We start from the raw sequence: 55,174 nt of genomic DNA on the forward strand, positions 1-55,174 counted from the left end.
CTTTTCGAAACAACAGAGCGAAGCAGTTCGTCGCCAGAAGCGCCGCCGCCCTCGTCAGTGACCGGCTTATAGGCCCTACCTCCCGAAGTAGTCAACACACACCCACCAAAGTTTTTTGACAAATTTATAACTGCCTGTTTCCAAACAACTATTCAGAACATTTTTATCAACACACCAAAATCAACGCCACCTCGGACTGCCAGACGCAAACCACAAAACACCAAATCTTGTCCAAATGGTCAAAAATCACCGACCTTGAAATCCGGCGCAAGATCCAAATCCAGTCTCTTAATCCAAATGGGACCGGGCTAGAGACGGAACCAAAACGCTCGTCGTGCTGTTAAGGGGGCCTATGGATAAACGGAGGCCAACATGGCGACCACGACTGACGACATCAAGAATGGCATGAGCAAGGACATCAGCGCTCTGCAGCAGGAAATCACCCGCCTTCAGAAGCTGGTGGCAGCGCAGGGCTCGGAAGCCTATAGCGACCTGCGCGACAAGGCCGGGAAACTGTACGACGACGCGGCACCCAAGGCCAAAAACGCCGTAGCTCAGATTAAAGCTGAAAGCGCCGCCGCAGCAGAGGCCGCCAAGGAGCATGCAGCCGCGACGACCACCGCGCTCGTTGTGGTCGGCCTTCTCGGTCTTGCCGCAGGCTACCTGCTGGCGGGCGCTTCCCAGCCGGAACCGCAGCGCACCTGGTGGCGCTAACCGACTTTGGTGTAAATGGAAGGTATAAATGACCAAAACGAGGCCTGCCCATGCGGCAGGCCTTTGTATTGAGTGCAATACATGATTTACTGATGGCTTATACAACGCAATTCGGGGCCTAACGATAAGAAAAAAGTGCGGGAGGAAATCATGCAGACTGCCAGACCGGAAAGTATCGTCGAAGTCAGCGTCGTGAAGGCGGGCATCAGCCGGGCAGTCGGCATCATGAGCATGCGGCAGGCACTCGAACTTCCCGACATTCCGAACCTCATCTATTCCCACCCGGACCCGGCATTGGCCGCCGCCGGCGTAGAGGTAAGCCGCGAGGACCTCGAAGGCTTTCTCATTCATCACTGATGCGGACGGGATCCATGTGAGTGGTTGCTTCCCTGCCCCCGCCCGCCCGCACCGTTTGCATGTAACCGCCTGACATGCCAAACCGGCTGCAGAGATACCAAGTGCAGGACGGACCGGTGAGCCAAAGGCAATCTCCGCAACGACATGACCGTGGCGGCAAAAATCGCGAGACAACGGACGGCAAAAGGGTGACGCTACCCCGGGCACTTTCGAAGCTCGGCTATTGTTCGCGAACCCAGGCAGAAGCACTGATTTCCGAAGGCCGTGTCAGTGTCGACGGCGGCACCGTCACAGACACCGCCGCCTGGGTCGATCTCGACCACACACAGATTGCCGTCGATGGAATCGCCGTGGTGGCAGAGACGAAAGTCTATCTCATGCTCAACAAGCCGCGCGGCCTGGTGACCACGCGCCACGATCCCGAGGGCAGACCGACCGTCTATGATTGCCTGAAGACCTTCGACGTCCCGCATCTTTCACCGGTCGGCCGGCTCGACAAGGCCAGCGAAGGGCTGCTGCTCTTTACCAACGATACTGTGCTGGCACAGGCGCTGCTCGACCCCATCACCCATGTCGCAAAAACCTACCATGTGCAGATCGACCAGCAGATGGACGAAACGCGGCTGGCGAGGATGATCTCCGGCGTCACCTCGGACGGTGAATGGCTGACGGCGAGCTCGGCAACGGTGCTGCGCCATGGAGATCGCAATGCATGGATAGAGGTCGAACTGCGGCAGGGGCGCAACCGCCAGATCCGCCGGATGCTCGATGTTCTCGGCGTTGCCTGCCTGCGGCTGGTGCGCGTCAGTTTCGGGGATCTGCAACTCGGAGATCTTTCCAAGGGCAATGTGCGGGCGCTGACGGAGACGGAGGTCAGAGGGCTGAGGCAGGCAAGCGGCATGGAAAAGCGCAGCGAACCCGGCCGGAGACGCTAGACCATGATGCAGCCCGAAGACTTCTGGCAGCAGATCGATCCGCCCGGCCCCGAGATCGCCGGGCCTTTCCACGACAGCTACAGCGCCGCTTTCGATGGCGGCCGGATCAGCCTTCCGATCCGCGTGCTTGCCGACGGGCGCCACGCACTGGCCTCGTTGATCATCAATCAGGCAAGCTTTGCCGTGCAGGATGCGTTGGCAAGGGTGCTCGCCGAGCGGATTTCCGGCTTTGCCATCGATGTCGTCGTCGGCCTGCCGACCCTCGGACTGACGCTCGCCTCCGCCGTCGCCCGCCAACTCGGCCACAGCAGGTATGTCCCGCTCGGGACGTCGCGAAAATTCTGGTACCGCGACGAATTTTCGGTGGATATGTCTTCTATCACCACGTCTGATCGGAAGCGCCTGTTCATAGACCCTCGCCTTCTGCCGTTGATCGAAGGCAAGCGCGTGGCCCTGGTCGACGACGTCATCTCCAGCGGAACCTCGATCGCCGCCGGCCTCGAGCTGATGACCTTATGCGGCGTCGAACCGGTTGTGATTGGCGCGGCGATGCTGCAGTCGGAGCGCTGGCGGCAGCGTCTCGGCGCGCTCGATCGGAAATGGACAGAGCGGGTTGTCGGCGTCCTGGCGACGCCTCTCCTCGAGCCGGCAGACGGCGGCGGCTGGCAGCGGCCGGCCTCGTCCTGAGGCTGTCGTTCTGCCCGCAACGCAGCGATCGCGGTTGACATCGGCGACTGGCAATTTATGGATCGGCGGACAACGCGCATCCTGAAACCGGATGCCCAGCCGATTGGTGGTCCCCTTGCGCATCCTTTCAGAAGCCCATTTTCCTGAACTGCCGAACTATTATCGCGGCAAGGTGCGGGAAAACTACGACTTGCCCGACGGCAACCGCATCATCATCAGCACGGACCGGCTGAGTGCATTCGACCGTATCCTCACCTGCATTCCCTACAAAGGTCAGGTACTGACCGAGACAGCGCGCTACTGGTTCGAGGCGACCAAGGACATCTGCCCCAACCACGTTGTTGCCTATCCCGATCCGAACGTCGTCGTCGGCAAGCGGCTGGACATCCTCCCCGTCGAGATTGTTGTTCGCGGTTACTTGGCAGGCACCACGGGCACATCCATTCTGACGCTCTACAAGAAAGGCGAGCGAACCATGTATGGCACGACGCTGCCCGACGGCATGCGTGACAACCAGATCCTGCCGCAGCCGATCATCACACCCACCAGCAAGGAATTCGACGGCGGTCACGACGCGCCGCTGACGCCCACCGAAATTATCGAGGGCGGATTGCTGACCGAACTGCAGTGGAAGACGCTGTCAGAGTATGCCTTTGCGCTCTTTGCACGCGGCCAGCAGATGGCGCTGGAACGCGGTCTTATCCTGGTCGATACGAAATACGAGTTCGGGGTAGACGAGGCCGGCACCATCATTCTTGCCGACGAGATCCACACCCCGGACAGCAGCCGCTACTGGATTGCCGACAGCTATCAGGAAAGCTTCGAGAAGGGCAGCCGCCCGGCAAGCTTCGACAAGGACTTCGTCCGCAGCTGGGTCGCCGAGCGCTGCGACCCGTATCGGGACGAAATACCTCAAATTCCTCTGGAATTGGTGGAACAGACCTCAAAAGTCTACATCGCCGCCTACGAGGCAATAACGGCTACACGCTTTGTCCCCGACAATCGTGGCGAGAGCCCGCTGGCACGGGTTCGCGCAAGCTTGGCCAGCTATTTTCCGAAATCAGCATGAACGGTCTTGCAATTTTGCGACCGTTATTGTCCGAGCCAAATGGCAACGCGAGTCGACCCGAAACGGTCGCGGCGACCGACGGACAGGGTATGCTTTTTGCAACACTTGAAAAAATTCGTCCCTGCAAGACGCGGTTTCACACCTCTGTGTGATCAATCACGCCTCAGAATCTGGCAGAGGGGCTGTGATCTTGCAATCGCCGTTGCTAGATTGTCGCGACTTTCGACTACCCGTTTGCGGACCGTGAATGTGTACGATATTGACACGGAGTTATGAAAACTTCGTTAACGCACTGATAGTAATTAGAATTGTGGGAAATAAAGTGATGGTTTCCATTCGTACAGCTGCTCCTGCCCTGCTGCTTATCCTGGCAGGTTGCGTCAGCGGCCCAGATCATAAGCCGCCGGTGATGCCTCTTCCGGCGAAATTCTCGGAAGGCGGCACGAAGTCGAACGATGACGTTTCGAGCCGCAAGTGGTGGATGGACTACCATGACACCAAGCTCAACGGCCTCGTCAACATAGGCCTCGCCCAGAACGTTTCCATCCTGTCGTCGCTCGAAGCCACGGTCGCTTATGAAGGCGACGTCACGGTTGCCGGCGCAGGGGGTCTCCCCAGCTTGACAGGCACTGCGGCGCAGACGGTGAGCGGCCAGAAGGGCAAGCTCCGTACCGAGCAGGCGACGCAGCACACCAGCAGCGGCGAATTGACGGCCTCCTGGCTTCTCGACCTGTTCGGACAATATCGTCGTGCCCGCGAAGGCGCACTCGATACGCTCGATGCAGCCTATGCCACCGTCGATGTGACCCGTCTGGCCTATCTGCAGGATCTGGTGACCAGCTACATCACGGCCCGCTACTATCAGGCGCTGATCGGCGTCGCCAACGAGAACCTCAAGTCCCGCCGCGAAACGCTCGAACTGACGAAGTTCCAGCTGCAGGCCGGCGCCGCATCACGTCTGGACGTCGTTCAAGCCGAGGGCCTCGTCAACTCGTCGCTCGCGGAGCTGCCGCCGAACGAAATCGCCTTCCGCAAGCAGGTGCATCACATTGCTACCCTGCTGAACGTCCCTTCGGCCACCGTCATTGCCGAAATGCAGTCGTCGACCGGACAGCCTGTCTTCCGTGGCAATGTTACAACAGGCGTTCCGGCCGATCTCGTCCGCAACCGTCCCGATATCCGCAAGGCCGAACGTCAGCTGGCAGCAGCTACAGCCCAAATCGGCGTTGCCGAAGCGCAGCTCTATCCGAGCATTTCGCTGAGCGGTTCGATCTCGCCTTCCTACATCAAATCCGGCGGCACGAAGGGTGGCCTCACCACCTGGTCATTCGGCCCGACGCTCAACCTGCCGATCTTCGACGGCGGCCTGTTGCGCGCCAATGTCAAGATCGCCGAATCGAACGCCCGTGCAGCCTACCTCTCCTGGAAGTCCACGGTCTTGTCGGCTGTCGAGGATGTCGAGAACGCGCTTTCGGCCGTTACCCGCGATGCACAGACGATCTCGGCGCTCCGTGCGCAGGTCAAATCCTACCGCGAAGCGCTGCAGCTTTCGACTGCCAGCTACAAGGATGGCGCATCGTCGCTGCTCGACGTCATCACTGCGCAGCTTCAGGTCACATCCGCACAGGAAAGCCTTGCAGCTGCCGTGCAGACCAGTGCAGCCGACTATGTGTCGCTGAACGTTGCGATCGGTGCAGGCTATGTCCCAGCCAGCCCGGACAAGGTCACCCCGGTAACCCTGGCCTCGAAGAAGATGTAAGCTTCTACCAGGGCGTCGCCGCCTAACCCTTTTATACACATTGAACCCGCCGCAGCACCGCCTGCGGCGGTTTCGTTTTGGGGGAGGCAATTCAGGGGTTGGATTGTCGGGACAATAAAGCGGGATACGACATGCACCAAAACGACAAAAAGGCCGGAACGATCCGGCCTTTCGTCACCTGCTTCGAAACAATGCCAGTACATCCGTGGTCAAAGCGAAAGCAGATTTGCACACAGTCTGGGCGCGATAGGTTAACAAAAGGTTAACGCTGTCCCGCCGCTGCCGCTAGGAGCGTTGCTCCCCGGGCTTTTTCGTCGCTATGTGGCTTCAGAATAAATGGTTTGGCAGGGGGCGCATTTCAAGATGGTAGTGCCATTCAGCGTTCAAGTTACGTTCATGCATCTATTCTTACAAGACGAGAGAAAGCAGCCCCTCGAATCATTGCTGCAAGACGTCCCACGGAGGAGACACATGAGGAAACTACTTCTGGCCACCGCAGCCCTGGGCAGCGTGTTGGCCTTGCCGGCGATCGCCGAGGCTGCCTCGGGCTTCTCGACGGCGAACGTCAACATGCGTTCCGGACCGAGTACTGCCTATCCGGCTGTCACGCTCATCCCGATCGGCGCTCCACTCAGGATAAACGGCTGCCTTGCAGACCTTCCCTGGTGCGACGTCTCGTTTGACGGCGGTCGCGGTTGGGTCGCAGGTCGTTACGTTCAGGCGGTATACCAGCAGCGGCGTATCTATGTCGGTCCGCAGTATTACCGTCCGCTCGGCATCCCGACAATCACCTTCGATCTCGACAACTACTGGGACCGCAACTATCGCGGCCGGGATTTCTACCGCGACCGTGATCGCTGGGCGCAGGGTCCGGACTGGCAGCGCAATGGCGGCCAGCCGATCTATCGCCGGCCACCACCGCCGCCGGTTTACGATCCGCAGGACGAAGACCAGGGTAACTGGCAGAGGCGCCACCAGCGCCAGCCGGACTACGGCGACAATTACCAGAGCGATGACAACCCGCCACCCCGCCACCGTCCGCGTTATGGCGACGGCGACGGCGACGCTGGTCAGCGCTATGGCGACCCCGACCAGGGCAACTTCGACGGCGACAACAACCAGCCGCCGCGCAGGCGCCAGCAGCAGGATCAGCAAGATCAGCAGCAACCCCAGCAGCAGCAACGGCCGCAGCGCGACCAGCCTCCCCAGGGCCAGCCGCCGCGTCAGCAGCCTCCACAGGCCCAGCCACAGCCGCCGCAGCCTCAGCCTCCGCAGCAGCCTGCTCCGCCGCCGCCGCGTGCTCAGCCCGAGGCCCCTCGTCCGCAACCACAGCCGCAGGCTCAGCAGCCGGGCAGGAGCGAGCCGCCGCGCGTCATTCGTCGTAATGATGGTCAGGTCATAGTGTGCCCGGACGCCGGCCCTGCCTGCAACGAGCCGCACTCGTCGCACAATTGAGCATTGAAGATGCAGGAGGTCTCTCTGAGTCCTCCTGTCCTACCTGACCCGCAGGGCGCGTCAGCTTGCGACCGTTTTAGTGAGTTGTCAGGTCTGCTTCGCGCGTTGCCGACATGAAGATCTCACGAGCTTCCTCGGCTGACCGCCGGCCTGCTATCGCAGCACGGCAGACGCTGCGCGCAGCCACATAAAGAGGCCCGCGCCGATCAGGCCACATGTCCATCAGGCAGTGCAACGCATCGGATGGACCACTGATCACCCGGGCGTCATCCTGGCTGAAACCCACCTCTACCGGATTGCTCCATTTAACGTGTCGCATGAGCCTGTCTCCTCCTGACCTATGCTTGAGCGTCATCCTCCTCGATGACGCGCAAATGACATTGTCCATTAGTCCCGATAAAAACACAACCGGTGAAATACGGGGGAGCCGGGCAGCAACGCTTGGTCATCCGAAGGACCAGATGGCAAAGATGTGCGGCTGAAATGCTGGCCTTAGAAATTGCCTCTTGCGCCATCGGCGGTCAGCATCTTGAAGTTGGTTCCATCTGTCAGGATCTTGGCGCAACCGGTGCTGCCATTTGGCGACCGGATGCAAATGCTACCGTTCGACACCTTGTAGCCCTTGCTGCTGCCTTCCTTGTAGGTGAAGCCGTTGGCATTTGTCTTGCCTGCAGCGTTAGGACCGAGGTGCTTGACGATTTCAGCTTTGGTTGCCGAACGAAGCTCGGCGGAATATGCCGGTGCTGAGAGGGCGCACAGGGACAAGGAACCTGCGACGAACAGGTTGGCAATTTTCACGATCATGGTGACATAGACCTCTTGGGGAGCAGGACGGTGCTGCAACGGCGGTAGTCCAAACAGGACGCCAACTCATGCCGAAAATACAGAGGGGCGTGAGATGTGCAATGCAGTTGTTGATTTTTGCAGTGCAACAATTGTTTCCGGGCCCTTGGGGCCAGCACGATTGCTGTCCAGACGTGGGTCGGGCGGCGCGTGCGCCGCCCGACGAATAGGCTAATTTTATCGATCGACAGTCAGATCGCGGCATCCGGCGTGGGCCGGATTGTTGCAGCGACGGGATCGTTCGGGTTCAGGTCGTCTTCCGGCTGGATAATCGGTGGCACGGCCGGCTTTTCCTGCGTCCGGTCGGGGATACCCGGCGTAAACGTAGGACCCCGTGGCGTCTCGGCGTCTGGCTGCGGAAGAGGATCGCGATTAGGCATGGATTTCTCCTTCATCAATTAGCGGCACCTGGACTAACGACACCGCCCGCCATTCGTTCCGCCTTGTATAAGGAATCTGGAATGAGCCTGCGCATAACGAGAAAAGAGCCCCGAAGGGCTCTTTTCAGACTTGTTACAGGCGGATGATGACGCCGTTGCGGCGATGATGGCGATGCCATTCGCGACGGTTGTGGTAGCCGCGATCACGACGCCACTCTCCGCGACCATGGCGGAATTCACGACGATCGTGACGCCAGCTCCGGCGCTCATGGCGATTGTGGCGCCAGCGTTCGTCGCGGACCTGCACCACGTCGGACGACTGTGTGATCTGGACTGGGGCCAGCGGAGCGGCAGCTACCGGAGCGGATACGGCAAACAGCGAACCTATCGCCATGGACGCAGTCAGAAACGCTGTGGCAAAAATCTTCATAATCGATCCCTCATTGAACAAAAAATATGCAGTCGCTTACCAAATGCGCGAGCAGCATTTGTGTTCCACAAGGAAGAGATGAAGTATCAGGTTTCGGAGATACGAATGCATGCACGGGTGGAAGCTATAAGGTACCGCAAAGATGTCTGCACCCTGCAGCGCCAGTGAAAACTACAAACCGATCCGCATCCCGACGACGAGAATGGGGAGTGCCGCGATCATGCAGGTTATTGCCAGAGCCGCAGCAAACTTGTGCAGTTGCGCCCGCCTCGCCTTACGCTCGTCCCACTCGATACTCATCGACCGCCCCCTCGGCTCCATAGAATGCAAATGAAACATCGAACATGCAGGAAGTCGAGTGGGGCCACGCTCAAAGATATTGACTCTCCGACACAGAACGGGAGCGTTCATTGCGCGGAGAGGTAGAGGCCCAAATGAAGAGAGGATTTCGGCTTGCCTATCAAATAGCACACATCCGACCACAAACTGTTGATCGGGATATGGAAAACCCGTGCCGCCTTTAACATCCCCTTAAATCGCCGCATTTAAAGTTCAACCGACAACTGGGTCGTGGGGCACCTTTTTGCAGGGACTTTGCCTGTCGGCCCGCGTGCAGCATCATCACCGAAGGGTTGACCGGTCCGCAATGGCAGGAAAAGGCAGATCAGGTCAGCGCATCGAACCGTCCTTCGCCGGCAAGCCCGACCGCGATGACGACGAGCTGACGATCGACGCCGACGATCGCATAGTCGGTGGCTCTCCCGCTAAGGGCTCCGGCAAGGCGCGCGAAAAATATCCCAAGGGTCGAAAGACTGCCCGGAGCGGGCGTGGCGGAGTCCGCAACAGACCGCAGCGCCGCGAAGGCCTTGGCTTCATCGGCCTTATCCGTCGGCTTATATACTGGTGTCTGGTGCTCGCCTTGTGGGGCGGCATCGGCGTTGCCGGCATCGTCCTCTACTATGGGTCGCGCATGCCGAGCGCCAGCACGTGGCAGATTCCGGCCCGCCCGCCCAACGTCAAGATAAACGCCATGGACGGGACGTCGCTCGCCAACCGCGGCGCCACCGGCGGCGAAGCCCTTGCCCTCGAGGACATGTCGCCCTTCATCCCCGAGGCCATCGTCGCCATCGAGGACCGGCGGTTCTATTCGCATTTCGGCGTCGACCCCATCGGCCTTGCCCGCGCGTTCACGACCAACCTGTTGACCGGCCACACGGTCCAGGGTGGGTCGACCCTCACGCAGCAACTCGCCAAGAACCTATTCCTGTCGCCCGACCGGACGATGGAGCGCAAGGTCCAGGAGGTGTTGCTCGCCCTCTGGCTGGAGCACACCTACACCAAGGACCAGATCCTTGCGATGTACCTCAACCGCGTGTTCTTCGGCTCGAATGCCTTTGGCGTCGAGGCCGCCTCGCGGCGCTATTTCAATAAATCTGCCCGTGATGTGAACCTTGGCGAAGCCGCGATGCTGGCCGGCCTCGTCAAGGCGCCCTCGAAACTGTCGCCGATCCGCGATCCAGCAGCAGCCCATGCTCGCCAGCAAGTCGTGCTGCAAGCGATGCGCGACCAGGGCTATGTCACGGACGCCGATATCAAGACGGCACTGGCAGCCCCTCCGACCCGGGCCAAGAGTTTCTGGAACGGCGCCCAGAATTATGCGGCCGACATGGTGATGGACCAGCTGCCGGGCCTGATCGGCCCGATCAAGGAAGATGTCGTCGTCGAGACCACGATCGACATGGCGATGGAGGCCAAGGCCGAGCAGGCGCTGGGCGATGTGCTCGATCACGATGGCAAGAAGCTCGATGCCTCGCAGGCAGCGTTGATCTCTGTGGAAGGAACAGGCGCTATCCGCGCCATGGTCGGCGGTCGCGACTATGCTGAAAGCCAGTACAACCGAGCCGTCACCGCCAAGCGCCAGCCGGGGTCGGCCTTCAAGCCATTCGTATACGCTGCGGCGATGGAAATGGGCCTGACGCCGACATCCGTGCGCAATGATGCGCCCATCAAGATCGGCAACTGGACGCCGGAAAACTACGAGCAGAAATATTCCGGCGTCGTGACGCTGGCGACTGCCCTCGCCCATTCTCTCAACACCATCGCAGCGCAGCTGGTGATGGAGGTCGGCCCGCCGAACGTGATCAAGCTCGCCCATCGCCTCGGCATCGATTCAGAACTGCAGGACAATGCCTCGATCGCGCTTGGAACATCCGAAGTGTCGCTGCTGGAGCTGACATCGTCCTACGCCGCCTTCATGAACGGTGGTTACAAGGCCACGCCGCACGTCATCACCAAGGTGACGTCTGCCTCCGGCAAGGTGCTTTATACCGCGAACTTCAGCGATCCGCCCCGCGTCCTCAGCCCGAGCGTCGTTACCAACATGAACTACATGATGGAAGGCGTCATGGCATCGGGCACCGGCAAGGCGGCCCGGATTCCAGGCTGGCAGACGGCCGGCAAGTCCGGCACGACGCAATCCTTCCGCGACGCGCTGTTCGTAGGCTTCACCAACGACTTTACGACAGGCGTCTGGTTTGGCAACGACGACGGCAAGTCGATGAAAAAGGTCACCGGCGGCAGCCTGCCGGCAAAGGCGTGGAAGGAATTCATGATCGCTGCCCACAAGGGCCTGACGCCAGCACCGCTGTTCGGCGGCGGCCAGGTGATCGACGGCAGCATGCCGATGGCGCAGTCCGGCGGCGATGCCGGCGACCAGTCTACGATCTCGGGCATCATCTCCGGGGTGCTCGGCGGCCCCACAACCGGCAACATTCCTCCGAAGACGCCAGCGAATTCTCCAGCCGGCACCTATCCTCCGGCGCCGGTCAATCCGGCAGTGTCGGCAAGACCCGCTGCTGTGCCCCAGCAGGCACCGGCTGCTATCGCCAACAACGACGAGCCTGTCGACATGCCGCCGGTCGGACCCGGCGCGGACAGCAACCCCTATGCCTCGCAAAGCCCGACACCGCCTGCCGATATCGGCGAATCGCCGTCCGATGCGCGACCTCGCCGAACCACGTTGCTCGACTATCTCATGGGCCGATAACACCCCTTGACGTTTGATTTGACCGTTGCCACTTGCAGGATGGACTAAGGGCTGGTCTGATGCGGGTTCACGCCTCTTTCCAGGGTTGCAGTCAGAAGCTGCAACACCTTGAAATAAAGCATGGGCTTTGCCGGATTCCGCTTCATTTCCTGCCTTGCAGTCCGCAAAATCGCTACTTATATAGCCGACATCACCGCAGCTAAGACTGCGCAAACCGCAAGACTATCCCGTAAGGGGCTGTCCCAGAAATGCCTGACAGGGGTTTCGACAGTCTGCTTCAATGGAGAGAATGACATGGCAAAAGTAATTGGTATCGACCTTGGAACGACGAATTCCTGCGTATCCGTCATGGACGGGAAGGACGCCAAGGTCATCGAGAACGCAGAAGGCGCGCGTACGACCCCATCGATGGTGGCTTTCTCCGAAGACGGCGAACGCCTCGTCGGTCAGCCGGCCAAGCGCCAGGCGGTGACCAACCCAACGAACACACTCTTCGCTGTCAAGCGCCTGATCGGCCGCCGCTTCGAAGATCCGACTGTTGGCAAGGACAAGGACCTCGTCCCTTTCAATATCGTCAAGGGCGATAATGGCGACGCATGGGTCGAAGCCAACGGCAAGGGCTATTCCCCTGCACAGATTTCCGCGATGATCCTTCAGAAGATGAAGGAAACGGCTGAAGCCTATCTCGGCGAGAAGGTCACCCAGGCCGTCATCACCGTACCAGCCTACTTCAACGACGCGCAGCGTCAGGCCACCAAGGATGCAGGCCGCATCGCCGGTCTCGAAGTGCTGCGCATCATCAACGAGCCGACGGCAGCAGCACTTGCCTACGGTCTCGACAAGAAGGAAGGCAAGACCATTGCCGTCTACGACTTGGGTGGTGGTACCTTCGATATCTCGATCCTCGAAATCGGTGATGGCGTCTTCGAAGTGAAGTCGACCAACGGCGACACCTTCCTCGGCGGCGAAGACTTCGACATGCGCCTGGTTGAATATCTGGCAGCCGAGTTCAAGAAGGACAACGGCATCGACCTGAAGGGCGACAAGCTTGCACTGCAGCGCCTGAAGGAAGCCGCTGAAAAAGCCAAGATCGAGTTGTCGTCGTCGCAGCAGACTGAAATCAACCTGCCCTTCATCACCGCCGACGCAACCGGCCCGAAGCACCTGACGCTGAAGCTGACCCGCGCCAAACTTGAAAGCCTGGTCGACGATCTGGTCCAGCGTACAGTTGCGCCATGCAAGGCAGCCCTTAAGGATGCCGGCGTAACCGCAGCCGAGATCGACGAAGTCGTTCTGGTCGGCGGCATGAGCCGCATGCCGAAGGTTCAGGAAATCGTCAAGCAGCTGTTCGGCAAGGAGCCTCACAAGGGCGTCAACCCAGACGAAGTCGTTGCCATGGGCGCGGCCATCCAGGGCGGCGTTCTGCAGGGCGACGTCAAGGACGTCCTGCTGCTCGACGTGACGCCGCTGTCGCTCGGCATCGAAACTCTCGGCGGCGTGTTCACGCGCCTCATCGAGCGTAACACGACTATCCCGACGAAGAAGAGCCAGACCTTCTCGACCGCAGACGACAACCAGTCGGCCGTGACGATCCGCGTTTCCCAGGGCGAACGCGAAATGGCGCAGGACAACAAGCTGCTCGGCCAGTTCGACCTCGTCGGCCTGCCGCCAGCTCCGCGCGGCGTCCCGCAGATCGAAGTCACCTTCGATATCGACGCCAACGGCATCGTCCAGGTTTCGGCCAAGGACAAGGGCACCGGCAAGGAACAGCAGATCCGCATCCAGGCCTCGGGCGGTCTGTCCGACGCCGAGATCGAGAAGATGGTCAAGGACGCCGAAGCCAACGCCGAGACCGACAAGAAGCGTCGTGACGGCGTAGAAGCCAAGAACCAGGCCGAAAGCCTGATCCACTCCAGCGAGAAGTCGCTGAAGGACTTTGGCGACAAGGTTTCGGAAGCCGACCGCACGGCGATTGCCGACGCGATTGCGGCGCTGAAGAGTGCAACCGAAGCCTCCGAGCCGGACGCCGAGGACATCAAGGCGAAGACCCAGACTTTGATGGAAGCGTCCATGAAGCTCGGCCAGGCGATCTACGAAGCTCAGCAGGGTGGCGATGAGGCCGCAGCAGCAGCCGATGCCGCTAGGCACTCTGCCGCTGACGACCACGTCGTCGACGCCGACTACGAGGAAATCAAGGACGACAAGAAGTCCGCATAAGTCACAAGCGCAAGCCGAAACGGTTTTGCGGAAACTTAAGTCCGGCTGCCTTTTGGCAGCCGGAAATCCATTTCCGGGGTCTAATCCTGCATGGCTAAAGCAGACTATTACGAAATTCTCGGTGTCTCGCGCTCTGCGGACGACAAAGAGCTCAAATCTGCGTTTCGCAAATTGGCAATGGTGCATCACCCCGACAAGAACCCGGGTGATCACGAAGCCGAGCGCAAGTTCAAGGAATTGAACGAAGCCTACGAGATGCTGAAGGACCCGCAGAAGCGGGCAGCCTATGATCGATACGGCCACGCGGCCTTTGAACATGGCGGCATGGGCAATGCTGGCGGCGGCATGGGCGGCGGCGGCGGTTTCTCCGATATCTTCGAAGACATCTTCGGCGAAATGATGGGTGGCGGGCGCCAGCGCCAGCGCTCGTCCGGCGGACGCGAACGCGGGGCCGATCTTCGCTACAACATGGAAATCTCGCTTGAGGAAGCCTTTGCCGGCAAGACCGCGCAGATCCGTGTTCCGACCTCCATTACCTGCGACGTCTGTTCGGGCTCGGGCGCCAAGCCCGGCACCCAGCCAAAAACCTGCTCGACCTGCCAGGGATCCGGTCGCGTGCGCGCAGCCCAGGGCTTCTTCTCGATCGAACGTACCTGCCCGACCTGCCACGGGCGCGGCCAGATCATTCCCGACCCCTGCACCAAGTGCCAGGGCCAGGGTCGCGTTACCGAAGAGCGCTCGCTGTCGGTCAACATTCCGGCCGGTATCGAGGACGGCACCCGCATCCGCCTGCAGGGCGAAGGGGAAGCCGGCACCCGTGGCGGCCCGGCCGGCGACCTCTACATGTTCCTGTCGGTCAAGCCGCACGAATTCTTCCAGCGCGACGGGGCTGACCTCTATTGCGCCGTGCCGATTTCCATGACGACCGCAGCACTCGGCGGCACGATCGACGTTGCGACCCTCGATGGTACCAAGTCGCGGGTCACCGTTCCAGAGGGCACGCAGGCCGGCAAGCAATTCCGGCTTAAGGCCAAGGGCATGCCCGTTCTTCGCTCGGCCCAGGTGGGCGACCTCTACATCCAGGTGCAGATCGAAACTCCGCAGAAGCTCACCAAGCGTCAGCGCGAGCTGCTGCAGGAATTCGAACAGATCTCTTCACAGGATAACAATCCCGAATCGACAGGCTTCTTCGCCCGCATGAAGGATTTCTTCGACACCCTCAGCGAGTAGGCATCTCGGCCGGATTTTGAGACTTGAAGCCGGTTGCGGAAACGCAGCCGGCTTTGTTCGTTGAGCTGAAGATGCATTGCGGGCGACAGGTTGGTTTTGCGTCACAATACCTCTCGCCTTTTTCGTCAACCCAATGATAGGATATACTAATTGAGCCCGGCAACTCAGCCGAGGCGGTGATTTGACGAGAGAAACTGCATGTTTCCGCTTTCGCATATGATGAAGGCTTTCATTCGCAAGGGCCGGCTGACGGTCATCGACGCAGACGGCAAGCGCCACGTATTTTCCGGCACCGAAGGCCCCCACGTCACGATGAGGCTGACGGACAGAAAACTCTACAGGACACTGGTCTTTAATGCCGAGCTGGCTGCCGGCGAGGCCTATATGGACGGTACCATGCGCTTCGAGGAAGGATCGACATTGCGCGACTTCCTCACGCTGTTCTCGATCAACCGCCTGTCGCTGGGCTCCTATCCGATCCAGAAGGTGCTGCGTGCTATCAAGATGAGGTTCCGCAAGCGCCAGCAGTCGAACAGGAAGGGCCAGGCGCAACAGAACGTCGCCCACCACTACGATATCGGAAACGAGTTTTACAAACTCTTCCTCGACGAAAACATGCTCTATTCCTGCGCCTATTTCCGCGAGCCTGGCGAAACGCTGGAGCAGGCGCAGCGCAACAAGCTCAGGCTGCTGGCCAGCAAGCTCGGTCTGAAACCAGGCATGAAAGTCCTCGATATCGGCTGCGGCTGGGGCGATCTGGCGCTTTATCTCGCCAAGCTGGAAGACATCGAGGTTCTCGGCGTCACCCTTTCCCGCGAACAGCAGGCACTTGCCACCGAGCGGGCACGCAAGGCAGGCCTTGGCGACCGCGTCACGTTCGAGCTTCGCGACTACCGCGATGTCATCGGGTCTTTCGATCGCATCGTCTCGGTCGGCATGTTCGAGCACGTCGGCGTCCATCATTACGACGAGTTCTTTGCCAAGCTGAATTCGCTGATGCCGGATGACGGTGTCGCCGTGCTGCACTCCATCGGCCATATGAGCCCACCCGGCATGGCCAGCGCCTGGCTGCGCAAATACATCTTCCCCGGCGCCTATTCGCCGGCGCTGTCGGAAGTGTTCGAGGTCGTCGAGCGCAACAGCCTGTGGGTGACCGACCTCGAATTCCTGCGCGTGCATTACGCGACGACGCTGCAGCATTGGGCATCCCGCTTCGAGACCAACCGCGACAAGGTGGTGGCCCTCTATGACGAGCGTTTCGCCCGGATGTGGGAATTCTATCTGATCAGCGCCGAGATGATGTTCCGCACGGGAAGCCAGCTCGTGTTTCACATGCAGCTATCCCGCTCCCGCGATGCCGCCCCGATCGTCCGCGACTATATCACCGACCAGCAGCGAGCCTACATCGAGAAGGAGAAGACGCTCGATATGACCGTTTAGGCGCTCTCCTGCGAGTTTCGGCCGGGCGAGGTGCATGTCCACGCTGCCAGTCGGCTGAGGCAGTTCCCGGACGGAAACATTCCGGCCACGATTTCACCACCGTAATGTCAATTGGCTGACACCCGGTTGTAATGCTCCCCGTTTATCTCTTCGGCAAACGAGGAGATCGCCATGCACGCCACCGAATTGACCATGTCCGAGATGTTGAGAGACCCGATGATCCGCCTGATGCTGCGCGCCGACCGCGTGCCGCTGGGCGACTTCGCGAAGCTCCTGGAAGACGCGGCGAGCGCCCGGACAAAGGGCCGGCAGGAAGACGCTCAATCCTCGCGGTCACCGCTTGCGCATTGAGGTCTGCAGGAGGGTGACGCGGCCGGCAGAATGACGGCAAGTATCGGGGGGAGAAAGCCCCTCACCTCGCGTTGCTATTTCAGATAGGTGCGCACGACATCGATGAGTTCCGCCGCGCCTTCCTCGCGCTCCGCTTGGCGGAGGTCCGCTGCCGCAAGATGCATGCGGATGTGATCTTCCATCACCTCGCCCATCAGACCATTGATCGCACCGCGCACGCCCGCGATCAGCTGCATCACCTCTTCGCAGCCCTTTTCGTCCTCCAGCATCCGTTCGACGCCTTCCATCTGGCCGCGGATACGCCGAACCCGGTTGATGAGTTTCTGCTTTTCACGGATCGTATGGCTCATCTGGATGCCCTCCCGGCAGCGCTCCGGTGCTCAGGCCGCACGGGCTTCGACCTCAACCGTCACATGCGAAAGATCGTGGATCGCAGCCAGTTTTTCACGGTAGTAAGACGGCGCGTGCGGGTGATCGGCGACGATCGAAACGATGGCGCCGTGGTGGCCGGGCCCGAGCTGCCAGACGTGTAGATCGAGGATCTCCACCCCCTCGCGGGTCATGATGTCCTTGATCTCCTCCGGCAGGTCCTCGTCATCGCTCTGGTAATCGAGCAGAACACGTCCGCTGTCGCGAACAAGCACCCAGGACCAGCGCGCAATAACGATACCGCCGACGATGCCGATGGCCGGGTCGAGCCAGAGCCAGCCATAAATGCTGCCAAGCACGAGCGCGCCTATCGCCAGAACGGATGTCAGCGCATCCGCCAGCACATGGACATAGGCGGCGCGCAGGTTCTGGTCCTTGCCCCCATGTCCGTGATGATCGTCGTGATGTGCGCCATGATCATGGGCATGGTGGTGACCATGGGCATGATGGTGATCGTCCCTAAGAAGCCACGCGCAGACGATATTGACGAGCAGGCCGACCACGGCAACGAAGATCGCCTCCTGGAAGTTGATGGAAACCGGCGATCGCAGCCGCAAGAAACTTTCCCACGCAATCATCAACGCAATCAGCGCCAGCACAACCGCGCTGGCAAAGCCTGCGAGGTCGCCGAGCTTGCCGGTGCCGAAGGAAAACCGCCGGTTATTGGCGTGCCTGCGGGCGTAAAGGTAGGCCAGCGCGGCGATCAGCATGGCTGCAGCATGCGTGGACATATGCCAGCCATCCGCCACCAGCGCCATCGAGCCGAACATATTCCCGGCAACGATCTCGATCACCATCATCGATGCCGTGATGGCAATGACGAGCCAGGTGCGACGCTCGTTGCGAGCATGGTTTTCACCGAGAAACAAATGGTCATGGGCAGCGCCCAACGTGCGGCAGTGATCGTGCGACAGGGTCATGTTGGAAAATTCCTGATTGGTAGAATAGGGGGGTACCCTATTTGGCGCGTGGCCGCAAGGTTGAGCCGAGGCCTCTGTCGTGGCCCGATGCCTTACATCCCTTGAGACCTCAATCACTAATCGGCGATATCGGGTTCAACGAGCTTTGCCAGATTACGAAGGGATTCCTGCCAGCCGAGATAGCACATCTCGACCGGAATGACGTCGGGAATGCCTGCCTGAACGATCACCAGTTCGGTGCCGACGGACACAGTCTTCAAGACGACAGTGACCTCCATCTCGCCGGGCCGGCTTGGATCTTCGAAACTGTCCGTGTAACGAAGCCGCTGATTTTCAACCAGTTCTCTGTATTCGCCACCGAAGCTGATGCTTTTGCCGCTTGAGAAATTGCGAAAGGATAGCCTGAAGCTACCGCCAACGCGCGGCTCAAGGTGATGCACCGTGCAAGCAAAGCCATTGGGCGGGAGCCACTTTGCCAGCGCGTCCGCTTCGAGAAAGGCGCGATAGACTTTGTCCGGGCTGGTCGCCAGCACACGGTGCAGATTTACACTATTCGGCATGATCATCCCCCCTCAGGCCTGCTAGATTGCCATCATAGACGCGAATATTCGATTGCCAACATCCCTTCTTGGATAACTCCCCTTCCCACCAAAACGCCTGTCCCACGACAAGCTTCCCCGCCATACCTTGCCATTCCGCACTGATCGGCATAGCTCTCACCGGACACACGAATCCCGGATCCCGATGCCGCATAAGGTCTCTCTCTCGCGCCTGAAACTGACCGACTTCCGCAACTATGCGGCAGCGGCGCTGGATCTGGACGGGCGGCACGTCGTGCTGACCGGCAATAACGGGGCCGGCAAGACGAACCTGATGGAAGCAGTATCGCTGCTGTCGCCGGGCCGCGGCCTCAGGCGCGCCTCCTATGGGGATATCACCCGGGTCGGGGCGGCCAATGGCTTCTCCATCTTTGCGGAAATTGAGGGTATGGACGGCGGTGTCGAGATCGGCACCGGCGTCGATACCACGGACGAGACAGCAGTCCGCCGCCTGCGTATCAACGGCACCACGGCCAGAACCGTCGACGAATTGACCGACCACCTGCGCGTCGCCTGGCTGACGCCTGCCATGGATGGACTTTTTACCGGCGGCTCCTCCGATCGCCGGCGTTTTCTCGACCGGCTGGTCCTGTCGCTCGATCCGGCACATGGCCGCAGGGCCACCGATTTCGAGCGCGCCATGCGCAGCCGCAACCGCCTGCTCTCCGAAGGTCGTTTCGACCCTGCCTGGCTTTCCGGCATCGAGCAGCAGATGGCAAGCCTCGGGATTGCGATGGCGATTGCCCGCGAGGAGATGCTCGGACTGCTGTCGGGCCTGATCGACGCCAGCCGCGAGGCGACCCCCTTTCCCTCGGCCTCCCTCACCCTCTCCGGTTTTCTCGATGGCGGGCTTGATGGCCCCGCCGTCGATCTCGAGGACCGCTATGCCGACATGCTGCGCGACAGCCGCTGCCGCGACGCCGGCGCAGGACGAACATTGGATGGGCCGCACCGCGCCGACCTCAAGGTTCGCCATCTCGAAAAAGACATGGACGCCGGGCGCTGCTCGACCGGTGAACAGAAGGCTCTGCTGGTCGGTCTCGTGCTGGCGCATGCCCGACTGGTCGGCAATTTGACAGGCCACGCGCCCGTGTTGCTGCTCGACGAGATTGCCGCCCATCTCGATGAAAACCGCCGGGCGGCGCTGTTCGACCTGATCGACGGTCTCGGCGGCCAGGCCTTCATGACCGGCACCGACCGGGGCATGTTTTCGGCGCTCGGTGAGCGCGCCCAGTTCCTGGGCGTCGATCACGGTGCCGTCCAGCCATGACGCACCGCTTTTGCGCGAGCCGGATGCGAATGATAGGATGATGACATGGAACCCTTGAACCCCGATGAAATCGAGCGCTACCGCCGCCATATCCTGCTGCCCGAGATCGGCGGCGCCGGCCAGCAGAAGCTGAAGGCAGCCCGTATCCTGGTCATCGGCGCCGGTGGCCTCGGGGCGCCGGTGCTGCAATATCTGGCCGCCGCCGGCATCGGCACGCTCGGCATCGCCGACGACGACCGCGTATCGCTGTCGAACCTGCAGCGCCAGGTGATCCACGACACCGGTACCATCGGCGAACTGAAGACGCAAAGTGCCGCTGACGCCATCGCGCGGCTGAACCCCCATATCCGCACCATCCGCTTCGAGGAGCGGTTTGCAGCCGAGACGGCAATGCGGCAACTCGCCGGCTTCGACCTCGTGGTCGACGGCTCCGACAATTTCGATACCCGCTATGCGGCTGCTGACGCCGCACATACCGCCGGCAAGCCGCTCGTTTCCGGTGCCGTCGGCCGCTTCGACGGATCGCTGACCGTGTTGAAGCCCTATGAAACCGGCCCTGACGGCCGTCTCAACCCGACCTACCGCGATTTGTTTCCAGCCCCGCCACCGGAGGGCCTGATCCCCTCCTGCGCCGAGGCCGGCATCATAGGCGCGCTCACCGGCGTCATCGGCACGCTGATGGCGACGGAAGCCATCAAGCTCGTTACTGGCATCGGAGAACCGCTGATCGGCCGGCTGCTGCTCTACGACGCGCTTGCTGCAAGGTTCGACACCATCCGTTATGCAAGGCGCACCAAGCCGGCTAAGGTGGGTGGCACCGCTGGATCATGAGCGGCCTGGAACTGCACCGACTGGACGAAGACTTTACCGGTTGGGACGCCTTGCTGACGCTCATCCAGATCTCATTTGCCGGCATGGAAGGCCGCATCGACCCACCCTCGTCGGCAAAAGCCCTGACAGCCCAGTCATTGCGACAAAAGGCCGGAGCCGAAATCAGTTTTATAGCCATGCAGGAGAAGATCTTAGCCGGCTGTATATTTTGTCGATTGGAACCCGATTGCCTCTACATAGGCAAGCTGGCGGTTCTGCCGACACTGCAGGGCCGAGGTATAGGTCGAAGGCTCATCGAGGCTGCGGAACAGCTCGAGCGGCGCAAAAAACTTCCGGCGCTGCGGCTCGAAACACGTATCGAACTCGTCGAAAATCACGCAACATTTGCCGCCTTGGGTTTTTGCAAGACCGCCGAAAACGCCCATCCCGGCTTCGACCGGACCACCTCGATCGAAATGCGGAAGTCCTTGCTGCCGGCAGGTTAGCCATCGCTAAAGACGAGCGCTTGCCCGCGGATCCTCGGGCCTGACCCGAGGAAACTCAGCGCCCCGGCAACACCCGGTTGGGTGGCCTGTGGCTATCCATGAAGGCGCGGATGTTGATGATCACTTTGTCGCCCATCTCGATGCGGCCCTCGATGGTGGCAGAGCTCATATGCGGCAGGAGCACGACCTTGCCTTCGTTGGCGAGCTTGATCAGCTTCGGGTTGACGGCCGGCTCGTTGGAGAAGACGTCGAGGCCGGCGCCGGCGATCTTGCCGTCGCGCAGGATGTTGATCAGGGCCGGCTCGTCGATGATGTCGCCCCGCGCGGTGTTGACGATGAAGGCGGTTGGTTGCAGCAGCGCCAGCCGTCTTGCCGAGATCAGATGATAGGTGCCTGGTGTCGAGGGGCAGTTGATCGAGATGATATCGACGCGGGCGAGCATCTGGTCGAGGCTGTCCCAGTAGGTCGCCTCCAGCTCGTCCTCGGTCTCCGGGCTGACTTTGCTGCGGTTGTGATAGTGGATCGAAAGGCCGAAGGCCTTGGCACGGCGAGCGACGGCGGTGCCGATGCGGCCCATGCCGACGATGCCGATACGCTTGCCGGAAAGCCTGCGGCCGAGCATCCACGTCGGCGACCAGCCGGCCCATTCGCCGGGCTTGTCAGTCAGCACCCGCGCGCCCTCGGCCAATCGCCGCGGCACGGCGAGGATAAGCGCCATCGTCATGTCGGCAGTATCTTCGGTCAGCACGCCCGGCGTGTTGGTTACGGTGATACCTTTTCGCGCCGCAGCGTCCACGTCGATGTGATCGGTGCCGTTCGAGAAGCCGGCAATAAGTTTCAGCTGCGGGCCCGCCTGTTCGATAAGGGCCGCATCGATCCTGTCGGTCACCGTCGGTACGAGCACATCGGCCGTCTGCATCGCCGCAACCAGTTCGCTGGCGGTGCGCGGCCTGTCGTCTATGTTGAGCTCGGCGTCGAACAACTCGCGCATCCGCGTCTCGACCGCGTCGGGCAGTTTGCGCGTCAGATAGACTTTTGGTTTTTTCTTCGTTGTCATGACGCCCTGCGATGCCTTGTTCAGAGGTCCTTAACCAAGACCAGACATAATTTTAACGTTGCGGGCAGTTCTACCAGACCCGCAGTCGAAGACAAACAGAAGTCGCTTTCGGCGTCCACGCATTTGCGGATGGCCGGAACGAAGCGCGCCCGGGCAGCGCGCCACGACAATCGAACGGAATTCTGATGCGGAGCACCATGTTCAAATCCTGTACGGCATTGGCACTCGGCCTGATGATGGTGGCCGGCTCGATCCAGATTGCCAACGCTCAGGCAGCCAAGGGTGCCAGCGGCTTGCCGCTGCCACGCTTCGTGACGCTGAAATCGAAGCGCGTCAACCTGCGCATTGGCCCGAGCAGCGATTACGCGGTCTCATGGCTCTATACCCGCGCAGGCCTGCCAGTCGAAATCATCCAGGAATACGACAACTGGCGCCAGGTACGGGATGCCGACGGCACGGAGGGCTGGGTCAACCAGTCGCTGCTGTCAGGCTCGCGCGCCGCGATCGCCGCCCCGTGGATGAAGGGCAAAGGCAAGGAAGTCTACGTCAACATGCGCCGGGATCCGCAGCCGTCGAGTTCCGTCATTGCCAAGCTCGAGCCCGGCGTCGTCCTCGATGTGCGCGAATGCAACGGCACCTGGTGCAAGACGACGACCGATGGAACCGAGGGCTGGGTGGCGCAATCGGAAATCTGGGGCGCCTATCCCGGAGAGGCCTTCAAATAAGCCCGGCTTCCTTGGCCAGCTTCGACAGAGACTTGTCAGGCCGGGGGCCGATCTGCTGGATCACAGTACCTGCCGCCAGGCAGCCAAGTTTGCCGCAATCGCGGAGTTCCCGTCCCTGCGTGTAGCCGTAGAGGAAGCCGGAGGCGAACAGATCGCCAGCCCCTGTCGTGTCGACAAGCTCGTCCAGCTCGATGGCGTCGACTTCGTAGCGCTCGCTGCCGCGCAGGATGACAGCCCCGTCTTCGCTCATTGTCACAGCGGCAATCTTGCAATCGCGGGCGATCAGCGTCAGCGCTTCCTCGAAATCCTCTGTCTCGTAGAGGCTGAGTGCTTCCTGACGGTTGGCAAAAACGATATCGACGGTGCCAGAGCGCATCAGCTCGAGAAATTCGTCCCGGTAACGGCCGACGCAGAAGCTGTCGGAGAGGGTCATCGACACCTCGCGGCCGTTTTCATGGGCAATACGGGCGCATTCGCGGATCGCATCCTTGGCGCGCGGCGGATCCCAGAGATAGCCCTCGAAATAAATGACCTTGGAATCGGCAACGACATCGGCTTCGACGTCCTCGGGTCCGAGCTCGACGCAGGCACCGAGATAGGTGTTCATCGATCGCTCGCCGTCCTCGGTGACGAAAATCATCGAGCGGGCCGTGGGCGGCAACGTCTCTTTCGGCGCGGTCTCATAGTGGACGCCGAGCGCGCGAATATCGTGGGTAAAGATTTCGCCGAGCTGGTCCTTGGCTACCTTGCCGAAATAGGCAGCCTTGCCGCCGAAATTGGCAATGCCTGCCGCCGTGTTGCCGGCGCTGCCGCCAGAGGCTTCGATGGCCGGTCCCATGCGGGAATAGAGCAATTCGGCACGCTCGGCGTCGATCAGGTTCATCGCGGCCTTGGTGATGGCGTTGTCGATCAGGAACTGGTCGTCGCACCGGGCAATAATATCGACGATGGCATTGCCAACGGTGAGTACATCGAAACGTGTCATCAAAATGGAACCCCGGTCACTGTCTTCGCCGGTGTCCGGTCATATCGGGTTTTGAAAAGTTTGGAAGGCGGAATCGCCACCGCCCGCCCAAGAAATGCCAACTGGTCACAGAGCCGTCACTTTCGCCGTGTAATTAACCATCAGGCGAGAGGCATGGACGGTCGACAGATCGTTAGAGCCTTTATCGCTTGGGGTGTGACCCCTGGCTTCCATTGAACGCGCTGACCACGGATGTACTGGCAGACGGCGATGGAAGCAGACCGCCGGGATGACCGGCTGCGGAAAAGCGGGCAGTGCCCGCTTTTTTTGTGCCTTTTTTCAGGATCGACGTCCCTCGAAGAAGAGCGAAACACCCAGCAGCGTTGCTGCGAGACAGATCAGGCAGACGCAGACGATGCAAACGCCGATCCAGCCGGCAAGCGTCCAGGCCATGCCGCCGGCGAATGCACCGAGTGCACCACCGGAAAACGTCGAAACCATATACATCGTGTTCAGCCGGCCGCGGATTTCATGACCGATGGCAAATATCCGCGTCTGGTTGGCGATCTGGCCGCTCTGCAAGCCGAAATCGAGCAGGTTGACGGCAACGACCAATGCCAGAAGATGCGTCGTCCCCAGGGTGGCGGCAATCGCGAAGCTGGCGAGCAGGGCGCAGAAGGCAAGAGCATTCACCCGCGAGGAACCCCAGCGGTCGGCAAGTCGCCCTCCAATCGGCGCCATCAACGCACCGGGGGCACCCCACAGCCCGAAAAGGCCGGCAGCGGCGGCTCCGAGTCCGAAGGCAGGGCTGGCGAGATGGAATGCCAGCGTCGCCCAGAAAGCCGAAAAAGCGCCGAAAGCCAGGAAATTCATTCCCATCGACAACAGCAGCGGCCGGTGCTTCAACAGCGGCACGAGCGAGGCCAGCAGCTTGCCGTAGCTCATTTTCTGCATCATCTGCGGTCGCTGCGGCATGAAGGCCGGAACGAAGAAGAAAAGGATCAGCGTGAGAACCGCAGCCAAGCCGTACGACGCACGCCAGCTGTCGGTATATCCCGCCACAAGACCGGAGACTGTGCGCGACAACAGGATGCCCATGACCAGGCCGGTGGTCATCGTACCGACGACCCGGCCCCGCTTTTCTGCCGGCACCAGCGAGGTGGCGAGCGGTATCAGCACCTGTGGCACGACGGTGACCAGCGCAAGACAGGCGCTGGCACCGATAAGCACGCCAATACCTGGCGCAAGCGCCGCTCCGAGAAGGCCGATCGCCGTCAGCGCCATCAGCCAGCGCAGCAACCTGCGTGGCTCGGCAATATCGGCAAGCGGCACCAGCAGGAGAATGCCGAACGCGTAGCCGACCTGGGTCGCTACCGCAACCAGCGACGACACATGCTCGGGAACGCCAAAGCTAACGGCGATCTGGCCGAGCAGCGGTTGGCAGAGATAGATATTGCCGACCATTACGCCACAGGCGGCGGCCATCAAGGGTATGGTGCCGCGATGGATTTCAGGCAACGACTGCGAATTGGGCATCAAAAGACTCACATTGGCATAAGCGCGCAGAACGTCACGCTTCGGCTATCTTGTCGAGGTCACAGGGTGTGCCGATTATGCAATGCAGCATCCCGCTCGTGACCGAGGTAAGCGGCGGCCACAGCATTCGAGGTTGGCAACGGCCAATGTATCCGGGTTAGGATGTTCCAGTTCTCCAGCGACGTCTCCGATAGGCCAACCTATTGACCGCCAAGCCTACTCAACCCTTGCAAGCCAATCCAGCGGCTGTGCCGCACGGACTTCATGTCTTCACCGACGGCTGCGTCGAGCCCGGTTCCGGCGATGGAGGCTGGGCCTATGTCGTGTATCGCAATGGACTCGAGATATCCTCGGGCTGCGGCGGCGTCGCAAAGACCGCCAACAATGCCATGGAAATCATGGCCGTGCTGGAGGCAGCAGAATGGATCGCGAGCAATGCCGCCGGTGAAGATGTCGTGATCTGGTCCGATTCGCTGTACGCCGTCAGGGGCTGCAACGCCTTCCGGCAGATATGGAAAGGAAACGGCTGGAAAAAGATCGACGCCAACCCCAACGTCCGGCGAAGGACGATCGCCCATGCAGAGCTTTGGAAGATGCTCGATCTAAAGCTGTCGCAAAATCCGCTTGTCAGGATCGAATGGTGCAAAGGCCACTTCGGCATAGACGGCAACGAGCGCGCCGACGCGCTTGCCGACCAGGGCCGCCGCACGATCCAGCGGCAGGGCAGGCGGACGTGAGGACCCGGCCACGGATGGCCGGGCTTTGTCGTCGGATCAGGCTCAGTTGGTAGCGGGCGCCGGCGCGGCGGCAGCATCCGGCAGCGGTGCAGGCGTATCGGCCAGCGTCCGGAGATAGGCGATGACATTGGCCCGGTCGGTTTCCTTCGGCAGGCCTGCAAAGCCCATTGCCGTGCCGGGAATGTATTTCTTCGGCGCCGCCAGAAAATGCGTGAGATGGTCGTAGGTCCACTTCTCCGAGCTACCCTTGGAAAAATCCTTGATCGCTGCGGAATAGCCGAAGCCCTCATGCGAGGCGATCGGCCGGTCGACGATGCCGTAGAGGTTTGGCCCGACCTTGTTCGGCCCGCCCTTGCTGCCGTCATGACAGGCCTGACACTTCTTGAAGATTGTTTCGCCAACCTTGGCGTCGGCCTTCTGCAACAGCTGGGCGATCGGCGTTTCCGGCGCTGCCGCAGCAGTTTTACCACTGGCGCCATCGGCCGGTGCCGTCTCGTCGGCGACAATGATAAAGCCTGGCTTCTCCGGCGGCTCCGAAGCAAACAGCGCGCCGGACACCAGCGACACCGACTTCAACACGAACAACGTCGCCAAAAGCGCACCGAGTCCCATGTTCACGTAGGATGAATTCATCTGCTATGTTCCCCTCCCCGGCAAACCCGCCGGCCCCATCTTGAATTCGGCCGAAACCTGTGTCTTCTGACTGTCCCTTACAAAACTCTCCACCCAGCTCGGAACATCACACTTTTTGACATTTTTCCGACGGGAATAAAAGGCCAACAATGACGTACCTCGATATCGGCAAGACGCTGGTCCTCATCCCCGCCCGTCTGGCGTCTACCCGACTGCCAGGCAAACCGTTGGCCGACATTGCCGGCTTGCCCATGATCGTACAGGTTGCCATGCGCGCGCGCGAAGCGGCTATCGGTCGCATCGTCGTCGCCGTCGACCATTCCGACACGTTCGATGTCGTCAGAGACGCCGGCTTCGAGGTGGTGATGACCCGCGAGGACCATCAATCCGGCTCCGATCGCATTCACGAGGCGCTGCGCGCTGTCGATCCGGACGGTCGCATCGAGACAATCGTCAATGTCCAGGGCGACCTGCCGACCATCGACCCCGCCACAATCCGCGCTGCCCTGAAGCCGCTCGAAGATACCGCCGTCGATATTGCGACGCTGACGGTGGAAATCCGCGACGAGGAGGAAAAGACCAATCCCAACGTCGTCAAGATCGTCGGCTCGCCGCTGTCGGACAGCCGGCTGAGGGCACTCTATTTTACCCGCGCCACCGCCCCCCATGGCAAAGGGCCGCTCTACCATCATATCGGCCTCTACGCCTATCGCCGCGCGGCACTCGAGCGTTTCGTGACGCTTGCCCCATCGACGCTGGAAAAACGTGAATCGCTCGAGCAGCTGCGTGCCCTCGAAGCCGGCATGCGCATCGACGCCGAGATCGTTGACACGGTTCCGCTGGGTGTCGATACTCCGGCCGACCTCGAAAAGGCCCGCCGAATGCTCTCCGGCGCCTCTCTCTGACGGATTTTTCATGACAGCCAAGACCAACAAGATTGCCTTCCAGGGCGAATACGGCGCCAATTCCGACATGGCATGCCGCGACATGTTTCCCGGCATGGAGCCGCTGCCATGCCAGACCTTCGAGGATGCGTTCACCGCAGTCGACAATGGCGATGCCGATCTCGCGATGATCCCGATCGAAAACACAATCGCCGGCCGTGTTGCCGATATCCACCACCTGCTGCCGGAATCCAACCTGCACATCATCGGCGAATATTTCATGCCGATCCGCTTCCAGCTGATGGTGCTCCCGGGTGTCACCCATGACGAGATCCGCACCGTCCACAGCCACATCCATGCGCTCGGACAATGCCGCAAGATCGTTCGAGCCAACGGCTGGAAACCGGTCATCGCCGGCGACACTGCGGGCGCTGCAAAGCTGGTGCAGGAAACAGGCGACCGCTCGATGGCGGCGCTGGCCCCCCGGCTGGCCGCCGACCTCTACCATCTCGACATCATCGCCGAGAATGTCGAGGATGTCGAAAGCAACACGACACGCTTCGTCGTGCTGGCCCGCGACGAGGCATGGGCCGAGCGCACATCGAAGGACGAAAAGATCGTCACGACTTTCGTCTATAATGTCCGCAACATCCCGGCCGCCCTCTACAAGGCGCTTGGCGGTTTCGCCACAAACGGCATCAACATGACCAAGCTGGAGAGCTACCAGCTCGGCGGAAAGTTCGTGGCCACCCAGTTTTACGCCGACATCGAAGGCCATCCGTCGGACCCGAACGTCCGCCAGGCGCTGGAGGAACTGCGGTTCTTCTCCGAAAAGGTCCGCATCCTCGGCGTCTACAAAGGCCACCCGACGCGCGGCTCGATGTAGGCATTGCAACTGCCGACCGTCACACAGAAGGAAAACGCCATGGCCACGCCACCCCGCCGCCCGGTCAGCCCGATGGACGCCGCAGAGGCGCTATTCAAACCGACAAAGAAGCCCGTCGCCCCTGCAGTCGAGCGCCCTGCCGTGCCCAACACGAAGGAGATGGTGTCGATCAGGCTCGACAGCGACGTGCTCGCCCACTTCCAGGAAGACGGTCCCGGCTGGCAGGACCGCATCAACGACACGCTGCGTGCAGCCATGCTGGCCAAGGATTAGCATCCGGCCACACTCCATGCCGGGATAACGCGCAGAACGCATGGCTCCTGCAGCAGACCGGCAATTGAATGGACCCTCATGATCACCTTCCAGCCTATGCTTCCCGCAGAGTTCCCCGCATACCTGGATTACTTCATCGCTGACTACGCAGATGAAATTGCTGAGAACTATGCCATGTCTTCGGCCGCTGCGCGGATACTGGCTGAGCGCGAGGTCGCGGCGGAGCTTCCGGCCGGCCCGCAAACCGCAGGCCAGGAATTGCTCTGCATATTCAGCGAGCAGAACCCAGCGCAACCCATTGGCTATCTCTGGTATCGCTCCGACAAAGACCACCATTCGGCTTTTGTCTGCGACTTCTGCATACTCCCGGAGTACCGGGGACAAGGTCGCGGTCACTCTGCTCTGGCTGCCCTGGAAGCGATGATGCGGCAACAGGGATACACGGAGATCAAGCTGCGTGTGGCTGCCGATAACGCTCGCGCTCAACACCTATACGCCGTCGGCGGCTTTCGCGTCACTGGGCTCAATATGTCCAAACGCATCGGCGCTGAAGCGGTGCCGGAAAAAGCCCTCGCCAACGAGCCCATCATCTGACTTTCCGAATTGAGGGTGCACACACCTGATCCGGTGCATTCCGCGCGCTAAGTAACGATTACCGGCGGCAGGAGAATGCCGCGCAACAGGAGAGTTCTCATGAAGATCACCCGCAGCGGTTCGCTTCCCTCGGCCAAGGGCCCATCCGACTACTTCACCGGCACGGTGCGCATCGATGCGCCGTTCAAGGGCGAGGATCCGGCCCGGATCGGCGGCGCCACCGTCACATTCGAACCCGGCGCACGCACCGCCTGGCACACGCACCCGCTCGGCCAGACCCTGCTCGTGCTGTCCGGCCTCGGCCGTGCGCAGCGAGAGGGTGGCCCGATCGAAGAGATCCGCCCCGGCGACATCGTCTGGTTCGCACCGGGTGAGAAACACTGGCACGGCGCTGCACCTTCAACAGCCATGAGCCATGTCGCCATCGCCGAAGCGCTTGACGGCAAGGTCGTCGATTGGCTCGAGCACGTCACCGATGAGCAGTACGAGGGCTGATAGGATCACGCATCGGTCGCTGCAGGTGATGCCGGCTGACGCTTTGCAGCCTCGCGCCGGCACCACTCGTCGGCAGCACTGCCCATAGTCTGGCCGACAGCCGTCTTAAGCCAGCCCATGAAGGGGCGGTCGAACCTGAACCCTTCGCCACATTCCGCCTGGAAAAATCGACGGACGTTCCGCCTATTGCGATAGGATGTCGTCAACGGCGTCGCGCGCGTGATTTCACTGCTATGCCAGTCGAATGCCATTAGCCCCACTAACCGTCTACCCCTGCACCGCGTTGGTATCCGTCGCCTGGTTTACCCGTAATGCACCACGGTTCCATGCACCAAGCTCACGGCAGATCATCAATATGTGAATGGGCATGTTGCAGTGCAATGTGCTAAGTAGTTAGCTTACTACCTATCCACTACGATGAAGGTTGAAAAGCATGTCGGAAGATAAGAGCACACATCTGGTATCCGTTCTCAAGACCATGATCAGAGACCACGGCATGCCGCGGTCCCTGGATGAGATCACCGATCCGGACTTTCGCAGCATGGCAGTCGCGCATATCGATGAATTCGATGAAGCCCGCGATGAATGTGAAAGCGACCTCACCCTGAACTGATGCGGAACTGCGGTGCAGCCTACTGATCCGGTTCGCAAACACGCAGGCGATGGCCATCGGGATCGAGCGCCACGAAGGTCTCTCCGAAATCCATCGTCGTCAACTCCTGCGCAATCGGCATTCCCTGGCTGCACCACTCCCGGTAATGGGCGGCAATGCTGCCCTTGCCCGGCAGGGCAAAGCCGATTTCTCCGCGATTTCCAAGCGCTGAAGGCTGAGGTTCCACAGAACTACGACGCCAGAGCCCGAGCATGAAACCGTTATCGAGCGCAAAGGCGGCATAATTCGGCGAATCCGCCACGGGCTCGCGACCAAGAAGGCCGCGATAGAAAACGACGCTCTCGGCCGGGTCCTTGACGTAGAGAATGATGAGATTGGGGTTGGTCATTTTCGTTGCTCCTTGTTGTCGATGGAGCAACGATAGCAGCAACCACTGACAGTTTATGGCAGCAGTGTGGGCAAGGCATCTGAGTTGTTCTTCTATGTTGCGCCACCGGCTTTCGCCTCGCCGAACTCCTCCATGACGGCCTCGATGAAGCTTTTGAGTTTCGGGGTCTGGCGGCGGTCGGGGTGGAAGAGAAGATGCATCGGTCGCGTCTCCGTCCGGTAGTCCGTCAGCACCCTGACGAGACGACCATCGGCCAGCATGTCCCGCGCGTGGTCGTAGGCAATCAGCGCGATGCCGAAACCGCCCACCGCAGCCGAGAGCAACCCCTTTGCATCGTTCACCCGCAAGCGCCCCTGCACCTTCGGTTCATAAACGCTGTCGCCCATCTCGAAACGCCAGTGATAGTTCTCCGGCTGCGACCACAGAGCCTGCCCCAGGCATTCGTGGTATTCGAGATCGGCAGGATGGGTCGGAGTTCCGCGTTCCCGCAGGTAGTCCGGCGAGGCACAGAGCACGACGCGAAACGGCGCAAGCCTATACTTGGTGAGGGTCGTGTCCCCGACATGCCCGATGCGGAACACTGCCTCGAAGGACTCCTTGACCGGATCGACATACTTGTCGTCGAGAACCAGATCGATTTCCACGTCGGGATATCGACGCAGATAGCGAGTCACGAGACCGATCAGGCTCTGTGAGCCGAACGAAACAGGAGCGTTTATGCGCAGGCGCCCCTGCGGTGTGCCCTTGGCCTGCTCCGCAACCGCATCGGCCCAGTCGGCATCGGCCAGCACCAGCTTGCACCGGTCATAGTAAGTCCGGCCGATCTCGGTGACGCTTTGCCGCCGGGTGGTGCGATAGAGCAAGCGTGCGCCGAGGCGCGCCTCGAGATAATTGACATGCTTGGCCACCATCTGCTGCGAGATGCCAAGCACAGTGGCAGCAGACGCAAAGGAGCCCATCTCTACCGAGGTGACATAGGCATTCATGCTGACGAGACGATCCATTCCCTACTCCTGGTAGTGATTGTTAGCATCCTATTGCGATTTATCGCGATGTGAACAGGAATTATGGTCCATTTGTCTCTCCACGAAGGAGACGGGCAATTCGGAGTATTTGATATGAAAATCGGAATTATCGGTGCCGGCAATATTGGCGGCGCGCTCGCAACCCTGCTTGCCAAGGCGGGACACCAGATCGATATCGCCAACTCGCGCGGTCCGGCCACGCTTTCGGAGTTGGCCACGAAAACAGGCGCACGCGCCGCGACCGTCGAAGCAGCTGTGCTCGACAAGGACGTTGTCGTCGTGACTATCCCCCTCAACGCCATCCCGTCGCTGCCTCGCGACCTCTTCGCCAAAGTGCCCGCGAAGACCATCGTCATCGACACCAACAACTATTATCCCCGCGAACGCGACGGCGCGGTGGCCGACATCGAAAACGGCATGACGGAAAGCGCCTGGGTGGCAAAGCAACTCGGCCGCGACGTGGTGAAGGCATTCAACATGATCTACGCCACGAGCCTCGCCGAGCTTGGCAAGCCGGCAGGCCAGCCGGGTCGCATAGCAATTGCAGTGGCCGGCAACGATCAGGCCTCTAAAGCCGTCGTCATCGGCCTGATCGATGAGATCGGTTTCGACGCCGTGGATGCCGGAAGCCTGGACGACTCCTGGCGCCAGCAACCGGGCTCGCCTGTCTATGTGAAGGATCATGACGCAGCCGGCGTACGCCAGGCGCTGACGGAGGCCAGCCCCCAGCGGACGGACCAGTGGAAGGCAACCCCACGCAGCCCCGGCACCTTCGACGCGCCTGCGTAAACGCCAGCAACCTGACGAACCAGATCATGCGCCTAACCCGCGCAGGGTCCGGTCGCCCTGCATCAGGCATTCCGGGCATAGTCGTCGATCTCGCGCCACTCTTTCATCAGCACCGCCCGACGGCGGGGATAACGACCGTCCTGAACGGTCATGTCGCCGATCCGGTCTGTGCGGAAATGTCGGTAGTCGCGGCGAAGCTCGCACCACGCGGCCATGATGCGGATATGTTCGAGATAGCCGAGCGCGAAGGGCCAGACCTTCCGGACGGAAACGGCACCGCTCTCGTCGGTATAGTTGAGCTCGAGAATGCGCTCCATTCGGATCGCCCGGCGGATGACCGAAAGATCCGCCTTGTCTTCGCTTATGCGGCGCGGACCGACCAGCAACGTCGCCGAATCGATCTCGTCGCGCATTTCTTCAGGCAGGACGGCAGCGATCTTGGCCATCGCATCGGCGCCGGCCGCGGCCAGTCGCGGCTCGGCAGCCCGCGCCACCCACCGCGAACCGAGCACCAGAGCCTCGATCTCGTCTTGCGAAAACATCATCGGCGGCAACATGAAGCCCGGCTTCAGCACATAGCCGACGCCGGCCTCGCCTTCGATATGCGCCCCTTGCGCTTGCAGGCTGGCAATATCACGGTAGAGCGTCCGCAGGCTCACGCCCGTCTCCTCCGCCAGCGCCGCCCCGGTCACTGGACGGCGATGGCGACGCAGGGCCTGCAGGAGAGTCAGCAGCCGCTCGGAACGGGCCATGGCAATATCCGCCTAGCGCTTCCACTCGATCCAGTCGCGCATCAGCCGGTGGGCTATGGCACCCTTCGGTGGCGAGGTATGGCCGGATGCATCCACCCGCTCCAGCATTGCCAGCGTCTCCTCCGGCGTAAACCAGCGACAATCGTCGAGCTCGGTGGAGTCGATGTGGATTTCGGTGGATTTCGCTTCGGCATAGCAGCCGATCATCAGCGAATGCGGCATCGGCCACGGCTGCGAGGCGTGATAGCGGATGCGGCCGGTGGCGATGCCGGATTCCTCGTGCGTCTCGCGGCGCACCGCGCTTTCGATCGTCTCGCCCGGCTCGACGAAACCGGCAAGGCACGAATACATTCCCGGCGGGAAGTGGTGGCTTCGACCGAGCAGACAGAGCCCTCGGGCCTCATCGACGACGAGCATGATGACAACGGGGTCGGTGCGCGGAAAAATCGTATGCTGGCAGGCCGTGCAGATGCGCTTGTAGCCGCCAATATGGCCTTCGCTTGCAGATCCGCAACGGCCGCAAAAACGGTTGTCGCTATTCCAGCGGAGGAGGCTGGCAGCCTGTGCCGCCTCGCCCAGAATTTCGCCTTCGAACAGATGCTCGCGCCACAGCGCCCGCATGTCTGTCGCCTTGTACTGGCTGGCAAGATCGTCGGCACCGACACCCACCGGCACCGCGAGCCGCGGCTCGCCGCTTTTCTTGTAGCCAAGCAGCACCGCATTATCCCAATCCGGATCGAGCTCGGCCAGTTCGTATTTGGCAAACAGCGGATCGAGGATCTGGCCGTCATGCTTCAGCACCAGCTTTTCGCCGGCAAAGGCCAGGATATGGGTCCCATCGATGGACAGCGCTTTTTCCACCGAGCTTTCATCGCGATGCTCAGAGTCGCGGTTCAGTGCGTTCTCGGCAAAGGCGGTAAGGCTGCTGGGCTCGGGGTGTGGCGCGTCGGAGGTGAAGAGGGAATGGCTCATGGGGACAGGGCTTTCTGCATTCGGGTCATGAAGGCGCGCATCTCGTCGTCCTCATAGGGCTCCTGATGGCCATGACCCCAGACGGGGCCCGGCCAGTTCGCATCCCCTTCGGACCGCGCAATGACATGAACATGCAGCTGTCGGACAATATTTCCAAGGGCGCCGACATTGATTTTCACAGCCCCAGTGACGCTCTTCAACGCGCTCGACACCATATTCGTCTCGAAGGTGAGCAAGGCTTGGTCGAGAGGCGTGAGCTCGAAAATTTCAGAGATTGCCTGCCGGCGCGGCACCAGCACAAGCCATGGCCAGCGGCGATCCTTCATCAGGCGCAGGTCGCAAAGACCTGTGATCGCAATAGACACTGTGTCCTTCGCCAGGCGATCATCGAGCACGAATGGGCTCATGGTGTCTCCTCCAGTATTTTTTCAAATGTTTAGCAGTTTTTTTGTGGGCGTGCTTGCATTTGATGGCGAGATTGCCGATATGTCGCTCCGGGAGGTTGGTGGTGGACGAGCCACTCGCCAACCGGGTCAGGTCCGGAAGGAAGCAGCCCCAACGAGCCAGGCACGGGTCATCGTGCCAGCCTCCCACCCTTTTCTCATAGCGATGTCCGGCTTGCCCGGCGACAAGCAGGGCGATGAGCGAAATCGAGCGACCAGCAAATTCAGCCGCGTCGACCGGCACCGGCTACAGGGTGCTGGCCCGCAAATATCGCCCCAAGGATTTTTCGGACCTGATGGTCGGCCAGGAGCCGATGGTCCGCACCCTGACCAATGCTTTCGAGACCGGCCGTATCGCCCAGGCCTACATGCTGACCGGCGTGCGCGGCGTCGGAAAGACGACGACCGCCCGCATCCTGGCCCGTGCCTTGAACTACAAGACCGCCGAAATCGACACGCCCACCATCGACCTGCGCATGCTCGGCGAGAACTGCCAGGCAATCATGGACGGCCGCCACGTCGATGTCATCGAGATGGACGCCGCCTCGCACACCGGCATCGACGACATCCGGGAAATCATCGAGCAAGTTCGCTATCGCCCGGTGTCGGCACGCTATAAAGTCTACATCATCGACGAAGTGCACATGCTGTCGACTGCCGCCTTCAACGGCCTGTTGAAGACGCTGGAAGAGCCGCCCGAGCATGTCAAATTCATCTTCGCGACGACGGAAATCCGCAAGGTGCCGATCACGGTGCTGTCGCGCTGCCAGCGCTTCGACCTGCGCCGCATCAGCGCCTCCGATCTCGTTGGCCTGTTCTCCACCATAGCTGCCAAGGAAGGCATCGAAGCCGAGGCTGAGGCCCTGGCGATGATCGCCCGCGCCGCCGAAGGCTCCGCCCGCGACGGCCTGTCGCTGCTCGACCAGGCAATCGCCCATGGCGGTGGCTCGGTGCAGGCCGATACCGTGCGCTCGATGCTCGGCCTTGCCGACCGCGCCCGTATCGTCGACCTGTTCCAGCATATCGTCAAAGGCGACGTTGCCGCTGCCCTTGCCGAATTCAACGGCCAGTACGAGGCCGGCGCCAACCCCGTGGTCGTGCTCACCGATCTTGCCGATTTCACGCATCTGGTGACACGCCTGAAATATGTGCCCGACTCGGCCAACGACCCCTCGCTGAGCGAGATCGAACGGGTCAGCGGCCTCGAATTTTCCCGGACGCTCGCAGTCACCACACTGTCGCGCATCTGGCAAATGTTGCTGAAGGGCATTCCGGAGACAGAAAACTCCTCGCGCACGGCGGGTGCCGCCGAAATGGTGCTGATCCGCCTCGCCCACGCCGCCCACCTGCCCTCGCCGGAGGATGCCGCAAGGCGCCTGGCCGAGATCGGCAGCGACAGCAGCGGCAGTCCGCGTCCCACCCCATCGGGAAACGGTAACGGCAACGGCGCTGGCGCTTCCGTTGCCTACCAGCCAGCCACATCCAGAAACGCCCCCGAGGCGGCCCCGCGCGCAAACAGCGGAGCAGCCACGATGCTGCGCGCCGTCCCAGATGCGGCACCGCAGCCTGTTGCCACCGGCCGCACCGAGGCAAAGCCCGTCGAGGCTCCGAAGCCCAGCGTCGCCATCCGGTCGATCGGCGATATTGCCGACCTCTGCGGCGTCAAGCGCGATCCACGGCTGAAGGCCATGGTGCGCACGTTCCTGCGGCCGGTGAAGCTCGAGCCCGGCCATCTCGATGTCAGCCTCGCGCCCGGCGCTCCCGGCACGTTGCTCAATGAGCTGGCCCTGAAGCTCAAGGAATGGACCGGCATCCACTGGATCGTCAGCCTCAGCCGCGATGGCGGAGCGCCGAGCGAGACAGAGGCGGAGACCAAGGCGCAAGCACAGCGCATGGTCGATGCCAGCCAGGACCCGGACGTTGCCGCGATCCTCTTGCAGTTTCCTGGCGCCAAGATCATCGACGTGCGCGTCCGCGCCGATCCGGATGACGATGCAGGCGATGAACCGCTCGCCGCGCCAGCCGTTGCCGAATCCGACGAAGGCGATATCCTGCCGGGCGATGACATAGAATTCTGATCGAACACCAAAAGACAGCAGAGAAGGAACGAAGGCGATGCGCGACATCATGGGAATGATGGGCAAGGTCAAGGAAATGCAGTCCAAGATGGAAAAGATGCAGGCAGAAATGTCTGACATCCATGCAGAAGGCAAGTCGGGCGGCGGTCTCGTCACCGTCACCCTGAACGGCAAGGGCGAGATGATCTCGCTGAAGATCGACCCGTCTCTGTTCAAGGAAGACGATGTCGAAATCCTCGAAGACCTCGTCGTCGCAGCCCACACCGATGCCAAGGGCAAGGCCGAAGCCATCGTCGCCGAAAAGACCAGGGAACTGACCGCCGGCCTGCCGATCCCTCCCGGCTTCAAGATGCCTTTCTGAGACCTGAGATCGATCGCAGCCTGGATCTCACCGGAGGACGGTCGCGCCATGCGCGGCCGTCGAGCGTTTCGACGGCGAGCCTCAGGCCTGCGCTTCGATCTTCTCGCGAAACTGCTTGTGCAGCGGCGTCGACAGATAGCGCTCCCGGTCCTTGGGCGACAGCTTGCGGCCGAATGTCTTCATCATCTCCGGCATCGTCACCCGCTCGCCTTCGAACGGCCGGTATTCGACACCGGTACCGGAAGACAGCGACGCCGGCTTCAGTACGCGGCAGTAGATGCCCGGCAGACCGGCATTCATGTAGCGCTTGACGAACTTCGGGTCGCCCATCTTGGCCGCGAAGGTGGCGCAGGGGATGCGCGGCGATGTCACCTCGAGCACGAGATCGCCCGCCACGAACCGGTCGCCAACGGCAACACTGGCATTGTCGAGCCCGTCGATGACCACATTCTCGCCGAACAGGCCGGGCGGAACCGGTTGCCCAAGTTCGCGTGCCCACCAGTCGAGCGTCAGCGAGCCCTCGACGTATACCGCCTGGCAGGGACCTCCATGATGCTTGCGATTGCAGACGGCGTCGCCGATCAGTCCGTTTTCATCGATCATGACCGCGCCGGAAACCGGATGCTTGTTGATGCCGGTCTTGTAGCTCTTGCCGGGCAGTTTTTCGGCATTGCCGGTGCAGACGGCGAGAATTTTCATGGGATGCTGTCTCCTGACGCGATTCCGTTTCTCTAGCATATGGTCTAAGAACGCCCCATGGCAAAACGAGTCACCGGTCCCGAAATTGAAAAACTGATCCAGTTGCTGGCCAAGGTGCCCGGCCTCGGGCCGCGTTCAGCGCGCCGCGCGGCGCTGCATCTGATCAAGAAAAAAGACCAGTTGCTCGGCCCCCTCTCGGTGGCCATGGGCGAGGCCCACGACAAGGTCAAGATCTGCTCGCACTGCGGCAACGTCGACACCGTCGACCCCTGCACGGTGTGCACAGACGACCGCCGGGACCAGGCCGTCATCATCGTCGTCGAGGATGTCGCCGACCTCTGGGCGCTGGAGCGGGCAGCAGCGATGAACACCGCATACCACGTACTCGGCGGCACGCTGTCGCCGCTCGACGGCGTCGGACCGGACGACCTCAACATCCGTGGCCTTGTCGCACGCGTCGCCGAAGGCGGCATCCGCGAGATCATCATTGCGGTCAACGCCACCGTCGAGGGCCAGACGACGGCACACTACATTACCGACCAACTCGCCGGCCTCGACGTCAGGATCACCCGTTTGGCCCACGGCGTCCCCGTTGGCGGCGAACTGGATTATCTCGACGAAGGCACCCTGACGGCGGCATTGAGGGCGAGGACGCTGATATGAACGAGAGATCGACGATGCGGATGATGGATATGACATCGCCCCCCTCCACCCTCCCTCATTCCTGTGCTCGTCACAGGAATCCAGCCATGGCGCGTCTGCGCCATGAGAAAACTCTGCGTCATGGAAAGTGTTTCTCGCCCAAGGACTTGGGCGACTGGATTCCTGTGACGAGCACAGGAATGAGGGAAATCGGGTCCCTCATCATTCTCGTCCTCCTCACACTCCTCCCGCTACCCGCCTTGGCAGCGCCCTCGAAGGCCGATGTCGAAGCGCAGTTCCAGGCCTGGGTCAAAACCGAGATCTATCCGGAAGCGCGCAAGGCCGGCGTCTCGGAAAAGACGCTGAACGCCGCCTTTGCCGGTGTCCAGTTGAACTGGAACCTGCCCGATCTTGCGCCGCCCGGCTTCCCGCCGGTGAAGCAGCGGCCGCAGAGCCAGGCAGAATTCTCGTCACCGGCACCCTATTTCAATAATGACCGGCTGCAACGATTGGCCGTCACCGGTCGCGGCTTCGCCTCGCAGTATTCTTCGACGCTGAAGCGGATCGAGAAAACCTATGGCGTGCCCGGCTCGATCGTGCTTGCCATCTGGGGCCGCGAGACCGGCTTCGGCGCCGCTACCATGAAGAACTCGGCGATTGCCATCCTTGCGACCGACGCCTTCATGTCGACCCGCAAGGAGATGTTCCGCACCGAGCTGATCACTGCCCTCGGCATTCTCGAGCATGGCGACATCGGCCCAGACCAGTTCAAGGGCTCCTATGCCGGTGCGCTCGGACAGCCGCAGTTCATGCCGTCGAGCTATCTGAAATATGCAGTCGATTTCGACGGCGACGGTCATCGCAACATCTGGACGTCAGTGCCGGACACTCTGGCATCGATTGCCAACTACCTGGTCCAGAAGGGCTGGCAGCGCGGCCGTGGCTGGGGTTACGAGGCGACGATACCGGCCGCTGTTTCCTGCGCCCAGGAAGGCCCGGATCTCGCCAAGCCGATTGGAAAATGGGCGGCGGACGGCATCACGCGCGTCAATGGCAGCGGCTTTCCGGCCAGTGAATTGAAAGCATCCGGCATGATGCTGGTGCCGGCCGGCCGCGACGGCCCGGCCTTTATCGTCACGCCCAATTTCTATGTCATAAAAGAGTATAACAACTCTGATCTCTATGCGCTCTATATCGGCAATCTCGCCGACCGCATCGCCGACAATACCGGCGCCTTCAAGGGACCATGGGGCGATGTCGGCAAGATGTTGCGCTCGGATGTCGCCGCAATGCAGAAGGCGCTGCAGCACAAGGGCTACGATGTCGGCGGTACGGACGGCTTGCCGGGCTATAAGACACGGCGCTCGATCGGCCAGTGGCAGGCAAAGAACGGCGAGCGGCCCACCTGCTACCCGGAGGCAAGAATGATGGGTGTGCTTAAATAGTCGCTGGCGATTGCAGACCTTGCAATTTGGTAAAAACCTGGCTATATCGCATTCAAATTCTTGATCGTCTGATGAAGGGTGGGCCGCGAGGACCCGCTCTTTTTTATTAGCTCGAGCATGGAATGCCAAATTTTCCAGGAGCGCATGCTTGTCGGACCTGACACACGCCGAAGACCCCAACGAACCCCGCCTGATCGTCGAAACCGGTCTGGACCAGCGCGTCGCCGCCATCATCGAACCGGTGATTGTTGACCTCGGCTACCGCCTCGTGCGCGTCCGGCTGATGAACCAGAACGGCGCGACGCTGCAGATCATGGCCGAGCGTCCTGACGGCACCATGACCGTCCAGGATTGCGAGGCGGTATCGCAAGCCGTTTCACCGGCTTTGGATGTGGATGATCCGATCGATAAGGCGTATCATCTCGAAGTGTCGTCGCCGGGCATCGATCGCCCGATGGTGCGCAAGTCGGATTTCAGTCGCTGGCAGGGCAACCTCGTCAAGTGCGAGACCTCGATCCTGGTCGATAACCGCAAGCGTTTCCGCGGCAAGATCATCGCCGTGGATGCCGATGGATTTACCATCGAACGTGACCAGCCGGCCTACGGCGAAGATCCGAAGGTCGTTATTCCGTTCACGACGCTAGCCGAAGCGAAGCTTATTCTGACTGACGATCTCATTCGTGACGCGCTGAAGGCCGACAAGCTGGCCAAGGCAGCGAACCAGAACGAACAAGAAGAAGACGAAGATACTTCACCGATAGACTAACCGCCCACGGGACGGGAACCCGGGCAGGAAGACGGAGAAATTAAAATGGCAGTCAGTGCGAACCGCCTGGAACTTCTGCAGATCGCAGACGCCGTGGCGCGCGAAAAGGTCATCGATCGCGAGATCGTTCTTGCCGCAATGGCAGACGCGATCCAGAAGGCTGCGCGCTCCCGTTACGGTTCGGAATCGAACATCCGCGCGGACATCAACCCGAAGACCGGTGAAATCCGTCTGCAGCGTCTGCTCGAAGTGGTCGAAGTAGCGGAAGACTATGCGATCCAGATTCCGTTGGAACTGGCCCGCGACCGCAACCCCGACGCTGCCCTTGGCGACTTCATCGCCGATCCGCTGCCACCGATGGATTTCGGCCGCATCGCCGCCCAGTCTGCCAAGCAGGTCATCGTCCAGAAGGTCCGCGAAGCCGAGCGTGATCGTCAGTACGACGAGTTCAAGGAACGCGTCGGCGAAATCATCAACGGCACCGTCAAGCGCGTCGAATACGGCAACGTCATCGTCGACCTCGGTCGTGGCGAAGGCATCATCCGTCGCGACGAGATGATTCCGCGCGAAAACTTCCGCTACGGCGACCGCGTCCGCGCCTTTGTCTACGACGTCCGCCGCGAACAGCGCGGTCCGCAGATCTTCCTGTCGCGTACCCATCCGCAGTTCATGGTGAAGCTCTTCACCATGGAAGTGCCTGAAATCTACGACGGCATCATCCAGGTGAAGTCGGTTGCCCGCGACCCGGGCTCGCGCGCCAAGATCGCCGTCATCTCGAACGATTCGTCGATCGATCCTGTCGGCGCCTGCGTCGGTATGCGCGGTTCGCGCGTCCAGGCTGTTGTCGCCGAACTGCAGGGCGAGAAGATCGACATCATTCCGTGGAGCCAGGAGCCGGCGACTTTCGTCGTCAACGCCCTACAGCCTGCAGAAGTCACCAAGGTCGTGCTCGACGAAGATGCAGAGCGCATCGAAGTCGTCGTGCCGGACGAACAGCTGTCGCTGGCCATCGGCCGTCGCGGCCAGAACGTCCGCCTCGCTTCGCAGCTGACCGGCTGGGACATCGACATCATGACGGAAGCCGAGGAATCGGAACGCCGCCAGAAGGAATTCAACGAACGCACCACCCTGTTCATGGATGCGCTCGACGTCGACGAGATGGTCGGCCAGGTCCTTGCCTCCGAAGGCTTTGCCCAGGTCGAGGAACTCGCATTCGTCGATCTCGAGGAAATTGCCTCGATCGACGGTTTCGACGAGGAAACCGCCCAGGAAATCCAGCAGCGTGCACGCGAATTCATCGAGCGTAACGAAGCCGAGATGGACGAGAAGCGTAAGGCGCTCGGCGTTGCCGACGAATTGCTGCAGATCAACGGCATGACCGCCCAGATGATGGTGGCGCTCGGCGAAGACGGCATCAAGACGCTGGAAGACTTTGCGGGCTGCGCCTCCGACGACCTGATCGGTTGGACCGAACGCAAGAACGGCGAGACCAAGAAGTTCGAGGGCCTGTTCTCCAAGCTGGAGGTTTCGCGCGTCGAGGCCGAACAGATGGTCATCCAGGCACGTCTGGCCGTCGGCTGGATCACCGAAGACGAAGCAACTGTGCAGCTTGCAGAGGTGGCGGAAGCCGAACCTGAGGCTGAGCCCGATGCCGAGCAGGGAGCATGACCGCGGCACTCCAACAGGATGTTGCGCTTGACGACGACGATGTACCGACCGAGGAAAAAAACGGTCGCATGTGCATCGTCACCCGCGAGAGCGGTGATTTGGACGACCTGATCCGGTTCGTCGCCGCGCCAGACGGCACGGTGGTACCGGATCTGAAACGGCAATTGCCGGGACGCGGATGCTGGGTCAAGCTCGACCGGGCAACAGTCGACAAGGCGGTGGCAAAGAAGCTTTTTGCCCGCGCCCTGAAGGCGGATGTGAAGGCCGCCGAGGATCTCGGCGAAACTGTCGAGCGGCTGCTGAAGATGCAGCTTGCCGGCATGATGCATATGGCCCGCAAGGCGAGCCAGTTTATCAATGGCTCGTCGAAGGTCGACGGGGCAATCAGATCAGGCGGCGCAATTGCCGTCTACCACGCCGCGGACGCAGCCGATGACGGCGTCCGGAAAATCGACCAGGCCCGCAAGGCCTGGCATCTCGGAATGGAAACCGAGCAGGAAATACCATCTTCCCGTCCGTTCACGACGGCGGAAATGGACGAACTGATGGGCCAGAACGCTTTTATCCACGCCTGCGCGCTTGCAGGGCAGGCGGGTGAAGGTGTAGTGAAACGCGCAAACCTGCTCGAACGGTACCGCAACGGCGGTCAGTCCCGGGCAACGGGCGCCGCTGGCCAGCTAAAACAATGACGCGGACATCGGTGAACGCCGGACGCATCGTTAAGGTACATCGAATTAAAGACAGGGTCTGATGGTAGTCATCCGCCCTGTTTGAAGGAACAGGACCGGAATGACTGACAACAACGACGAAAAGACGCTGAGCGCATCGGGTAAGAAGACCCTCACACTGAAACCTTCAGGCGTGAACCAGGGCACCGTGCGTCAGGATATGGGTCGGGGTCGCACCAAAGCGGTCGTGGTCGAGACTCGCAAGCGCCGCCCTCTACGCCCGGAAGACGACAAGCAGGTGATCACGCCGGTCACGGCCCCAGCGCCTGCCGCTGCTGCACGCGTCGAGGCTGCACCGCAGCCTGCGGCCCGTCCGGCTCAGCCGCAGATCCAGACCCGCGTCAACCAGCCGAGCGGCATTGCTCCGCGTGCCCAGCCGGCAGCGCCGGCCTACCAGGCGCGTCCGCAGCAGGATCGCCCGTCGCGCCCGGTCGTGCTCAACCACCTTTCGCCAGACGAGATGGATGCCCGCCGCCGCGCGCTTGCCGATGCGCAGGCCCGTGACGCTGCAGACGCCATCCGCCGCGCCGAGGAAGACGCCCGCCGCAAGATCGAAGACGAAAAGCGTCGCATCGAGGAAGAGGCTGAAGCCGTTCGCCGCGCTGCAGATCTCGCTGCACGCGGTCCGGAAATCGCAGCTGCCGAAGCCGCCGCAGAAGCAGCGGCCGAGGAAGCAGCCCGTATCGAGGCTGCAAAGCCTCAGCCGGTCGCAGCTCCGCTCGTTCGCCGTGCAGATGCCGGCGCTCCGGCCGCACGCCCCGCCGTTGGCGACGTTGCCGGCCGCCGCAAGCCTCTTGGCGAGGAAGAAGAAAACCGTGGACCGCCGCGCACTGCCGTCATTCGCGGCAAGGTCGTTCGCGTCGAGCCGCCGAAGACACCGGCTCGTCCGAAGACCGAAGAAGAGCGCCGCCGTGGCAAGCTGACCGTCACGACAGCCAATGTCGACGACGACGGCACGGGTCGCGGTCGTTCGCTTTCGGCCATGCGTCGCCGCCAGGAGAAATTCCGCCGCGGCCAGATGCAGGAGACCCGTGAAAAGGTCCTGCGCGAAGTCATCCTGCCGGAAACCATCACAATCCAGGAACTCGCACAGCGTATGTCCGAGCGCGCCGTCGATGTTATCAAGTTCCTGATGAAGGAAGGCCAGATGATGAAGCCGGGCGACGTCATCGACGCCGATCTGGCTGAACTGATTGCGGTCGAATTCGGCCATACGGTCAAGCGCGTATCGGAATCCGACGTCGAACTGGGCCTGTTCAATGGCTCGCAGGAAGACGAAGAGCTGGTCTCGCGTCCTCCGGTTGTCACCATCATGGGCCACGTCGACCACGGCAAGACCTCGCTGCTCGATGCCATCCGCAAGACCAGCGTCGTCTCCGGCGAAGCTGGCGGCATCACCCAGCATATCGGTGCCTATCAGGTCGAGCAGAACGGCCAGAAGATCACCTTCATCGACACCCCGGGCCACGCCGCGTTCACCGCCATGCGTGCCCGTGGTGCGCAGGCTACCGACATCGCCATCCTTGTGGTCGCGGCCGACGACAGCGTCATGCCGCAGACGATCGAATCCATCGCCCATGCAAAGGCTGCCGGCGTGCCGATCATCGTCGCCATCAACAAGGTCGACAAGCACGAAGCCGATCCGCAGAAGGTCCGTAACCAGCTGCTGCAGCATGATGTGTTCGTGGAAACCATGGGCGGTGAAGTGCTGGACGTCGAAGTCTCGGCCAAGACCGGCCTGAATCTCGACAAGCTGCTCGAAGCCGTGCTGCTGCAGTCGGAAATTCTCGACCTCAAGTCCAACCCGTCGCGTCCTGCCGAAGGTACGGTCATCGAAGCCCAGCTCGACCGCGGTCGTGGCCCGGTTGCGACTGTTCTCGTCCAGAAGGGCACGCTGCGTCCCGGCCAGATCATCGTTGCCGGCGATCAGTGGGGCCGCGTTCGCGCGCTGGTCAACGACAAGGGCGAGCAGGTCAAGGAAGCCGGTCCCGCCACGCCGGTCGAGGTTCTCGGCCTCTCCGGTACGCCGTCTGCCGGTGATCGCTTCGCGATCGTCGATAGCGAAAGCCGGGCCCGCGAGATTTCCGAATATCGCCAGCGCCTCACCCGCGACAAGGCCGCTGCCCGTCAGTCCGGTCAGCGCGGCTCGCTGGAACAGATGATGACGTTGCTTCAGAACAACGTTCTCAAGGAATTCCCGCTGGTCATCAAGGGCGACGTGCAGGGCTCGATCGAAGCCATCAACGGCGCGCTCGACAAGCTCGGCACCGACGAAGTGCGTGCTCGCATCGTCCATTCGGGCGCCGGTGCCATCACCGAATCGGATGTCTCGCTGGCGGAAGCCTCGGGCGCCGCGATCATCGGCTTCAACGTCCGCGCCAATGCACAGGCCCGTGCGTTCGCCGAACGCGAAGGCATCGAGATCCGCTACTACAGCATCATCTACGATCTCGTCGACGACGTGAAGCAGGCGATGTCCGGTCTTCTTTCGCCGGAACGCCGCGAAACCTTCATCGGCAACGCCGAGATCCTCGAAGTCTTCAACATCACGAAGACAGGCAAAGTGGCCGGTTGCCGCGTTACCGAAGGCAAGGTCGAGCGTGGAGCAGGCGTCCGCCTTATCCGCGACAACGTCGTTGTCCACGAAGGCAAGCTCAAGACACTCAAGCGCTTCAAGGACGAAGTCTCCGACGTGCCGATGGGCCAGGAGTGCGGCATGGCCTTCGAGAACTACGAAGACATGCGTGCCGGCGACGTCATCGAATGCTTCCGCGTCGAACACATCACGCGTACGCTCTGATCGCTCGCGCATTATTGCCAAGATATCCAAACCGCCGGTGCAAACCGGCGGTTTTTTGTTGAATTCGGCCGACGAACAGTCGAATGCTGCGCGACGTTATCCTCAAGGCTTCTCATATGCTTACATCACCGCTGTCGCAGGACGACCGTTTCAGCCTGTCCTACATCCGCCAGCCCGGTGAGGAAGCCCATGTCATCAGCGAGGCCATCGGGCGGTTCGGCCATCCACTGACCCCGCGCGCCAGCATCAACGGCTGGTACCTTATGGTCGGCGTCCTCGGTGGGGCAGCGCTCAGCCTTTTTCTCAATATCTACCGCAGCCTCATCCTGCTTCCCTCGTTCGGGCCGACGCCGCTGATCGATGTGTTCAACCTGATGCTCATCTGCTCGGTCCCCTGCCTTGCCGTCTGCGTGCTGATGATGCTTTCGCTCCGGCGCGAGGCCTACCTTCAGCGGAGCGCAAGAGCGAGCCGCATCCTTCCGGATGCCACCGTGATGGTCAGCGTCTCGCCGGAGGGTATCGCCTGGGAACGGCCCGGCGCCACGACGACCTTGGCCTGGACAATGATTTCCGCCATCGAGGAACGGCATGGCCGTATCGAGTTCGACAGCGAGGCGACGGTCCACTACATCCCGGCCCATGCCTTCCATAACCGGCAGGAACAGGACGCGGTTCTGGCTCGCATTCGCAACCTCTGGCAGCCGCCCGCCCCAGCAAAGCCTTGACCTTTTCAGCATATCAGGGCATGTGAGCCGCTTTATCGCGTCCCTTTGGACGCCGCTGATGGAAACACCATGACCAGACCCACTACCTCCGCGCCCTCGCAGCGCATGCTTCGCGTTGGCGAACAGGTCCGAGGCGCCATAACGCAGGTGCTGCAGCGCGGCGAAGTCCGCGAGCCGGTCCTCGAAAAGACCGTGCTTGCCATCTCGGAAGTGCGCATGTCGCCGGACCTGAAGGTTGCCACCGCTTACGTTTCGCCGCTCGGCGTCGCCGACCACGATACGATCATCGATCTGCTCAACAAGCACGCCAAATATATACGCGGCCGTGTCGGCCCGCTGCTTCGCCAGCTGAAATACATGCCGGAACTCCGCTTCAAGGACGACACTAGCTTTGATAACTACAAGAAGATCGACGATCTCCTGAAGTCGCCGGAAGTCCAGCGCGATCTCGGCCCCGATACCGACGACACCCAATCATAGTAGAGACCGATGTCCAGACCCAGAAAACCAAAGGGCCGCCCGGTTTCCGGCTGGCTTATCCTCGACAAGCCGATCGATTTCGGCTCGACCGAGGCTGTCTCGAAGATCAAATGGCTGTTCAACGCCCAGAAGGCCGGCCACGCCGGTACCTTGGATCCGCTGGCCTCGGGCATGCTGCCGATCGCGCTCGGCGATGCGACCAAGACAGTTCCCTACGTCATGGACGGCCGCAAGATCTATGAATTCACCGTCACATGGGGTGAAGAGCGCGCCACCGACGACCTCGAGGGCGAAGTCACGCAGAGCTCGGACAAACGCCCCTCCGAGGAGGACATACGCGCACTTCTGCCGAACTACACCGGCGTCATCAACCAGATCCCGCCGCAGTTTTCGGCCATCAAGATCGCCGGCGAGCGCGCCTACGATCTCGCTCGCGAAGGCGAAACCGTCGACATCCCGTCCCGCGAAGTCGAGATCTTCCGCCTGACGCTGCTCGCCTGCCCCGATGCCTCCACGGCGCATTTCGAAGTCGAATGCGGCAAGGGCACCTACGTCCGGGCGCTCGCCCGCGACTTCGGCCGCGACCTAGGCTGCTACGGCCACGTCTCCGGCCTGCGCCGCACGTTCGTCGCGCCATTTGGCGAAGAGACCATGGTACCTCTTGCGGAGTTGGTGGCGCTGGAAGCCATCGAGGATATGGAAGAGCGCCTCGCCGCCCTCGACGCGCTGGTCATCGACACCGCAGAAGCCCTGTCGTCCCTCCCGCATCTCGCCATCACCGACGAACAGGCCCACCGCCTCAAGATGGGCAACCCCATCCTCGTCCGCGGTCGCGATGCACCGGTCGCCGAGAGCGAAGCCTATGCCACGGCGCGAGGCAAGCTCATTGCCATCGGCGAGATCGGCGAAGGCGAGTTTCGGCCGAAGCGGGTGTTTGTCTGAGGGCCCCCGTCTTCGCTTTATAAAGCATTTTGTTACTGGTCAGACAAATTCGACTTTATGCACAATGATATAAAATTCATTTGCGCCTCCTGCGTGAACCCTTTCGCGAGTATGCTAGACTGCGCAACTCGTGGAAGGAATTGCGGTGTCCAGATGTTTATATTGCGATAAAGAAAAGACCGATAGCGAGTTTTCGCTCGAACACATTTGGCCCAGCGCGTTGGGAGGAGCTTTACTCCCCCCAATATTTAAGACGAGATCAGTTTGCGTAAAATGCAATAATTCTTGTGGTCTGTTCGTTGACGGTGGCTTCGTTAAAAGTTGGTTCCTTCAGGCAGAAGCATCAATCAACGCTCACGAATTCCTTGATCCCGGCAAGCCATCTCCAGCGCCATTTGTTTATTTTGGTGAAGAACCTGGAATGCATATTTCGGATGACGAGGTTTGCGACCGCTGGGGAGGGTTAGCTGGGGATAGAGTTTACCACTTTCATAAGCGCGATGACGAAAAGTGGTTTGGCATAGTTGGCGGCGACATTATTAAACGTAAGAAGCTAGATCCAGGTAGAGCATATATCGCTTTTGGTTCGGCGAACGAATATTGGTTCACCTGCGCTGCTCTAAGCTTTAGGGCGCAGTTTGAAAAGGCAAAACGATGCGTCCTCAACGGGAAGCCTGCTTCTGATATAGATGCGCGAATAGCGTCGATATTCTTTCCGCAACGTGACCCAAACGATAAACAGCAACTGCTGGATCTGAAAGCCCTTGACGCTTCCTTGCATGGCTGTAGCGCGTCCACAACCGTTTCAATAAAACTGGACACCTCTAAAAACCTCCCCATTTTCCGCGTTTCATGATTCAATCCGGCCAATGTGATTTTCTGGGAGCGGATGATGCGTGGGCAACCGGGCTTTTGGGATTTGGATGATCGTTACGAACGGCTGAGTGCCGTCGGCGATCCGCTGGAAAAGCTCAACAGCATCATTCCATGGGCGGTATTTGAGAAACCTTTAGCGAAGGCGCTGAAGCGGTCCGACGGATCGAAGGGCGGACGCCCACCATTTCCGTCGGTTCTGATGTTTAAAATCCTGGTGCTGCAAGCGCTTTATAATCTCTCCGACGACCAAGCGGAGTTTGTTATCCAGGACCGGCTGTCGTTTATGCGTTTCCTTGGCCTTTCCCTTTCGCAGAAGGTGCCGGATGCCAAGACGATCTGGCTGTTCCGAGAGAGCTTGGTGCGTGCAGGTGCCATTGATAATCTGTTTGCCCGTTTCGACAAGCATCTCTCACGTTCCGGATATCTGGCCAAAGGCGGACAGATCGTTGACGCCACGATCATCCAGGCTCCCAAGCAACATAACAGCCAGGACGAGAAAGACGCGATCAAGGCTGGAGAAATCCCTGAGGACTGGAAGGATAAACCTGCCAGGCTGGCCCAGAAGGACCGCGACGCGCGATGGACAGTGAAGTATTCCAAGGCGAAACGGCCAACGGAGACGCCGACGTCGACGACGACTGGCCAGCACGATATTGCCATTCCGATGTTCGGCTACAAAAACCATGCGGGCATCGACCGAGCCCATGGCTTTATCCGGGGATGGACGGTGACGAGTGCGAGCGCCCATGACGGAGCCCAGCTTCGAAACGTAGTGACCAAAGACAATACCGCGTCGACGGTCTGGGCCGATACGGCCTATCGCTCCAAGACCAACGAGGAATGGTTGCAGGACAATGGCCTGAAGTCCGACATCCATCAGAAAAAGCCAAAGGGCAAACCCATGCCGGAGGCGATGTCGCGCGCCAACGGCCGTCGTTCGAAGGTCCGCTCCGCCATCGAACATGTCTTTGCGCGGCAGAAGGACAAGATGAAGCTCTTCGTGCGCACCATCGGGATCAGCCGAGCGAGGGTGAAGATCGGCATGGCCAACATCGCCTACAATATGCTTCGCTATGTCTGGCTGACTGGAAAACCACGGACCGCATAACGCGCAGCTGGCCGGAAGGCCGAAATGCATGCCGCAGATGCGGCAATCATCACAAAAAATGGGCGATCATCCGCGCGAGTTCATCGCGGAAATGCATCCACGGCACCATCTTGCCAACTGCGACCGGTAAATAGAGGTGTCCAACTTGGTTTCGACACCCGCTTCCTATGCAAAATTGCATTAGGTATCGGATTTAATATTCTAGGCGAGCCTTTTAAAGATCGCGCATACGCCGGTGAACTTCGAAAGGGGCTTTGGTCGAAAACTCCGGACGAACGTAAAGGTCTGCGAATCCAAGGCTCCGGATTTCTGGGCGGCGGGCAATTGACCATCCCAGATGAAGTTAAGCAATTTATGTCCATAAGAGGAACATGGTCACTATGCATATGGCGGCACGACGCAAAGCTTGCAGTACATATTCATTCGCCGCGTCGAAATCATATGAGCATAGTTATTGAAGAAAATTGTGATGGATACGATCAAAGCATAATAAACGAATACAAAGACGGGGTCTTTTACTTCGTTTCCCCTTACAGAAGCATGGTAGTGGGCCCATTGTGCCTTGCCCAAATTCTTGCTCATAAACTTGGAGAGGTGGAGGCGACGGAACTGACAAAAATCGAGCAGCCAATTACCAAGCTTGAAGAACTTCCTCCGAAGCGCTAGAAATTTTGTCTCTAGCTACTCACTTGACCGATGGTCCCTAAAATTCCTCAGCAACGCTCAAGCGAGATCCTTTATACGACGGCACGCCAGAACAGAGACTCTAGGCATAGCCACCCCACACCTCCCCCTCTTCCCTTCCCGCCTCAATTAGTCTATAGGCACCGGCAGCACTGGGCTCGCCCATTTGCTTTCGCGGCCAAAGCTGGACGACATCTCGGCTTTTGGCGACTTCTTCCTCCTCATCGAAAGGACCATCCGATGTCGATTACTGCTGAGCGCAAGGCCGCTCTCATCAAGGAATACGCAACTGTCGAAGGCGACACAGGTTCGCCTGAAGTACAGGTTGCTATCCTGACCGAACGGATCAACAATCTGACCGGCCATTTCAAGGACCACAAGAAGGATAACCATTCCCGCCGTGGTCTGCTGACGATGGTTTCGAGCCGCCGCTCGCTGCTCGACTATCTGAAGAAGAAGGACGCATCCCGCTACAGCAAGCTGATTGCTGCCCTCGGTATCCGTCGGTAACAATTTTGCGGCGGGCGTTCCTGACGGGACGCCCGCCGGACTTTTATGACCGGGTCGCACCGACCCACATCCCGATGCCTGACCGCGCCACGATATGATCCGCGCAACAGGCAAGAGGCGGCGAACCGGATGGGCCGGCTTCGCCAAGACATAAACCGTTGACCTGTCATGGGGCAGGATTGCCGGACGCTTTCGCCAGGACCCTTGGTCCAGGCCGTCTTCGAGGTCCAGGACCTGAAGCCGCAATGCCGGACACGATCGTCTCCGTCCACCGCCTGAAGGCGAAACGGAAACGCCGGAAAAAGCCTCCCGCTGTCTTGCCCGTGACCTGTCACACAATGCGGTCGACGATGCGCCTTGCCCGAACCGGCGGTGGCGCGTTTTCCCGCATCAGGCAAGGATAGAATATGTTCGACGTACACACCGTGGAAATCGAGTGGGCAGGACGCCCGCTGAAACTCGAAACCGGCAAGATCGCCCGTCAGGCTGACGGCGCGGTTCTCGCCACGTACGGCGAGACCGTGGTTCTGGCCACCGTCGTTTCGGCCAAGTCGCCGAAGCCGGGCCAGGATTTCTTCCCGCTGACCGTCAACTACCAGGAAAAGACCTACGCAGCCGGCAAGATCCCGGGCGGCTATTTCAAGCGCGAAGGCCGTCCGAGCGAGAAGGAAACGCTGGTTTCCCGCCTCATCGACCGCCCGATTCGCCCGCTTTTCCCGGCTGGCTACAAAAACGACACGCAGGTCGTCGTGACCGTTGTCCAGCACGACCTTGAAAACGATCCCGACATCCTCGCCATGGTTGCTACCTCGGCTGCCCTGACCCTCTCCGGCGTTCCCTTCATGGGCCCGATCGGCGGCGCGCGCGTCGGCTACATCAATGGCGAATACGTCCTCAACCCGCATCTCGACGAGATGGACGAATCGGTTCTCGACCTCGTCGTTGCCGGCACGCAGGACGCCGTCCTGATGGTTGAATCGGAAGCCAAGGAACTCTCCGAAGAAATCATGCTCGGCGCCGTCATGTTCGGCCACCGTGGTTTCCAGCCGGTCATCGACGCGATCATCAAGCTCGCTGAAGTTGCCGCCAAGGAAGCCCGTGACTTCCAGGCGGAAGATCATTCCGAACTCGAAGCCGAAATGCTGAAGCACTTCGAAGCCGAGCTTCGCGACGGCTACAAGATCACCCAGAAGGCCGACCGCTACGCAGCCGTCGACGCCGTCAAGGCCAAGGTCAAGGCTCACTACTTCCCTGAGGGCGTTGAGCCGAAGTATTCCGCCGAAGTCATCGGCGCCGTCTTCAAGCACCTGCAGGCGAAGATCGTTCGCTGGAACATCCTCGACACCAAGAGCCGCATCGACGGCCGCGATCTGTCGACCGTTCGTCCGATCGTCTCGGAAGTCGGCCTGCTGCCGCGTACCCACGGTTCTGCCCTGTTCACCCGCGGCGAAACCCAGGCGATCGTCGTTGCCACGCTCGGCACCGGTGAAGACGAGCAGTATGTCGATAGTCTGACCGGCATGTACAAGGAACGCTTCCTTCTGCATTACAACTTCCCTCCCTACTCGGTTGGCGAAACCGGCCGCATGGGCTCCCCGGGCCGCCGCGAAATCGGCCATGGCAAGCTCGCATGGCGCGCCATTCGTCCGATGCTGCCAACACCTGAGCAGTTCCCCTACACGCTGCGCGTAGTCTCCGAGATCACCGAGTCCAACGGCTCGTCCTCGATGGCTACCGTCTGCGGCACCTCGCTCGCGCTGATGGATGCCGGCGTTCCGCTCGGCCGCCCGGTTGCCGGTATCGCCATGGGCCTGATCAAGGAAGAGGACCGCTTTGCAGTTCTCTCCGACATCCTCGGCGACGAAGATCATCTCGGCGACATGGACTTCAAGGTTGCCGGCACGGAAGGCGGCATCACCGCCCTTCAGATGGACATCAAGATCGAAGGCATCACTGAAGAGATCATGAACGTCGCGCTGAACCAGGCGAAGGACGGTCGTCTTCACATCCTCAACGAGATGTCCAACGCCATTTCCGAAGGCCGTGGCCAGCTGGGCGAATTCGCTCCGCGCATCGAGATCATGAACATCCCGGTCGACAAGATCCGTGAAGTCATCGGCTCCGGCGGCAAGGTCATCCGCGAAATCGTTGAAAAGACAGGCGCCAAGATCAACATCGAAGACGATGGCACGATCAAGATCGCATCCTCGTCCGGCAAGGAAATCGAAGCAGCCCGCAAGTGGATCCACTCGATCGTTGCCGAGCCTGAGATCAACCAGATCTACGAAGGCACGGTCGTCAAGACAGCCGACTTCGGCGCTTTCGTCAACTTCTTCGGCGCACGCGACGGCCTGGTGCACATCTCCCAGCTCGCAGGCGACCGCGTTGCCAAGACGACTGACGTCGTCAAGGAAGGCCAGAAGGTCTGGGTCAAGCTGCTCGGCTTCGACGAACGCGGCAAGGTTCGCCTTTCCATGAAGGTCGTCGACCAGGCCACCGGCCAGGAAATCGTCGGCGAAAAGAAGGATGCCGCAGCCGAATAAGCTGCGCCTTCGCTTGCATCTCCGGGGCGCGGGACAAGTTCCGCGCCCCTTTTCTATCCGCCTTTGACACGAGATAAGCCATGAGCCGCGACGCCCTGAAGACCCTGTTCCATCCCTTTGCTTCCGCCACCGTGGCTGCACCCAGTGAAGGTGAACGCATCCTGTTTCTCGGCGCCGAGGCCGGCTTCGCGCTGCCGCCCGAGTTCAAGGCGAGCCTGACCGCGGTGCAGGGTTTTCGCCCTCTCTATCGCCAGCTGCAGGCAAGCCGCATAGAGGCGACGCCTGAGATCGAGGGAACGGACTATGACGGCGCGCTGGTTCTCTGCACCAAGCACAAGGGCGAGAACGAGGCCAACATCGCCGAGGCGCTCGCACGGGTGAAACTCGGCGGCCTGATCGTCGTCGCCGGCGGCAAGGAAGACGGCATCGCCTCGTTGCGCAAGCGCGTCGAAGGCCTTGGTCTTACCATCGACCATATGCCGAAATATCACGGCGTGGCCTTCTGGTTCGGACGCCCCGAAGACACGGCGCCGATGCTGGCCAAGCTTCAGAAGCCGGCAATCCGCGTTGACGGCCGTTTCACGACGGCACCGGGCATGTTCTCCCACGAGCGCATCGACGCCGGCTCCGAACTGCTCGCCTCACGCCTGCCGGCCGACTTTACCGGCGACGTCGCCGACTTCGGTGCCGGATGGGGTTACCTCGCCGTCGAGATGGGTACGCGCTCGCCTAAACTGGGGCGCATCGACCTCTACGAGGCAGATCACGCCGCACTGGAAGCCGCCAAGCACAATCTCGCTTCCAACATCCCGAACATCGCAGCGCGCTTCTTCTGGCACGACCTGGCTGGCGAATCCGTGCGCGACAAATACGATCTCGTCATCATGAACCCGCCTTTTCACGAAG

60 protein-coding genes and 1 other RNA gene (1 of these 61 running past the window's edge) are annotated in these 55,174 nt (G+C 60.8%); 42 read left to right on the top strand and 19 right to left on the bottom strand.

Translation table 11 applies throughout. The features are described from left to right. The first annotated feature begins 372 nt into the window (after window positions 1-372). From J5274_RS00790 to J5274_RS00820, 7 genes are all read left to right on the top strand, one after another. Window positions 373-714: a hypothetical protein gene (locus tag J5274_RS00790; protein WP_142831466.1), complete on the top strand. Its 342-nt coding sequence runs from the start codon at window positions 373-375 to the stop codon at window positions 712-714. A 150-nt stretch (window positions 715-864) separates the two neighbouring features. Continuing rightward, window positions 865-1,071: a hypothetical protein gene (locus J5274_RS00795; RefSeq protein ID WP_142831467.1), complete on the top strand. Its 207-nt coding sequence runs from the start codon at window positions 865-867 to the stop codon at window positions 1,069-1,071. A 116-nt stretch (window positions 1,072-1,187) separates the two neighbouring features. Further along, on the top strand, window positions 1,188-2,006 hold the full coding sequence (locus J5274_RS00800; protein WP_374113727.1) for a pseudouridine synthase: 819 nt from the start codon (window positions 1,188-1,190) through the stop codon (window positions 2,004-2,006). Window positions 2,007-2,012: 6 nt separating this feature from the next. Next, entirely contained in the window at window positions 2,013-2,693 is a 681-nt protein-coding gene (locus J5274_RS00805) for a phosphoribosyltransferase (protein WP_142831564.1), read from the top strand. A 115-nt stretch (window positions 2,694-2,808) separates the two neighbouring features. After that, window positions 2,809-3,762, top strand: coding sequence for a phosphoribosylaminoimidazolesuccinocarboxamide synthase (locus J5274_RS00810; RefSeq protein ID WP_142831469.1), 954 nt, complete (start codon window positions 2,809-2,811; stop codon window positions 3,760-3,762). A gap of 325 nt (window positions 3,763-4,087) precedes the next feature. Then, a complete protein-coding gene (locus J5274_RS00815; protein WP_142831470.1) occupies window positions 4,088-5,521 on the top strand; it encodes an efflux transporter outer membrane subunit in 1,434 nt (477 codons plus the stop codon). Window positions 5,522-5,992: 471 nt separating this feature from the next. Continuing rightward, a complete protein-coding gene (locus J5274_RS00820; protein ID WP_142831471.1) occupies window positions 5,993-6,976 on the top strand; it encodes an SH3 domain-containing protein in 984 nt (327 codons plus the stop codon). A 76-nt stretch (window positions 6,977-7,052) separates the two neighbouring features. Here the strand turns inward: J5274_RS00820 and J5274_RS00825 are convergent, their stop codons facing one another. The 5 genes from J5274_RS00825 to J5274_RS28690 form a co-directional block, all read right to left on the bottom strand. Beyond that, window positions 7,053-7,295, bottom strand: a complete 243-nt coding sequence (locus J5274_RS00825) for a DUF982 domain-containing protein (RefSeq protein ID WP_142831472.1) — start codon at window positions 7,293-7,295, stop codon at window positions 7,053-7,055. A 173-nt stretch (window positions 7,296-7,468) separates the two neighbouring features. Further along, window positions 7,469-7,780, bottom strand: coding sequence for a hypothetical protein (locus J5274_RS00830; RefSeq protein WP_142831473.1), 312 nt, complete (start codon window positions 7,778-7,780; stop codon window positions 7,469-7,471). Window positions 7,781-8,010: 230 nt separating this feature from the next. Beyond that, complete coding sequence (locus J5274_RS00835) at window positions 8,011-8,199, bottom strand: hypothetical protein (protein ID WP_224129845.1); 189 nt, start codon at window positions 8,197-8,199, stop codon at window positions 8,011-8,013. Window positions 8,200-8,332: 133 nt separating this feature from the next. Next, the gene (locus J5274_RS00840) at window positions 8,333-8,629 is read right to left on the bottom strand and encodes a hypothetical protein (protein WP_142831475.1); all 297 of its coding nucleotides are present in this window, start codon (window positions 8,627-8,629) and stop codon (window positions 8,333-8,335) included. A gap of 171 nt (window positions 8,630-8,800) precedes the next feature. Next, entirely contained in the window at window positions 8,801-8,929 is a 129-nt protein-coding gene (locus tag J5274_RS28690; protein ID WP_257623386.1) for a hypothetical protein, read from the bottom strand. 346 nt (window positions 8,930-9,275) lie between these two features. Between J5274_RS28690 and J5274_RS00845 the strand changes: the two genes are divergently transcribed. The 5 genes from J5274_RS00845 (at window position 9,276) to J5274_RS00865 (ending at window position 16,913) form a co-directional block, all read left to right on the top strand. Further along, window positions 9,276-11,675, top strand: a complete 2,400-nt coding sequence (locus tag J5274_RS00845) for a transglycosylase domain-containing protein (protein ID WP_142831476.1) — start codon at window positions 9,276-9,278, stop codon at window positions 11,673-11,675. A 294-nt stretch (window positions 11,676-11,969) separates the two neighbouring features. Continuing rightward, complete coding sequence (dnaK, locus tag J5274_RS00850; protein WP_142831477.1) at window positions 11,970-13,892, top strand: molecular chaperone DnaK; 1,923 nt, start codon at window positions 11,970-11,972, stop codon at window positions 13,890-13,892. Window positions 13,893-13,982: 90 nt separating this feature from the next. After that, window positions 13,983-15,122 (top strand): molecular chaperone DnaJ, encoded by a 1,140-nt coding sequence (gene dnaJ / locus J5274_RS00855; protein ID WP_111220901.1) that lies wholly within the window; start codon window positions 13,983-13,985, stop codon window positions 15,120-15,122. Window positions 15,123-15,320: 198 nt separating this feature from the next. Next, on the top strand, window positions 15,321-16,562 hold the full coding sequence (locus J5274_RS00860) for a cyclopropane-fatty-acyl-phospholipid synthase family protein (protein WP_142831478.1): 1,242 nt from the start codon (window positions 15,321-15,323) through the stop codon (window positions 16,560-16,562). 171 nt (window positions 16,563-16,733) lie between these two features. Beyond that, on the top strand, window positions 16,734-16,913 hold the full coding sequence (locus tag J5274_RS00865; protein ID WP_142831479.1) for a hypothetical protein: 180 nt from the start codon (window positions 16,734-16,736) through the stop codon (window positions 16,911-16,913). Between the two features lie 74 nt (window positions 16,914-16,987). On the opposite strand, the gene J5274_RS00870 is transcribed toward J5274_RS00865, so the two are convergent. The 3 genes from J5274_RS00870 to J5274_RS00880 all read right to left on the bottom strand — a co-directional run bounded on the left by J5274_RS00870 (window position 16,988) and on the right by J5274_RS00880 (window position 18,822). Next, window positions 16,988-17,263: a metal/formaldehyde-sensitive transcriptional repressor gene (locus J5274_RS00870; protein WP_111220898.1), complete on the bottom strand. Its 276-nt coding sequence runs from the start codon at window positions 17,261-17,263 to the stop codon at window positions 16,988-16,990. A gap of 30 nt (window positions 17,264-17,293) precedes the next feature. Beyond that, window positions 17,294-18,262, bottom strand: a complete 969-nt coding sequence (gene dmeF / locus J5274_RS00875; protein ID WP_143123262.1) for a CDF family Co(II)/Ni(II) efflux transporter DmeF — start codon at window positions 18,260-18,262, stop codon at window positions 17,294-17,296. Between the two features lie 116 nt (window positions 18,263-18,378). Continuing rightward, window positions 18,379-18,822, bottom strand: a complete 444-nt coding sequence (locus J5274_RS00880; RefSeq protein WP_142831481.1) for an SRPBCC family protein — start codon at window positions 18,820-18,822, stop codon at window positions 18,379-18,381. Between the two features lie 184 nt (window positions 18,823-19,006). Between J5274_RS00880 and recF the strand changes: the two genes are divergently transcribed. From recF to J5274_RS00895, 3 genes are read left to right on the top strand one after another with little or no spacing between them, the layout of a single operon-like run. After that, window positions 19,007-20,131, top strand: a complete 1,125-nt coding sequence (gene recF / locus J5274_RS00885) for a DNA replication/repair protein RecF (protein WP_142831482.1) — start codon at window positions 19,007-19,009, stop codon at window positions 20,129-20,131. A 45-nt stretch (window positions 20,132-20,176) separates the two neighbouring features. Then, a complete protein-coding gene (locus J5274_RS00890) occupies window positions 20,177-20,962 on the top strand; it encodes a molybdopterin-synthase adenylyltransferase MoeB (protein ID WP_142831483.1) in 786 nt (261 codons plus the stop codon). Further along, window positions 20,959-21,447 carry a GNAT family N-acetyltransferase gene (locus tag J5274_RS00895; protein ID WP_142831484.1) on the top strand — a complete coding sequence of 163 codons (489 nt, stop codon included), beginning with the start codon at window positions 20,959-20,961 and terminating at the stop codon, window positions 21,445-21,447. Before J5274_RS00890 ends, J5274_RS00895 begins: the two co-directional genes overlap by 4 nt. A 55-nt stretch (window positions 21,448-21,502) precedes the next feature. Here J5274_RS00895 and J5274_RS00900 read toward each other — a convergent pair whose 3' ends face one another. Beyond that, window positions 21,503-22,504, bottom strand: a complete 1,002-nt coding sequence (locus tag J5274_RS00900; RefSeq protein ID WP_142831485.1) for a D-glycerate dehydrogenase — start codon at window positions 22,502-22,504, stop codon at window positions 21,503-21,505. Between the two features lie 185 nt (window positions 22,505-22,689). On the opposite strand from J5274_RS00900, the gene J5274_RS00905 reads away from it, so the two are divergent. Continuing rightward, window positions 22,690-23,229, top strand: a complete 540-nt coding sequence (locus J5274_RS00905; RefSeq protein WP_142831486.1) for an SH3 domain-containing protein — start codon at window positions 22,690-22,692, stop codon at window positions 23,227-23,229. On the opposite strand, the gene J5274_RS00910 is transcribed toward J5274_RS00905, so the two are convergent. Both J5274_RS00910 and J5274_RS00915 read right to left on the bottom strand, forming a co-directional pair. After that, window positions 23,222-24,214: an adenosine kinase gene (locus J5274_RS00910; protein ID WP_142831487.1), complete on the bottom strand. Its 993-nt coding sequence runs from the start codon at window positions 24,212-24,214 to the stop codon at window positions 23,222-23,224. The genes J5274_RS00905 and J5274_RS00910 overlap by 8 nt on opposite strands. A 318-nt stretch (window positions 24,215-24,532) precedes the next feature. Continuing rightward, complete coding sequence (locus J5274_RS00915) at window positions 24,533-25,729, bottom strand: MFS transporter (protein ID WP_142831488.1); 1,197 nt, start codon at window positions 25,727-25,729, stop codon at window positions 24,533-24,535. Window positions 25,730-25,932: 203 nt separating this feature from the next. On the opposite strand from J5274_RS00915, the gene J5274_RS00920 reads away from it, so the two are divergent. Continuing rightward, complete coding sequence (locus tag J5274_RS00920) at window positions 25,933-26,466, top strand: ribonuclease H (RefSeq protein ID WP_142831489.1); 534 nt, start codon at window positions 25,933-25,935, stop codon at window positions 26,464-26,466. 42 nt (window positions 26,467-26,508) lie between these two features. Here J5274_RS00920 and J5274_RS00925 read toward each other — a convergent pair whose 3' ends face one another. Beyond that, window positions 26,509-27,099 (bottom strand): cytochrome c family protein, encoded by a 591-nt coding sequence (locus tag J5274_RS00925; RefSeq protein WP_219274723.1) that lies wholly within the window; start codon window positions 27,097-27,099, stop codon window positions 26,509-26,511. A gap of 149 nt (window positions 27,100-27,248) precedes the next feature. On the opposite strand from J5274_RS00925, the gene J5274_RS00930 reads away from it, so the two are divergent. The 5 genes from J5274_RS00930 (at window position 27,249) to J5274_RS00950 (ending at window position 30,231) form a co-directional block, all read left to right on the top strand. Beyond that, entirely contained in the window at window positions 27,249-28,004 is a 756-nt protein-coding gene (locus J5274_RS00930; RefSeq protein ID WP_209182194.1) for a 3-deoxy-manno-octulosonate cytidylyltransferase, read from the top strand. Between the two features lie 10 nt (window positions 28,005-28,014). After that, window positions 28,015-28,869 (top strand): prephenate dehydratase, encoded by an 855-nt coding sequence (locus J5274_RS00935; RefSeq protein ID WP_142831492.1) that lies wholly within the window; start codon window positions 28,015-28,017, stop codon window positions 28,867-28,869. A gap of 39 nt (window positions 28,870-28,908) precedes the next feature. Beyond that, window positions 28,909-29,142 (top strand): BrnA antitoxin family protein, encoded by a 234-nt coding sequence (locus J5274_RS00940; RefSeq protein ID WP_142831493.1) that lies wholly within the window; start codon window positions 28,909-28,911, stop codon window positions 29,140-29,142. A gap of 78 nt (window positions 29,143-29,220) precedes the next feature. Then, window positions 29,221-29,736 carry an N-acetyltransferase gene (locus J5274_RS00945; protein ID WP_142831494.1) on the top strand — a complete coding sequence of 172 codons (516 nt, stop codon included), beginning with the start codon at window positions 29,221-29,223 and terminating at the stop codon, window positions 29,734-29,736. 99 nt (window positions 29,737-29,835) lie between these two features. Next, window positions 29,836-30,231: a cupin domain-containing protein gene (locus J5274_RS00950; protein WP_142831565.1), complete on the top strand. Its 396-nt coding sequence runs from the start codon at window positions 29,836-29,838 to the stop codon at window positions 30,229-30,231. 5 nt (window positions 30,232-30,236) lie between these two features. Here the strand turns inward: J5274_RS00950 and J5274_RS00955 are convergent, their stop codons facing one another. Further along, window positions 30,237-30,482: a DUF6434 domain-containing protein gene (locus J5274_RS00955; protein ID WP_219274724.1), complete on the bottom strand. Its 246-nt coding sequence runs from the start codon at window positions 30,480-30,482 to the stop codon at window positions 30,237-30,239. 182 nt (window positions 30,483-30,664) lie between these two features. Here J5274_RS00955 and J5274_RS00960 point away from each other — a divergent pair, with 182 nt between their 5' ends. After that, window positions 30,665-30,844, top strand: coding sequence for a hypothetical protein (locus J5274_RS00960; RefSeq protein WP_111220881.1), 180 nt, complete (start codon window positions 30,665-30,667; stop codon window positions 30,842-30,844). A 19-nt stretch (window positions 30,845-30,863) separates the two neighbouring features. On the opposite strand, the gene J5274_RS00965 is transcribed toward J5274_RS00960, so the two are convergent. Together J5274_RS00965 and J5274_RS00970 are read right to left on the bottom strand one after the other, a co-directional pair. Next, window positions 30,864-31,232: a VOC family protein gene (locus J5274_RS00965; RefSeq protein ID WP_219274725.1), complete on the bottom strand. Its 369-nt coding sequence runs from the start codon at window positions 31,230-31,232 to the stop codon at window positions 30,864-30,866. 92 nt (window positions 31,233-31,324) lie between these two features. Beyond that, the gene (locus J5274_RS00970) at window positions 31,325-32,236 is read right to left on the bottom strand and encodes a LysR family transcriptional regulator (RefSeq protein ID WP_142831496.1); all 912 of its coding nucleotides are present in this window, start codon (window positions 32,234-32,236) and stop codon (window positions 31,325-31,327) included. A 114-nt stretch (window positions 32,237-32,350) separates the two neighbouring features. Between J5274_RS00970 and J5274_RS00975 the strand changes: the two genes are divergently transcribed. Continuing rightward, the gene (locus J5274_RS00975) at window positions 32,351-33,046 is read left to right on the top strand and encodes an NADPH-dependent F420 reductase (RefSeq protein ID WP_142831497.1); all 696 of its coding nucleotides are present in this window, start codon (window positions 32,351-32,353) and stop codon (window positions 33,044-33,046) included. A gap of 62 nt (window positions 33,047-33,108) precedes the next feature. On the opposite strand, the gene J5274_RS00980 is transcribed toward J5274_RS00975, so the two are convergent. From J5274_RS00980 to J5274_RS00990, 3 genes are read right to left on the bottom strand one after another with little or no spacing between them, the layout of a single operon-like run. Next, on the bottom strand, window positions 33,109-33,804 hold the full coding sequence (locus J5274_RS00980; RefSeq protein WP_142831498.1) for a YafY family protein: 696 nt from the start codon (window positions 33,802-33,804) through the stop codon (window positions 33,109-33,111). Between the two features lie 6 nt (window positions 33,805-33,810). Then, window positions 33,811-34,770, bottom strand: a complete 960-nt coding sequence (gene nudC / locus J5274_RS00985) for an NAD(+) diphosphatase (RefSeq protein WP_142831499.1) — start codon at window positions 34,768-34,770, stop codon at window positions 33,811-33,813. After that, entirely contained in the window at window positions 34,767-35,177 is a 411-nt protein-coding gene (locus J5274_RS00990; RefSeq protein WP_142831500.1) for an HIT family protein, read from the bottom strand. The genes nudC and J5274_RS00990 overlap by 4 nt, the downstream gene beginning before the upstream one ends. Window positions 35,178-35,267: 90 nt before the next feature. Here J5274_RS00990 and ffs point away from each other — a divergent pair. The 3 genes from ffs to J5274_RS01005 all read left to right on the top strand — a co-directional run bounded on the left by ffs (window position 35,268) and on the right by J5274_RS01005 (window position 37,652). Then, window positions 35,268-35,364: signal recognition particle sRNA small type (gene ffs, locus J5274_RS00995), an RNA gene on the top strand. Between the two features lie 46 nt (window positions 35,365-35,410). Next, on the top strand, window positions 35,411-37,291 hold the full coding sequence (locus J5274_RS01000; protein ID WP_142831501.1) for a DNA polymerase III subunit gamma/tau: 1,881 nt from the start codon (window positions 35,411-35,413) through the stop codon (window positions 37,289-37,291). 37 nt (window positions 37,292-37,328) lie between these two features. Beyond that, window positions 37,329-37,652 (top strand): YbaB/EbfC family nucleoid-associated protein, encoded by a 324-nt coding sequence (locus J5274_RS01005; RefSeq protein ID WP_111220873.1) that lies wholly within the window; start codon window positions 37,329-37,331, stop codon window positions 37,650-37,652. An 81-nt stretch (window positions 37,653-37,733) separates the two neighbouring features. Here the strand turns inward: J5274_RS01005 and J5274_RS01010 are convergent, their stop codons facing one another. Further along, complete coding sequence (locus J5274_RS01010; RefSeq protein ID WP_142831503.1) at window positions 37,734-38,351, bottom strand: MOSC domain-containing protein; 618 nt, start codon at window positions 38,349-38,351, stop codon at window positions 37,734-37,736. Window positions 38,352-38,408: 57 nt separating this feature from the next. Here J5274_RS01010 and recR point away from each other — a divergent pair, with 57 nt between their 5' ends. From recR to J5274_RS01085, 15 genes are all read left to right on the top strand, one after another. Then, the gene (gene recR, locus J5274_RS01015; RefSeq protein WP_111220871.1) at window positions 38,409-39,014 is read left to right on the top strand and encodes a recombination mediator RecR; all 606 of its coding nucleotides are present in this window, start codon (window positions 38,409-38,411) and stop codon (window positions 39,012-39,014) included. A 179-nt stretch (window positions 39,015-39,193) separates the two neighbouring features. Continuing rightward, complete coding sequence (locus J5274_RS01020; RefSeq protein ID WP_142831504.1) at window positions 39,194-40,438, top strand: lytic murein transglycosylase; 1,245 nt, start codon at window positions 39,194-39,196, stop codon at window positions 40,436-40,438. 148 nt (window positions 40,439-40,586) lie between these two features. Next, entirely contained in the window at window positions 40,587-41,204 is a 618-nt protein-coding gene (gene rimP / locus J5274_RS01025) for a ribosome maturation factor RimP (protein ID WP_143123263.1), read from the top strand. Window positions 41,205-41,249: 45 nt separating this feature from the next. Continuing rightward, complete coding sequence (gene nusA / locus J5274_RS01030; protein ID WP_142831506.1) at window positions 41,250-42,872, top strand: transcription termination factor NusA; 1,623 nt, start codon at window positions 41,250-41,252, stop codon at window positions 42,870-42,872. Next, window positions 42,869-43,561, top strand: a complete 693-nt coding sequence (locus J5274_RS01035; protein WP_142831507.1) for an RNA-binding protein — start codon at window positions 42,869-42,871, stop codon at window positions 43,559-43,561. Before nusA ends, J5274_RS01035 begins: the two co-directional genes overlap by 4 nt. Before the next feature lie 100 nt (window positions 43,562-43,661). Then, window positions 43,662-46,400, top strand: a complete 2,739-nt coding sequence (gene infB / locus J5274_RS01040; RefSeq protein ID WP_142831508.1) for a translation initiation factor IF-2 — start codon at window positions 43,662-43,664, stop codon at window positions 46,398-46,400. A gap of 83 nt (window positions 46,401-46,483) precedes the next feature. Continuing rightward, complete coding sequence (locus J5274_RS01045; RefSeq protein WP_142831509.1) at window positions 46,484-47,125, top strand: YcxB family protein; 642 nt, start codon at window positions 46,484-46,486, stop codon at window positions 47,123-47,125. Between the two features lie 69 nt (window positions 47,126-47,194). Beyond that, window positions 47,195-47,605 carry a 30S ribosome-binding factor RbfA gene (gene rbfA, locus J5274_RS01050; protein ID WP_142831510.1) on the top strand — a complete coding sequence of 137 codons (411 nt, stop codon included), beginning with the start codon at window positions 47,195-47,197 and terminating at the stop codon, window positions 47,603-47,605. Between the two features lie 9 nt (window positions 47,606-47,614). Continuing rightward, a complete protein-coding gene (gene truB, locus J5274_RS01055) occupies window positions 47,615-48,547 on the top strand; it encodes a tRNA pseudouridine(55) synthase TruB (protein WP_142831511.1) in 933 nt (310 codons plus the stop codon). 145 nt (window positions 48,548-48,692) lie between these two features. After that, on the top strand, window positions 48,693-49,403 hold the full coding sequence (locus J5274_RS01060; RefSeq protein WP_219274726.1) for an HNH endonuclease: 711 nt from the start codon (window positions 48,693-48,695) through the stop codon (window positions 49,401-49,403). Window positions 49,404-49,439: 36 nt separating this feature from the next. After that, the gene (locus J5274_RS01065) at window positions 49,440-50,531 is read left to right on the top strand and encodes an IS5 family transposase (RefSeq protein WP_219274727.1); all 1,092 of its coding nucleotides are present in this window, start codon (window positions 49,440-49,442) and stop codon (window positions 50,529-50,531) included. Window positions 50,532-50,555: 24 nt separating this feature from the next. Continuing rightward, window positions 50,556-51,197: a hypothetical protein gene (locus J5274_RS01070; RefSeq protein ID WP_219274728.1), complete on the top strand. Its 642-nt coding sequence runs from the start codon at window positions 50,556-50,558 to the stop codon at window positions 51,195-51,197. A 258-nt stretch (window positions 51,198-51,455) separates the two neighbouring features. Continuing rightward, window positions 51,456-51,725 carry a 30S ribosomal protein S15 gene (gene rpsO / locus J5274_RS01075; RefSeq protein WP_142831513.1) on the top strand — a complete coding sequence of 90 codons (270 nt, stop codon included), beginning with the start codon at window positions 51,456-51,458 and terminating at the stop codon, window positions 51,723-51,725. A 407-nt stretch (window positions 51,726-52,132) separates the two neighbouring features. Continuing rightward, window positions 52,133-54,268 carry a polyribonucleotide nucleotidyltransferase gene (pnp, locus tag J5274_RS01080; protein WP_142831514.1) on the top strand — a complete coding sequence of 712 codons (2,136 nt, stop codon included), beginning with the start codon at window positions 52,133-52,135 and terminating at the stop codon, window positions 54,266-54,268. 80 nt (window positions 54,269-54,348) lie between these two features. Further along, window positions 54,349-55,174: the 5' portion of a class I SAM-dependent methyltransferase gene (locus J5274_RS01085; protein WP_142831515.1), read on the top strand. It continues 191 nt past the right edge of the window; the window shows 826 of its 1,017 coding nt (coding positions 1-826); it begins with the start codon at window positions 54,349-54,351; its stop codon lies off the right edge, out of view.

Origin of the sequence: Rhizobium sp. L51/94 (genome assembly GCF_019355555.1) — a bacterium.
GTDB lineage: Bacteria > Pseudomonadota > Alphaproteobacteria > Rhizobiales > Rhizobiaceae > Rhizobium > Rhizobium rhododendri.

What these genes read in the sequence shown, in the direction of transcription:
- J5274_RS00790 (WP_142831466.1), top strand. Translation starts at nt 373, where the DNA reads ATGGCGACCACGACTGACGACATCAAGAATGGCATGAGCAAGGACATC.
- J5274_RS00795 (WP_142831467.1), top strand. Translation starts at nt 865, where the DNA reads ATGCAGACTGCCAGACCGGAAAGTATCGTCGAAGTCAGCGTCGTGAAG.
- J5274_RS00805 (WP_142831564.1), top strand. Translation starts at nt 2,013, where the DNA reads ATGCAGCCCGAAGACTTCTGGCAGCAGATCGATCCGCCCGGCCCCGAG.
- J5274_RS00815 (WP_142831470.1), top strand. Translation starts at nt 4,088, where the DNA reads ATGGTTTCCATTCGTACAGCTGCTCCTGCCCTGCTGCTTATCCTGGCA.
- J5274_RS00820 (WP_142831471.1), top strand. Translation starts at nt 5,993, where the DNA reads ATGAGGAAACTACTTCTGGCCACCGCAGCCCTGGGCAGCGTGTTGGCC.
- J5274_RS00825 (WP_142831472.1), bottom strand. Translation starts at nt 7,295, where the DNA reads ATGCGACACGTTAAATGGAGCAATCCGGTAGAGGTGGGTTTCAGCCAG.
- J5274_RS00830 (WP_142831473.1), bottom strand. Translation starts at nt 7,780, where the DNA reads ATGATCGTGAAAATTGCCAACCTGTTCGTCGCAGGTTCCTTGTCCCTG.
- J5274_RS00835 (WP_224129845.1), bottom strand. Translation starts at nt 8,199, where the DNA reads ATGCCTAATCGCGATCCTCTTCCGCAGCCAGACGCCGAGACGCCACGG.
- J5274_RS00840 (WP_142831475.1), bottom strand. Translation starts at nt 8,629, where the DNA reads ATGAAGATTTTTGCCACAGCGTTTCTGACTGCGTCCATGGCGATAGGT.
- J5274_RS28690 (WP_257623386.1), bottom strand. Translation starts at nt 8,929, where the DNA reads ATGAGTATCGAGTGGGACGAGCGTAAGGCGAGGCGGGCGCAACTGCAC.
- J5274_RS00845 (WP_142831476.1), top strand. Translation starts at nt 9,276, where the DNA reads ATGGCAGGAAAAGGCAGATCAGGTCAGCGCATCGAACCGTCCTTCGCC.
- dnaK (WP_142831477.1), top strand. Translation starts at nt 11,970, where the DNA reads ATGGCAAAAGTAATTGGTATCGACCTTGGAACGACGAATTCCTGCGTA.
- dnaJ (WP_111220901.1), top strand. Translation starts at nt 13,983, where the DNA reads ATGGCTAAAGCAGACTATTACGAAATTCTCGGTGTCTCGCGCTCTGCG.
- J5274_RS00860 (WP_142831478.1), top strand. Translation starts at nt 15,321, where the DNA reads ATGTTTCCGCTTTCGCATATGATGAAGGCTTTCATTCGCAAGGGCCGG.
- J5274_RS00865 (WP_142831479.1), top strand. Translation starts at nt 16,734, where the DNA reads ATGCACGCCACCGAATTGACCATGTCCGAGATGTTGAGAGACCCGATG.
- J5274_RS00870 (WP_111220898.1), bottom strand. Translation starts at nt 17,263, where the DNA reads ATGAGCCATACGATCCGTGAAAAGCAGAAACTCATCAACCGGGTTCGG.
- dmeF (WP_143123262.1), bottom strand. Translation starts at nt 18,262, where the DNA reads ATGACCCTGTCGCACGATCACTGCCGCACGTTGGGCGCTGCCCATGAC.
- J5274_RS00880 (WP_142831481.1), bottom strand. Translation starts at nt 18,822, where the DNA reads ATGCCGAATAGTGTAAATCTGCACCGTGTGCTGGCGACCAGCCCGGAC.
- recF (WP_142831482.1), top strand. Translation starts at nt 19,007, where the DNA reads ATGCCGCATAAGGTCTCTCTCTCGCGCCTGAAACTGACCGACTTCCGC.
- J5274_RS00890 (WP_142831483.1), top strand. Translation starts at nt 20,177, where the DNA reads ATGGAACCCTTGAACCCCGATGAAATCGAGCGCTACCGCCGCCATATC.
- J5274_RS00895 (WP_142831484.1), top strand. Translation starts at nt 20,959, where the DNA reads ATGAGCGGCCTGGAACTGCACCGACTGGACGAAGACTTTACCGGTTGG.
- J5274_RS00900 (WP_142831485.1), bottom strand. Translation starts at nt 22,504, where the DNA reads ATGACAACGAAGAAAAAACCAAAAGTCTATCTGACGCGCAAACTGCCC.
- J5274_RS00905 (WP_142831486.1), top strand. Translation starts at nt 22,690, where the DNA reads ATGCGGAGCACCATGTTCAAATCCTGTACGGCATTGGCACTCGGCCTG.
- J5274_RS00910 (WP_142831487.1), bottom strand. Translation starts at nt 24,214, where the DNA reads ATGACACGTTTCGATGTACTCACCGTTGGCAATGCCATCGTCGATATT.
- J5274_RS00915 (WP_142831488.1), bottom strand. Translation starts at nt 25,729, where the DNA reads ATGCCCAATTCGCAGTCGTTGCCTGAAATCCATCGCGGCACCATACCC.
- J5274_RS00925 (WP_219274723.1), bottom strand. Translation starts at nt 27,099, where the DNA reads ATGAATTCATCCTACGTGAACATGGGACTCGGTGCGCTTTTGGCGACG.
- J5274_RS00930 (WP_209182194.1), top strand. Translation starts at nt 27,249, where the DNA reads ATGACGTACCTCGATATCGGCAAGACGCTGGTCCTCATCCCCGCCCGT.
- J5274_RS00935 (WP_142831492.1), top strand. Translation starts at nt 28,015, where the DNA reads ATGACAGCCAAGACCAACAAGATTGCCTTCCAGGGCGAATACGGCGCC.
- J5274_RS00940 (WP_142831493.1), top strand. Translation starts at nt 28,909, where the DNA reads ATGGCCACGCCACCCCGCCGCCCGGTCAGCCCGATGGACGCCGCAGAG.
- J5274_RS00945 (WP_142831494.1), top strand. Translation starts at nt 29,221, where the DNA reads ATGATCACCTTCCAGCCTATGCTTCCCGCAGAGTTCCCCGCATACCTG.
- J5274_RS00950 (WP_142831565.1), top strand. Translation starts at nt 29,836, where the DNA reads ATGAAGATCACCCGCAGCGGTTCGCTTCCCTCGGCCAAGGGCCCATCC.
- J5274_RS00955 (WP_219274724.1), bottom strand. Translation starts at nt 30,482, where the DNA reads ATGGCATTCGACTGGCATAGCAGTGAAATCACGCGCGCGACGCCGTTG.
- J5274_RS00960 (WP_111220881.1), top strand. Translation starts at nt 30,665, where the DNA reads ATGTCGGAAGATAAGAGCACACATCTGGTATCCGTTCTCAAGACCATG.
- J5274_RS00965 (WP_219274725.1), bottom strand. Translation starts at nt 31,232, where the DNA reads ATGACCAACCCCAATCTCATCATTCTCTACGTCAAGGACCCGGCCGAG.
- J5274_RS00970 (WP_142831496.1), bottom strand. Translation starts at nt 32,236, where the DNA reads ATGGATCGTCTCGTCAGCATGAATGCCTATGTCACCTCGGTAGAGATG.
- J5274_RS00975 (WP_142831497.1), top strand. Translation starts at nt 32,351, where the DNA reads ATGAAAATCGGAATTATCGGTGCCGGCAATATTGGCGGCGCGCTCGCA.
- nudC (WP_142831499.1), bottom strand. Translation starts at nt 34,770, where the DNA reads ATGAGCCATTCCCTCTTCACCTCCGACGCGCCACACCCCGAGCCCAGC.
- J5274_RS00990 (WP_142831500.1), bottom strand. Translation starts at nt 35,177, where the DNA reads ATGAGCCCATTCGTGCTCGATGATCGCCTGGCGAAGGACACAGTGTCT.
- J5274_RS01000 (WP_142831501.1), top strand. Translation starts at nt 35,411, where the DNA reads ATGAGCGAAATCGAGCGACCAGCAAATTCAGCCGCGTCGACCGGCACC.
- J5274_RS01005 (WP_111220873.1), top strand. Translation starts at nt 37,329, where the DNA reads ATGCGCGACATCATGGGAATGATGGGCAAGGTCAAGGAAATGCAGTCC.
- J5274_RS01010 (WP_142831503.1), bottom strand. Translation starts at nt 38,351, where the DNA reads ATGAAAATTCTCGCCGTCTGCACCGGCAATGCCGAAAAACTGCCCGGC.
- recR (WP_111220871.1), top strand. Translation starts at nt 38,409, where the DNA reads ATGGCAAAACGAGTCACCGGTCCCGAAATTGAAAAACTGATCCAGTTG.
- J5274_RS01020 (WP_142831504.1), top strand. Translation starts at nt 39,194, where the DNA reads ATGAGGGAAATCGGGTCCCTCATCATTCTCGTCCTCCTCACACTCCTC.
- nusA (WP_142831506.1), top strand. Translation starts at nt 41,250, where the DNA reads ATGGCAGTCAGTGCGAACCGCCTGGAACTTCTGCAGATCGCAGACGCC.
- J5274_RS01035 (WP_142831507.1), top strand. Translation starts at nt 42,869, where the DNA reads ATGACCGCGGCACTCCAACAGGATGTTGCGCTTGACGACGACGATGTA.
- infB (WP_142831508.1), top strand. Translation starts at nt 43,662, where the DNA reads ATGACTGACAACAACGACGAAAAGACGCTGAGCGCATCGGGTAAGAAG.
- J5274_RS01045 (WP_142831509.1), top strand. Translation starts at nt 46,484, where the DNA reads ATGCTGCGCGACGTTATCCTCAAGGCTTCTCATATGCTTACATCACCG.
- rbfA (WP_142831510.1), top strand. Translation starts at nt 47,195, where the DNA reads ATGACCAGACCCACTACCTCCGCGCCCTCGCAGCGCATGCTTCGCGTT.
- truB (WP_142831511.1), top strand. Translation starts at nt 47,615, where the DNA reads ATGTCCAGACCCAGAAAACCAAAGGGCCGCCCGGTTTCCGGCTGGCTT.
- J5274_RS01065 (WP_219274727.1), top strand. Translation starts at nt 49,440, where the DNA reads ATGCGTGGGCAACCGGGCTTTTGGGATTTGGATGATCGTTACGAACGG.
- J5274_RS01070 (WP_219274728.1), top strand. Translation starts at nt 50,556, where the DNA reads ATGCATGCCGCAGATGCGGCAATCATCACAAAAAATGGGCGATCATCC.
- rpsO (WP_142831513.1), top strand. Translation starts at nt 51,456, where the DNA reads ATGTCGATTACTGCTGAGCGCAAGGCCGCTCTCATCAAGGAATACGCA.
- pnp (WP_142831514.1), top strand. Translation starts at nt 52,133, where the DNA reads ATGTTCGACGTACACACCGTGGAAATCGAGTGGGCAGGACGCCCGCTG.